This window comes from Acinetobacter sp. 226-1 (assembly GCF_030329325.1).
Lineage (GTDB): Bacteria > Pseudomonadota > Gammaproteobacteria > Pseudomonadales > Moraxellaceae > Acinetobacter > Acinetobacter sichuanensis.
This window is the reverse complement of record NZ_JACANU010000001.1, coordinates 205,710-263,380: the sequence shown is the minus strand read 5'-3', so window position 1 is coordinate 263,380 and position 57,671 is coordinate 205,710. Positions and strand designations below refer to the sequence as shown.

At 36.0% G+C, this 57,671-nt stretch carries 48 protein-coding genes, 2 tRNA genes and 2 pseudogenes; 20 read left to right on the top strand and 32 right to left on the bottom strand.

Annotated elements, in window-relative coordinates:
• Positions 1-187: 187 nt before the first annotated feature.
• The 3 genes from HX124_RS01255 to HX124_RS01245 all read left to right on the top strand — a co-directional run bounded on the left by HX124_RS01255 (position 188) and on the right by HX124_RS01245 (position 3,804).
• Entirely contained in the window at positions 188-1,660 is a 1,473-nt protein-coding gene (locus HX124_RS01255) for an outer membrane protein transport protein (RefSeq protein WP_286381704.1), read from the top strand.
• 170 nt (positions 1,661-1,830) lie between these two features.
• Positions 1,831-1,906, top strand: a tRNA-Arg gene (locus HX124_RS01250).
• A 383-nt stretch (positions 1,907-2,289) separates the two neighbouring features.
• Positions 2,290-3,804, top strand: a complete 1,515-nt coding sequence (locus HX124_RS01245; RefSeq protein ID WP_286381703.1) for a long-chain fatty acid transporter — start codon at positions 2,290-2,292, stop codon at positions 3,802-3,804.
• Positions 3,805-3,887: 83 nt separating this feature from the next.
• Here the strand turns inward: HX124_RS01245 and HX124_RS01240 are convergent, their stop codons facing one another.
• Positions 3,888-4,502, bottom strand: coding sequence for a carbonic anhydrase (locus HX124_RS01240; protein WP_107007476.1), 615 nt, complete (start codon positions 4,500-4,502; stop codon positions 3,888-3,890).
• A gap of 390 nt (positions 4,503-4,892) precedes the next feature.
• Between HX124_RS01240 and HX124_RS01235 the strand changes: the two genes are divergently transcribed.
• Both HX124_RS01235 and HX124_RS01230 read left to right on the top strand, forming a co-directional pair.
• A complete protein-coding gene (locus HX124_RS01235; RefSeq protein ID WP_502872801.1) occupies positions 4,893-5,858 on the top strand; it encodes an alpha/beta fold hydrolase in 966 nt (321 codons plus the stop codon).
• 16 nt (positions 5,859-5,874) lie between these two features.
• Positions 5,875-6,885 carry a hypothetical protein gene (locus HX124_RS01230; RefSeq protein WP_286381701.1) on the top strand — a complete coding sequence of 337 codons (1,011 nt, stop codon included), beginning with the start codon at positions 5,875-5,877 and terminating at the stop codon, positions 6,883-6,885.
• Positions 6,886-6,910: 25 nt separating this feature from the next.
• Here HX124_RS01230 and HX124_RS01225 read toward each other — a convergent pair whose 3' ends face one another.
• Together HX124_RS01225 and nfuA are read right to left on the bottom strand one after the other, a co-directional pair.
• Positions 6,911-8,983 (bottom strand): TonB-dependent receptor domain-containing protein, encoded by a 2,073-nt coding sequence (locus tag HX124_RS01225; protein ID WP_286381700.1) that lies wholly within the window; start codon positions 8,981-8,983, stop codon positions 6,911-6,913.
• 279 nt (positions 8,984-9,262) lie between these two features.
• Entirely contained in the window at positions 9,263-9,901 is a 639-nt protein-coding gene (gene nfuA, locus HX124_RS01220; protein WP_286381699.1) for a Fe-S biogenesis protein NfuA, read from the bottom strand.
• Between the two features lie 161 nt (positions 9,902-10,062).
• Here nfuA and HX124_RS01215 point away from each other — a divergent pair, with 161 nt between their 5' ends.
• The gene (locus tag HX124_RS01215) at positions 10,063-10,683 is read left to right on the top strand and encodes a rhomboid family intramembrane serine protease (protein WP_107007471.1); all 621 of its coding nucleotides are present in this window, start codon (positions 10,063-10,065) and stop codon (positions 10,681-10,683) included.
• 80 nt (positions 10,684-10,763) lie between these two features.
• Here HX124_RS01215 and HX124_RS01210 read toward each other — a convergent pair whose 3' ends face one another.
• Both HX124_RS01210 and HX124_RS01205 read right to left on the bottom strand, forming a co-directional pair.
• The gene (locus tag HX124_RS01210) at positions 10,764-11,756 is read right to left on the bottom strand and encodes a hypothetical protein (RefSeq protein WP_286381698.1); all 993 of its coding nucleotides are present in this window, start codon (positions 11,754-11,756) and stop codon (positions 10,764-10,766) included.
• A gap of 11 nt (positions 11,757-11,767) precedes the next feature.
• Positions 11,768-13,018, bottom strand: coding sequence for a hypothetical protein (locus HX124_RS01205; RefSeq protein ID WP_286381697.1), 1,251 nt, complete (start codon positions 13,016-13,018; stop codon positions 11,768-11,770).
• A gap of 229 nt (positions 13,019-13,247) precedes the next feature.
• On the opposite strand from HX124_RS01205, the gene HX124_RS01200 reads away from it, so the two are divergent.
• Positions 13,248-14,798, top strand: a complete 1,551-nt coding sequence (locus tag HX124_RS01200; RefSeq protein WP_286381696.1) for a hypothetical protein — start codon at positions 13,248-13,250, stop codon at positions 14,796-14,798.
• A 63-nt stretch (positions 14,799-14,861) separates the two neighbouring features.
• Here HX124_RS01200 and HX124_RS01195 read toward each other — a convergent pair whose 3' ends face one another.
• Positions 14,862-16,484 (bottom strand): inorganic phosphate transporter, encoded by a 1,623-nt coding sequence (locus HX124_RS01195; protein WP_286381695.1) that lies wholly within the window; start codon positions 16,482-16,484, stop codon positions 14,862-14,864.
• Between the two features lie 457 nt (positions 16,485-16,941).
• Here HX124_RS01195 and metH point away from each other — a divergent pair, with 457 nt between their 5' ends.
• Positions 16,942-20,631, top strand: a complete 3,690-nt coding sequence (metH, locus tag HX124_RS01190; protein WP_286381694.1) for a methionine synthase — start codon at positions 16,942-16,944, stop codon at positions 20,629-20,631.
• A gap of 171 nt (positions 20,632-20,802) precedes the next feature.
• Positions 20,803-21,633 carry a TIGR02391 family protein gene (locus tag HX124_RS01185; protein ID WP_286381693.1) on the top strand — a complete coding sequence of 277 codons (831 nt, stop codon included), beginning with the start codon at positions 20,803-20,805 and terminating at the stop codon, positions 21,631-21,633.
• A gap of 95 nt (positions 21,634-21,728) precedes the next feature.
• Here the strand turns inward: HX124_RS01185 and HX124_RS01180 are convergent.
• From HX124_RS01180 to def, 3 genes and pseudogenes are all read right to left on the bottom strand, one after another.
• A pseudogene (locus tag HX124_RS01180) lies at positions 21,729-22,107 on the bottom strand (endonuclease domain-containing protein).
• A gap of 92 nt (positions 22,108-22,199) precedes the next feature.
• A complete protein-coding gene (locus tag HX124_RS01175; RefSeq protein ID WP_107007464.1) occupies positions 22,200-22,493 on the bottom strand; it encodes a cold-shock protein in 294 nt (97 codons plus the stop codon).
• A 100-nt stretch (positions 22,494-22,593) separates the two neighbouring features.
• Positions 22,594-23,073, bottom strand: a complete 480-nt coding sequence (gene def, locus HX124_RS01170) for a peptide deformylase (RefSeq protein ID WP_286381692.1) — start codon at positions 23,071-23,073, stop codon at positions 22,594-22,596.
• A 155-nt stretch (positions 23,074-23,228) separates the two neighbouring features.
• Here def and HX124_RS01165 point away from each other — a divergent pair, with 155 nt between their 5' ends.
• On the top strand, positions 23,229-23,432 hold the full coding sequence (locus HX124_RS01165; RefSeq protein WP_107007462.1) for an amino acid transport protein: 204 nt from the start codon (positions 23,229-23,231) through the stop codon (positions 23,430-23,432).
• 51 nt (positions 23,433-23,483) lie between these two features.
• On the opposite strand, the gene HX124_RS01160 is transcribed toward HX124_RS01165, so the two are convergent.
• The 3 genes from HX124_RS01160 to pnuC form a co-directional block, all read right to left on the bottom strand.
• Complete coding sequence (locus HX124_RS01160; protein ID WP_286376263.1) at positions 23,484-24,476, bottom strand: GGDEF domain-containing protein; 993 nt, start codon at positions 24,474-24,476, stop codon at positions 23,484-23,486.
• Positions 24,477-24,769: 293 nt separating this feature from the next.
• Complete coding sequence (locus HX124_RS01155) at positions 24,770-25,051, bottom strand: hypothetical protein (RefSeq protein ID WP_286381691.1); 282 nt, start codon at positions 25,049-25,051, stop codon at positions 24,770-24,772.
• An 18-nt stretch (positions 25,052-25,069) separates the two neighbouring features.
• On the bottom strand, positions 25,070-25,642 hold the full coding sequence (gene pnuC / locus HX124_RS01150) for a nicotinamide riboside transporter PnuC (RefSeq protein WP_286376265.1): 573 nt from the start codon (positions 25,640-25,642) through the stop codon (positions 25,070-25,072).
• A 261-nt stretch (positions 25,643-25,903) separates the two neighbouring features.
• On the opposite strand from pnuC, the gene HX124_RS01145 reads away from it, so the two are divergent.
• Positions 25,904-26,692 carry a crotonase/enoyl-CoA hydratase family protein gene (locus HX124_RS01145; RefSeq protein WP_107007458.1) on the top strand — a complete coding sequence of 263 codons (789 nt, stop codon included), beginning with the start codon at positions 25,904-25,906 and terminating at the stop codon, positions 26,690-26,692.
• 42 nt (positions 26,693-26,734) lie between these two features.
• Positions 26,735-27,649, top strand: coding sequence for an alpha/beta hydrolase family protein (locus HX124_RS01140; protein WP_286381690.1), 915 nt, complete (start codon positions 26,735-26,737; stop codon positions 27,647-27,649).
• A 101-nt stretch (positions 27,650-27,750) separates the two neighbouring features.
• Here the strand turns inward: HX124_RS01140 and HX124_RS01135 are convergent, their stop codons facing one another.
• From HX124_RS01135 to HX124_RS01095, 9 genes are all read right to left on the bottom strand, one after another.
• Positions 27,751-28,203 (bottom strand): hypothetical protein, encoded by a 453-nt coding sequence (locus HX124_RS01135; protein ID WP_286376267.1) that lies wholly within the window; start codon positions 28,201-28,203, stop codon positions 27,751-27,753.
• A gap of 70 nt (positions 28,204-28,273) precedes the next feature.
• Positions 28,274-28,909: a hypothetical protein gene (locus tag HX124_RS01130; RefSeq protein ID WP_286381689.1), complete on the bottom strand. Its 636-nt coding sequence runs from the start codon at positions 28,907-28,909 to the stop codon at positions 28,274-28,276.
• 93 nt (positions 28,910-29,002) lie between these two features.
• Positions 29,003-30,145 carry an acyltransferase family protein gene (locus HX124_RS01125; RefSeq protein ID WP_502872795.1) on the bottom strand — a complete coding sequence of 381 codons (1,143 nt, stop codon included), beginning with the start codon at positions 30,143-30,145 and terminating at the stop codon, positions 29,003-29,005.
• Between the two features lie 100 nt (positions 30,146-30,245).
• Positions 30,246-30,659 carry a poly-beta-1,6-N-acetyl-D-glucosamine biosynthesis protein PgaD gene (gene pgaD / locus HX124_RS01120; protein ID WP_286376270.1) on the bottom strand — a complete coding sequence of 138 codons (414 nt, stop codon included), beginning with the start codon at positions 30,657-30,659 and terminating at the stop codon, positions 30,246-30,248.
• 25 nt (positions 30,660-30,684) lie between these two features.
• The gene (gene pgaC / locus HX124_RS01115) at positions 30,685-31,947 is read right to left on the bottom strand and encodes a poly-beta-1,6-N-acetyl-D-glucosamine synthase (protein WP_107007452.1); all 1,263 of its coding nucleotides are present in this window, start codon (positions 31,945-31,947) and stop codon (positions 30,685-30,687) included.
• An 11-nt stretch (positions 31,948-31,958) separates the two neighbouring features.
• On the bottom strand, positions 31,959-33,947 hold the full coding sequence (gene pgaB / locus HX124_RS01110) for a poly-beta-1,6-N-acetyl-D-glucosamine N-deacetylase PgaB (protein WP_286381687.1): 1,989 nt from the start codon (positions 33,945-33,947) through the stop codon (positions 31,959-31,961).
• 542 nt (positions 33,948-34,489) lie between these two features.
• Positions 34,490-34,828 carry an FKBP-type peptidyl-prolyl cis-trans isomerase gene (locus HX124_RS01105; RefSeq protein ID WP_107007450.1) on the bottom strand — a complete coding sequence of 113 codons (339 nt, stop codon included), beginning with the start codon at positions 34,826-34,828 and terminating at the stop codon, positions 34,490-34,492.
• Between the two features lie 66 nt (positions 34,829-34,894).
• A complete protein-coding gene (locus HX124_RS01100; RefSeq protein ID WP_107007449.1) occupies positions 34,895-35,425 on the bottom strand; it encodes a YaeQ family protein in 531 nt (176 codons plus the stop codon).
• A 60-nt stretch (positions 35,426-35,485) separates the two neighbouring features.
• On the bottom strand, positions 35,486-36,499 hold the full coding sequence (locus HX124_RS01095) for a CobW family GTP-binding protein (RefSeq protein ID WP_286381686.1): 1,014 nt from the start codon (positions 36,497-36,499) through the stop codon (positions 35,486-35,488).
• Between the two features lie 539 nt (positions 36,500-37,038).
• Between HX124_RS01095 and HX124_RS01090 the strand changes: the two genes are divergently transcribed.
• Positions 37,039-37,272, top strand: coding sequence for a hypothetical protein (locus HX124_RS01090; protein ID WP_286381685.1), 234 nt, complete (start codon positions 37,039-37,041; stop codon positions 37,270-37,272).
• A gap of 140 nt (positions 37,273-37,412) precedes the next feature.
• Here HX124_RS01090 and HX124_RS01085 read toward each other — a convergent pair whose 3' ends face one another.
• Positions 37,413-38,144, bottom strand: a complete 732-nt coding sequence (locus HX124_RS01085; protein ID WP_286376389.1) for a GntR family transcriptional regulator — start codon at positions 38,142-38,144, stop codon at positions 37,413-37,415.
• Between the two features lie 131 nt (positions 38,145-38,275).
• Here HX124_RS01085 and HX124_RS01080 point away from each other — a divergent pair, with 131 nt between their 5' ends.
• Positions 38,276-39,565: an SLC13 family permease gene (locus tag HX124_RS01080; protein WP_286381684.1), complete on the top strand. Its 1,290-nt coding sequence runs from the start codon at positions 38,276-38,278 to the stop codon at positions 39,563-39,565.
• Positions 39,566-39,572: 7 nt separating this feature from the next.
• Positions 39,573-40,397 carry an amidohydrolase family protein gene (locus HX124_RS01075; protein WP_286381683.1) on the top strand — a complete coding sequence of 275 codons (825 nt, stop codon included), beginning with the start codon at positions 39,573-39,575 and terminating at the stop codon, positions 40,395-40,397.
• A gap of 17 nt (positions 40,398-40,414) precedes the next feature.
• On the opposite strand, the gene HX124_RS01070 is transcribed toward HX124_RS01075, so the two are convergent.
• The 7 genes and pseudogenes from HX124_RS01070 to HX124_RS01040 all read right to left on the bottom strand — a co-directional run bounded on the left by HX124_RS01070 (position 40,415) and on the right by HX124_RS01040 (position 47,721).
• Entirely contained in the window at positions 40,415-41,623 is a 1,209-nt protein-coding gene (locus tag HX124_RS01070) for an MFS transporter (protein ID WP_286381682.1), read from the bottom strand.
• Positions 41,616-42,197: pseudogene (locus tag HX124_RS01065) on the bottom strand (TetR/AcrR family transcriptional regulator). Before HX124_RS01065 ends, HX124_RS01070 begins: the two are co-directional and overlap by 8 nt.
• A 247-nt stretch (positions 42,198-42,444) precedes the next feature.
• Positions 42,445-42,966, bottom strand: a complete 522-nt coding sequence (locus HX124_RS01060; protein WP_107007442.1) for an acyl-CoA thioesterase — start codon at positions 42,964-42,966, stop codon at positions 42,445-42,447.
• A 155-nt stretch (positions 42,967-43,121) separates the two neighbouring features.
• A complete protein-coding gene (locus tag HX124_RS01055; RefSeq protein ID WP_286381681.1) occupies positions 43,122-43,304 on the bottom strand; it encodes a hypothetical protein in 183 nt (60 codons plus the stop codon).
• A 113-nt stretch (positions 43,305-43,417) separates the two neighbouring features.
• A complete protein-coding gene (locus HX124_RS01050) occupies positions 43,418-44,389 on the bottom strand; it encodes a patatin-like phospholipase family protein (RefSeq protein ID WP_286381680.1) in 972 nt (323 codons plus the stop codon).
• Between the two features lie 247 nt (positions 44,390-44,636).
• Positions 44,637-45,878: a sodium/glutamate symporter gene (gltS, locus tag HX124_RS01045; RefSeq protein WP_286376277.1), complete on the bottom strand. Its 1,242-nt coding sequence runs from the start codon at positions 45,876-45,878 to the stop codon at positions 44,637-44,639.
• A gap of 592 nt (positions 45,879-46,470) precedes the next feature.
• Positions 46,471-47,721 (bottom strand): DcaP family trimeric outer membrane transporter, encoded by a 1,251-nt coding sequence (locus HX124_RS01040; RefSeq protein ID WP_107007438.1) that lies wholly within the window; start codon positions 47,719-47,721, stop codon positions 46,471-46,473.
• A gap of 424 nt (positions 47,722-48,145) precedes the next feature.
• Between HX124_RS01040 and HX124_RS01035 the strand changes: the two genes are divergently transcribed.
• Positions 48,146-48,850 carry a nitroreductase gene (locus HX124_RS01035; RefSeq protein ID WP_286381679.1) on the top strand — a complete coding sequence of 235 codons (705 nt, stop codon included), beginning with the start codon at positions 48,146-48,148 and terminating at the stop codon, positions 48,848-48,850.
• A gap of 85 nt (positions 48,851-48,935) precedes the next feature.
• Here HX124_RS01035 and HX124_RS01030 read toward each other — a convergent pair whose 3' ends face one another.
• Entirely contained in the window at positions 48,936-50,150 is a 1,215-nt protein-coding gene (locus HX124_RS01030) for a multidrug effflux MFS transporter (RefSeq protein ID WP_286381944.1), read from the bottom strand.
• A gap of 142 nt (positions 50,151-50,292) precedes the next feature.
• Between HX124_RS01030 and yccS the strand changes: the two genes are divergently transcribed.
• The 4 genes from yccS (at position 50,293) to HX124_RS01010 (ending at position 56,821) form a co-directional block, all read left to right on the top strand.
• Complete coding sequence (gene yccS, locus HX124_RS01025) at positions 50,293-52,467, top strand: YccS family putative transporter (protein ID WP_286381678.1); 2,175 nt, start codon at positions 50,293-50,295, stop codon at positions 52,465-52,467.
• Between the two features lie 103 nt (positions 52,468-52,570).
• Positions 52,571-53,131 (top strand): SdpI family protein, encoded by a 561-nt coding sequence (locus HX124_RS01020; RefSeq protein WP_286376280.1) that lies wholly within the window; start codon positions 52,571-52,573, stop codon positions 53,129-53,131.
• 147 nt (positions 53,132-53,278) lie between these two features.
• Complete coding sequence (locus HX124_RS01015; RefSeq protein WP_286381677.1) at positions 53,279-55,888, top strand: PepSY domain-containing protein; 2,610 nt, start codon at positions 53,279-53,281, stop codon at positions 55,886-55,888.
• Between the two features lie 147 nt (positions 55,889-56,035).
• Positions 56,036-56,821 (top strand): YdcF family protein, encoded by a 786-nt coding sequence (locus HX124_RS01010; RefSeq protein ID WP_286381943.1) that lies wholly within the window; start codon positions 56,036-56,038, stop codon positions 56,819-56,821.
• Positions 56,822-56,865: 44 nt separating this feature from the next.
• Here the strand turns inward: HX124_RS01010 and HX124_RS01005 are convergent, their stop codons facing one another.
• Positions 56,866-57,330, bottom strand: coding sequence for a DUF2750 domain-containing protein (locus HX124_RS01005; protein ID WP_107007434.1), 465 nt, complete (start codon positions 57,328-57,330; stop codon positions 56,866-56,868).
• Between the two features lie 92 nt (positions 57,331-57,422).
• A tRNA-Val gene (locus tag HX124_RS01000) sits at positions 57,423-57,498 on the bottom strand.
• Between the last annotated feature and the right edge of the window lie 173 nt (positions 57,499-57,671).

Below are 57,671 nucleotides of genomic sequence, written 5' to 3'. Positions count from 1 at the left end.
ATGCACATTCACTTAATTTATTGATTATTTTGACAAATAAGCCTGTCACTTCTGCCAAAAAATATATTGTGCTTATTTAGAAACATGCTATCTTCAAAAAGTGCAGTGATTAATCAAAACAATTCTATTAAGACCTGTACAAAAAGCAAAAGAAAAGAAATTTAAAATAATATCAAGGAATAGGTCGATGAAGATAAATGCTCTTTACTCAGCTGTTTTACTCAGTTTATTACCGACTAGCAGTGTATTTGCTGCCGCAATGGATCGCTCTGGACAATCTATTTCAGCATTTTTACAGCCCAATAATTATTTCGAAGCAGGTCTTTCTGTATTAGACCCAACCGTTGAAGGACGAGATGCTGGCACAAGTGAAACACATCGAAATATTGAGGATATGGGCAATGACTATTACTTTCCCTCAGCAGCCCTAAAACTTCAAGTCACCGATCATATATCATTTGGTCTTTTATACGATCAGCCCTTTGGTGCAGATGTTCAATACACTGGCAGTAATGTTTTTGTAACAGATGCAAGTACGACTATTTTATCTTCAGCAACAATGAGTGCGCTACGTAGCTCCAAAATTGCGAGTAGTACACCTTTAGCCATTGAAGCATTTGCAAAAAAAGCAGGCTTTTCAGTTGCTCAAGCACAAGGCATGTATAACAATAATACACCAACACCTTTGGGTAATACCAAAGATCTTATTGATGCCAATGTTGCTGCGCAGGTTGATGCAGGCATTGCCCAAGTCAATGGTCTAGTAGGACAAGGTGCAACTCGTGCTGAAGTTGACTCTAACAACCTCGCTATGATTTTTGGTTTTCAACCCAATAAAAATTTAAACTTTTATGCAGGTGGTGTTTACCAAACGATTAAAGGACAGGTCAGCCTTCGTGGGCAAGCGACTAGCGTTTATAATGGTTATGATGCAACCCTAAAAGAAACAGATGGTTATGGTTGGCTCGTTGGTGCAGCATATCAGATTCCTGAAATTGCACTAAAAGCATCTGTGACATATCGCTCTAAAGTTGATCATGATATTGAAACACAAGAAAATTTACCAACTATATCCGCACTCGGTTTACTCGGTGAACAAGCTGCTGCTGCCGCTACACAAATCGCTACAGCAACAGGCGATACCAAAATTAGTACGCCACAGTCTGTCAATATCGACCTACAATCAGGTGTGATGAAAGATACTGTCGCATTTGCAAATATTCGTTGGGTAAATTGGAAAGATTTTGAACTGCGCCCTGTTAAATTTGGCATGGTTTCAGAGGTTGTAGGACAACTTCCTTCAATTAATCGTCCAGGCGGCTTTAATTTATTGCAATACTCTAAAGACCAATGGAATGCAACTGTCGGTGTTGGTCGCAAACTCAATGAACAATGGTCAGGTAATGTTTCTGCTGGATGGGACTCTGGTGCAGGTAATCCTGTCACTGCACTTGGTCCAACAGAAGGTTATTGGAATGTGGGCGTGGGCTTACAGTTTAGTCCAGCACCGAACTACTTTATTGCTGGAGGAGTAAAATACTTTTGGCTTGGAGATGCAAAAGGTCAAGTATCCTCTCAAAATGCGGGCAATGATTATGTAGCAGATTTTAGTGATAATAATGCAATCGCTTATGGTTTAAAAATTGGTTATAAATTTTAATTTTTTATAATCTAAAAACCTCTTTAAAGTCAGTATGATTATTTTAATTTATATTATGCTTTAAAGAGGTTAGTTATTTTTAAAATAAATTTTATTTAATACTTAATTTATATATAAAATTCAACTTTATATTTAAATATAATTATATTACATTAATCACTGAACTTTAGACGCCCTTAGCTTAACCGGATAGAGCAGTTGCCTCCTAAGCGACCGACGTGGGTTCGAGTCCCGCAGAGCGTACCATTACAACCCTGTCAAAAAATTAATCATCACAACAAAATCTTTTCTCCATTATGTTTAATCTTTTATTTTTAACGTTTTCTAATGCATTTAAAAGTCTAGTTCTTACGCAATAGACATTAAATCATTCATTTGAATTTTCAATCAATAAAAAACATCTAAACATTTGATTCATTTTAAATTAAATAATTCCAGTACAAATAATAAACTACAGCGTTTACACTTTTTTTATATTTTCAATTCTTAGAGTATTTACTCTTATTTTTTATATGTTATTTTGTAAAAAGAAGTAAATTTCGAACATTATTTGTAAATCATAAATATTCTAATTTTTTATTTACAAATGCTTCAAGTTATTCATTTTACGGTCTAGGGAAAAAGCGAAAATGAAAGTAAAAGCGTTAACAACTGCAATGTTATTTGCAACCTTACCAGCAACCCCTGTTTTTGCTGCTGCATTAGATCGATCTGGTCAATCGATTTCTGCATTTTTACAACCAGATAACTATTTTGAGGCTGGTCTTTCTGTTCTAGATCCAACTGTAGAAGGACGTGAAGCAGGAACAAGTGAAACTCGCCGTACTATTGATGACATGGGTGAAGACTACTACTTCCCTTCTGCAGCTCTTAAATTACAGCTCACTGACAAAATATCATTTGGTCTACTTTACGACCAACCTTTTGGTGCTGATGCAAAATACCATGGCGAAAATGTTTTTGTTTCTGATCCTACTAATACGATTTTACCAACATCAAGCCTAGATGCCATTCGTCAAAGTACTATTGATAAAAACTTTAATGCCTTATCAGCAACTGATCGTGTTGGTGCTGCCCTTCAAGCACAAGGTGTTGATTTGAGCTCTGCTCAAGGACAAGCTCAATATCGGCAAACACTTGCTGCATATAATGCAAACTTTCAAGGTACAAAAGATAAAATTGATGCTGCAATTAAACAAGGTGTAACACAGAAAGTTGATGAAGGATTGAAGCAAGTCAACTCAACTTTAGGTAAAGGTAATACGAGCGTTGAAGTTGACACTCAAAATCTTTCTATGATTTTTGGTTTCCAACCTATTAAAAATATTAATTTGTATGGTGGTGCTGCCTATCAAACTATTAAAGGAAGTGTAAGTCTACGTGGTCAAGCTTATAGTCTTTACAATGGCTATGACGCTAAAATTAAAGAAACGAGTGGTGTAGGTTGGTTAGCAGGTGCTTCATATCAGATTCCTGAAATTGCCTTAAAAGCTTCCATTACATATCGCTCTGAAATCGATCATGATGTCAATGCACAAGAAAGTTTACCAACTTTAGGTGCTTTATCATTATTAGGTGATGAAGGGGCAGCCGCAGCGCAACAGATCGCAGCAGCAACAGGAAAAACTAAAATTACAACACCTCAATCAGTTAACTTAGATTTGCAAACAGGTATTATGGAAAATACTGTTGCATTTGCCAATCTTCGTTGGGTAAATTGGAAAGATTTTTCAATTCGCCCATATAAATTTGGCTTAGTATCGGATGTTGTTGGTAAATTACCTCAAATTGGTCGATCAAATGGCTTTAACCTTGTTGAATACTCTGATGATCAATGGTCTGTTAACGCAGGTGTTGGTCGTAAACTGAATGACCAATGGGCAGGTAACGTTTCTGTTGGTTGGGACTCAGGTGCAGGTAATCCAGTATCAACATTAGGTCCAACAGAAGGTTATTGGAACGTTGGCTTAGGTGTTCAATATAGCCCTGCTGCAAATTACTTCATTGCAGGTGGTGTAAAATACTTCTGGTTAGGTGATGCTAAAGCACAAACTGGCGCACAAGCAGGTGGTAGCGATTATGTTGCAGACTTCAGTGATAACAATGCCATCGCTTATGGTTTAAAAATCGGTTATAAATTCTAAAAAATTTATATCTAAAAAAATCCCACATCATGTGGGATTTTTTATCAAAGCTTACAATTATTTTTTAACGTTAAAACAATGATTTAAAAGTCATAAAATGACACTTCACCTGTTTCAAGTGAGTACTCTGCACCAACCACTTTGAGTTGACCTTTAGCAATTAAGCTTTCTAATACAGCCGAACCATGACGTAACTGATTCACTGAAGCAAATACATTTGATTTTACTGCATGCATAGACAATTTTTCCAAATCATCTTTTAATTCAGTTTGCATTAAAATCTCAACTGAAGGACGCACACGGTTAACAATTGACATTAAGTTTGCTGAAGGCGGTGTATTTGGGTTTTTTAATGCTTCAATTGTAGAATGAATCGCGCCACAATGACTATGCCCTAACACCACAACCAACGGACAGCCAAAACTGTCTGCTGCAAACTCGACACTACCCACTTGTGATGGTGCGACAATGTTCCCTGCTACACGGATCACAAATAAATCACCAAAACCTTGATCAAATACCATCTCCGCAGGTACACGCGAGTCTGAACATCCTAAAATAATTGCAAATGGCTCCTGACTTCCAACCATCTCTGTTCGCTGTTGGTGTGTCAAAAACTTATTATGATTTGTTTCACCATGTGCAAAGCGTTCATTGCCTTGTTTCAATCGTTCTAAAGCTTCTTGAGCGGTTAGCATGTGTGTATTGTTCCATTGTGTGGAGATGATATTGAATTTTAATACTGTCAAATTTGAATGTCACTGACTAAAAATAAACTCTGTTACAAATTAAGTTAAATGCTATTTTTTCATTCAAATACAAGGTAATTGTTTAACAAATCTACATAATAAGCACATAATTTGAATGATTTAACACTTTAGATTATAGAATCGCTTATTAAACAGACAGTACTTTATAAAAAATAACACTTTATGCAAAAGATGCCAATTGATTGCTGAAATTAGGTCATCAATAAATTGCATTTGCTTTATATAATAGTGGATTGTTAAGAAGGAACCCGTTAAATGCCTCAGATGCCCTCAAAAACTTTTCTCCAATTTTGTAGAGCAGCGCTCATCTTTAGTAGTATGGCAATAGGAGTTTCTAGTCTAAGTTTGACAAATACATATGCCACAACTGAATTTATTGACTATCAAAAAGTATTACAAGAAGAAAGAGCTTGGGCAGGTTTATCGAGTAAAACCTTACGTGTAGGTGATGTTGTTTGGTCATATAGTGAAGGTGGTGATCGCAGTAAACCTACACTTTTATTAATTCATGGTTTAGGCAGTAGCCGTGATACATGGAATGATGTAGCTCATCAATTAACACAACATTATCATGTGATTATTCCTGATTTACCTTTTGCAGGCACAACGCAGGTTCCAGCAAATTTTGATATTTCTGTTCCAAATGTTACTGAACAATTGCGACGCTTCATTGAGGCTGCACATATTCAAAATAACTTAAATGTCGTTGGGCATTCTTTAGGTGGCTCAATTGCGATGTTTTATGCTTCGCAATATCCATTTGATACAAAAAGTTTATTTTTACTCAGCTCAGGCGGTGTATTTAAAAGTAACAATACCAATTATTTAAAAAATCCTGTATATCTCAAACAATTACTTGTTGCTCAAGCGGGTGATCTGAACTTTGTACTGAAAAAAGTCATGTATAATCCGCCTTTTACACCTGCCATCATCAATGCTGAACGTGAAAAATTATTAATTATTAAAGCACAAGATACTAAAAAGGTCATTGATCAAATTGATGCATTAAATAAGTTATATACCACAACTTCATTTGCCACCATGGTTAGAAATATTGAAGCACCTACGCTAATTTTATGGGGTAAACAAGATCAGATTGTCAATGTTGAAGTTGCGCAAGAGTTGAAATCAATGATCAAACGCAGTGAAAAACCGATTATATTAGATCATATCGGTCATATGCCGCTCTTAGAAGCACCTGATAAAGTGGTGGATGCTTATCTTTCTTTTCTCACTAAGATTCAATCACAAAAGAATCCGTTACTTGAACAGAAAATTTTATAATTAAGGCTTATTTATCATGACTCATCCCATGATTGAACAATTGATTGATGCTCAATTGGCATTTTTAGATCAAGAGTTTGCTCAATCTGAAACCATTAAAATAGAATTTACCGAATTTTATCACTGGTTTAGAAAGCAAAATCTCAAAGATATTTGGACTTTTCAACAAATCAATGATTTGCTACAAAAGCAAATTCTAGCAACGCCAGCAAGTTCCTTCTTAATTGAACAAATTGCTGAACATATTCGTATTGCACTCATTCATCCAAGTAATGATCAAACCTTAATTGAGGATATTATTCCTGTTACGACGATTGATAAAACGGCTCAATATGTTGCAAGTAAATCTAGTCATCGCCAAGCCTTGATCAAACGTATTGTCAATAATGCTTCATTTTCTCAGATGCTCACTCAACTCATTCATCATTCTATTCAAGACTACATTGATAACTCAGTCATGAATAAAAAAGTGCCTGCTGTTGGTCGTTTTATGAAAATGGGAAAATCTGTTTTGGAATCTGTGACTGATACCAATTTGGATGACACCGTAAAGCATTATTTACAAAAAAATATTATTAAGATTAGTCAGTTAAGCGAACAAGTTTTAAATCAACAGTTTGATGATCATAAGCTTTATCATTTCCAAGCAAATCTTTGGCATAAGATTAAAAAAGTGCCTATAAGCACTTTACGCAACTATATTGAAATTGAGGACTTACCACAAACGGTTGGTTTAGGGCACGAAATTTGGGAACATATTCGCCAAACTGAATATTTACAACAACAAGTTCATGATGGTGTTTTTGCTTGGTATGTCCGTAATGAAGAGCGCCCTTTTGATTTATTGCTGCGTGATTTAAATATTGATGAAGCATTGATTCAAAATGAACTACAAGCATTACTTGAACCTATCATTCAAAAAATGATTTATTCTAAGCATTTAAAAGCTCGTGCGCGTATTCATTTAGAAAAGTTTTATTATGCTGATGAAACTTTAGCGATTTTAAATATCGAAAAAGGCGCTTAAGCGCCTTTTTCTTTTCATCATATTATTAGAATTTTGCTAAAAAGCTAATTCCATAACGACGACCATCAAGGACTTGATCACCATCAGCATCTTCTGCTTTTTCATCTAAAATATTATAAACACCAAATTTACCTTTTAAGTTTGCTGTAAATTGATAGTTAAAACCAACATCTAAAAACTGATATGCAGGTGTCGGTGCTGACATAGAAGCTCGACCTAAATATGATGAAGTTTCACTACGATGATGTAAACGTGTCCAAATGTCTAAAGCATCATTAATAGTATAATCAACTGTTGCATTAAACATATGTTTAGGCACTTGATTTAAAGGCTGCCCTTTTAAATCACCAGACTTTTGCTCTGTTTCAGTATAAGTATAGTTTGTACTTAAATTAACACCATCAGCAAGTTCAGTATCAAAAGTTGCTTCTACACCTTGCATAGTTGCTTCATCAACATTGATACGCGAACTAATGAAGTTCCATAAACGAACATCACCCGTTACAGCATCTAAACGACCAAATGGGTCTTTACATGCCCAAGTCGCAGCATTTGTATTGCTGCCATTTGGCGAAGAACATTCACGAATTTCAGTAATTTTATCTTTAAATTCAGTATAAAATGCGGTCACAGAGGCTTTAGATTGATCACCTTGCCATGCTGTACCAAACTCATAACTGACAGATTTTTCTGGTTTTAAATTATCATTCCCCATAATAAAGGCACTGCCTTTACCTGTAACAGAATGCACATCACTTGAAGACTGTTTTAAATCAGGTTGTTTATAACCTGTTGATACCCCACCTTTAAATGTCCAAGCATCTGTAGGGGTGTAAACACCATATAAACGTGGCGAAAAATTACCATCATAATTTTCATCATGATCATAACGTAATCCAGTCGTCAAATTAAATGTATCAGTAATCGTCCAGGTATCTTCTGCAAATACAGCAAATGCCCAACGCTCTAACTCTGTTACAGGCATGTCAGCATTTTGATTGGTTGCTTTATCGACTAAAGATTCATTTTTAAAATATAGCCCACCAATTAAGTTATGATCACTTAATTTCCAATGCCACTGACTATTTGCCAACCAAGTTTCCAGTTCAATCCCACTTAAACCTGTTGAACTATTACTACGATCTGGATTTTTTGAATTCTCATATTGAATATAAGAATTACTACTTAAATTATCGCCATAATGACCATTATGGGTTAAGCCATAGACTTGACGATAATTACGTCCATAAGAATCTGCACCTGTACTTACAATGGTTTTACCCGCAGTTGACTCAGATTCTTGTTTCATGAAATTTGCTTCAAATTCAAGATCATGATTATCATTGAGTAAATATGTAAATCTTGAATTTAAGCTTTCAACATCAGTACTTCTAAAGCCACCCACATAACGATCTTCATCACGTTTAGACTTACTTACACCCAATTGCATGCCTAATTTATTGGCAATAAGCGGACCTGATAAATATGCAGAACCGTTTTTAATGTCTCCAGATTGGTGATGATCTTGTAGCACAGCACCTAATTCTGCTGTTCCTGACCAATCTGTACTGACCTTTTTGGTAATGATATTTACCACACCACCCATGGCATCTGTACCATATAAAGTAGATGCAGGACCACGAATGACTTCAATACGTTCAATTTCAGCAACTGGCGGTAAGATGTTTTTTTCAAAACCATTATCATCGCCATTTGGGTTCACATCTTTAGAAAATTGACGCTTTCCGTTGACTAAAAATAATGTATAACTTGAGCCCATACCACGAATACTAACCGTTTGCGCTGAACCTGCACCTGAAATTACAACACCTGGGGTATTTCTAAGTACATCTGTAATATCACTATATTGTCGATTTTCTAATTCTTTACGTGTAATCACCGTCATAGAGGCTGGTGCTTTTGTTTTATCTTGTTTATAGCCAGACGCTGTTAAAACCACCGTTTCTAATTGTACAGGTTCTGAATTTTTAGCCTGAACTTCACTGGAATTTTCTTGTGAATCTTTTGCGTATGCACTTCCCATCATCAATGATAATACCGAAAGAGATAATACAGATTGGATAATACGGTTTGGCATAAAAAGTATTCCAGAGCGGCTAAAAATGATAGAAAAAGAATAAAAGATGCAGTTTTCGTTGCGTAGTGTAACAAAAGATAATCTAATTACAATAGATATTGATAACTATTATCATTAGTAATTAAGGAATTTACACTTTTTTGATTATTTATCACACAATAATTTCAATAAATTAAGCTTAATTTAAGTTTTATATTGTTTTTATTTTAAACGTAGAAGTAATGCCCCATAAAAAAACCTCCAAAAAAATGGAGGTTTTTTTGCACAAAATTTCAAAAATTATTTGAAATATGCACCTTCTGATTGGCTATGATCTGTTTGGTCAACAACACGTGCTAACTCAGGCACGTGCTCTTTCAGTGTTGTTTCAACGCCTTGTTTCAAAGTCACATCAATCGCTGAACAACCTTGGCAACCACCACCAAACTTCAATACAGCCGTTAAGCCATGCTCTGCATCTTCAACAACTTCAACCAAAGCACAGTTACCACCATGACCTGAAAGACCTGGGTTGATTTCTGCTTGAAGTACATAAGTAATGCGCTCTTCAATAGAGGCATCTGGTCCAACACGTGGCACTTTAGAGTTTGGAGCACGGAAAGTGAGTTGACCACCAAAACGATCTTTATTGTAGTCAATCACAGCATCTTTCAAATATGGAATGGATGGTGCATCAATAAATGCAGGAAAATCTGCATAATCTTGTTTGTAATCTGTTGGTACAACTTCTTCAGGCGCGCTATATGCCATACAGCATTCTGCACGTGGAGTACCTGCATTTTCTACAAATACACGAATGCCAATTCCTGGAGTATTTTGCTTATCCAACAGATCCTTTAAATACTCTTGCGCATTTGGAGTAATCAATAAATTTGGAATTTCTTCTGCAACTGCAGTATTGGTGTTCTCAGTCGACATAACTCTATCCTCAAGCTGAAGTTGTTATTTTAACTGAAGATGAGGCTGAATGAATAAAAATCAACTAAAATTGTCGGATTTGATGAAAAACAACATGATTTCATACAATTTAATGGCATGATTGCTGTTAAATTGATCTTCTTCTTTTTTTGTGAACGCTTATGCTGCATTTACCTTTTAATCATACGATTACGATCATCCTCATTACGGTGATTATCTCCCTTATCGCTTTTTCAAATCGGCAAGTCCTTGATCGTTTTATTTTTTGGCCACCTGCAATTCAGCAAAAATCGCAATATGACCGTTTTATTACTCATGGTTTTATTCATGCTGATGGTATGCATCTGTTATTTAATATGTTTACTTTATTTTTCTTTGGTAGCATTATCGAAAGTTTTTATCGTCAATATCTATATGACTTAGGCTTTGTCTTGTTTTATTTAGGTGGTTTAATTTTTGCAATTTTACCGAGTTATCTAAAACATAAAAATGACACACGTTGGGCAAGTTTAGGTGCATCTGGTGCTGTTTCTGCGGTGTTATTTGCATATATCTTATTTCAACCATGGAAATTGATTTTTGTTTTCTTTATTCCCGTTCCTGCAATTATTTTTGCTGTGTTATATGTCGCTTATAGTATTTGGTCAGGTAAAAAAGGTAATTCAAACATTAATCACAGTGCACATTTATGGGGAGCAGCATACGGTGTGATTATGACAATTATTATTGAGCCACGTGTTGTTCCGCATTTTTTTAATCAGTTAATGCAACTTCCTTTTTAGTTTTATTTTTAAATTTTAATCAGATGATATTCGCTACAAAAATTGTGGCGAATATCTGAAATCAAGCAAAATTAGAAAGATTAAAAACGTACCCAAAGACCAATTTTAGCAACAGGGATCCATTTTAACCATGTACTAAAATTATCTTCCTCTACTTTTAAAGCGTCACCCAATGTTGTGGTTTTATCTTGATCTTGGATGGTTAAATTTCCATTTTCAGGATAATAACTGACTTGAGGTTTACCTGCATACATTGCGCCAAACTGTGTTGCTAAACCCCAACGTTGACTAATTTTCGGACTCCAACCAATGCCCACATACGGCAATACTTTCTGATCAAAATCAACATCTAGGTGTACACTTCCAACTTGATTTGCATCAAAAGTTGCATGGTTAAAGGTATATTCAGGAAGCTCTCCTTCATCAAGATAAAAGTCACTTGGAGAATATTGTCCTTTAAATTTAATATCTTGATTAAATAAACCTAATGTTAAATGAAATGAACCAGCGAATGGTCGAATATTAGCAGCAACATATTGAACTTTACTGTCAAAATCCACTTTATCGACTTTCATTCCACTCATTAATTCAAAATCTAGCGCATCAGCTTTGTATTTTCCGCCATTATATCCTGCGACCAGATCAAGATATGAATTAATTGAAAAACCTGCACCAAAACCTAAACCAAGAATTCCTGCTTCTGCAAACACAACAAATGGTTTCGCGCCTTCTGCATATTTTAAACCTAAAATACGATTTTCCGTTTCATCTGCAACAACACTAGACACGATAGTCGGTTTAGCAATTTGAGGTGCTACAGCTTGTACAGGTTGAGCTTCGCTAAGCAATACAGGATCGGTTGGTGACTGTGCAGTATTTACAGATGGTTCAATTACAGATGACTGAGTTAGCGCTACTTGAGATTGAGGCTGTGTAGTTTCAGTGATGTTTTCATTTGGTGTTGCAACAGGTTCAGCCACCACACCTTTTATAAATGGCGCTTGGTGAATAATTAATTCAGCTTGGACGCTTGTTGTCATCAACAATGCAATACTAGGTAAAATATATTTCATTGTTCTATTCCTTAGAAAGTATAACCCATATTGAGCATGAATCCTTTTAAGTCATTATCTGTATAGGTGTATGTTGCTCCAATTCGATAATCACTAATCCAAGCGTTTGGCTTTAAGTTTTTAAATCCGATTGATGCTGATAAATCATGTGAAACTTCGGTATATAATTCATCTCCATGATAATCCGTGCGTGCTAAAGACACTTTTGCAATCAGAGGACTATTATTAATACTGCGTTTCAAAACTTGGCTATATTCGACACCATTGCGCAAAATTGTATTTTTTAAATCGTAATGAGTTTCATAGTCCCCGATTTGAATAGAGTCTGTTTTATAGACTGTTGCCATATTAATAATATTGATTGAAGCATCCCAGCTTAATGGAAATTGTAGGTTACTCACCAAACCACCACCATAGATTAAAGCTGCTGAACCTAAGTCTTCTGAACCTGTTGCTCCCACTCGTACTTGTGGCATAACAAACCAAGTTAAATCTTTGTTTTCATAAGCTTTAAAATTTACACCCAAACCAAAGTTTAGACTACCCGAATAAGCTCCCTCAGTATCAACAAGCGTAATAGGTACATCAAAAGATATGCCTACTTTTTCATTTTCAAACCAGTGGCTATAACTGATGGGTAAGTTATAAACATCTACGCCATATTCACCTTGGGTATAACGCCCAAAACGTGGTGTAATTCCAAAACTAGAACGTGAACCTGTGGTTTTATTGCCAAAAGCTTGGTTTGAAGTCATGTCAGACATCGTTTCTGTACTGCTAACCGCCATCGTGCTCATTAAACTATTTGGGTTACCTGCAACAGGGTCTATAGGCGTATTTTTTACCCATTCCTTCGTTAGAGCTTTTAAAATATATTCATCTTCGCCTTTTAGAGCATTTAAAAAAGCGTCTTTAGCCTGCTCCCTCGTTCCTCCAATTTCCCCATAAATTCTGGTAATTCCTAATGATGGAATACTAAATTTTAACTGTGATGAGTCTTGTGCAAATTCAAGTTGAGTATTTACCCCTCTTAAATTTAATGCTGAATGCGCAAAAGATGTTTCTGTATAATTTGGAAATATTTGTTTCATATTTACAAAATCATACTGGTCAATCGCATCATTTAAATTACTATAGCCTTTGCTCTGATACGTATTATTTCCAACTTGAATTTGAGCATTAAAGACATCTTTTGCAAATGCAGGTGTCGCCCCAACGAATAATAAAGCACCTAAAACATACGCGCTAACTTGAATATTCATAACAATCTCACTGATCTTAACTTCTACTTTCCCCAAGCCTAATGTATTGTTTTATTGAATAAATTCTATTCCCCAAATGAGGAGTATTTTTAAAATGATGTCTTCGCTATAGTGTGCGATTTTTTATTTCTGTATGTCATTTTGGTATGAAATGCCACCGAACATTTAAACTTGGCGTGGATAATGTATACATCTGTATATTAATACTGAAATAAACGAGATATTTTGCATGTCCAATTCAATTGATGGTTTACAATTTCCTCTAGATCCGCACTCTAAAAAAAGCAGCTCCTCTCAAACAGGTAAAAATATCATTGCTGAAGCTTTATCTTTGGTTGACCCTCAACGTTCAAAGCAGGTACTACAAGAAAAAAATTGGCGTAAAAACTATCCAGTTTATTTCAAAGCTTTGGTAGAAAATGGCATTCAATCTGTCAATAATCCAATCACAATTGCAAAACAAGGTTTACATAAAGCTCAGCATAGTTTTGATTTTTTCAGAAATGGGCAACGTTATGCATTAAAAGATGTCATGTCTATTCCTTTGACGGAAAAAATTTATACTGTTCATTTTCAAGGTCAATCCGATATTCAACCTGAATGGTATGTGCCATATCGCGGCAAAAAATTGCAAGGTGCTGCTTTACTTGAACAAATCCAAGTTTGGGAAGATAAAGGCATCATCGAAGCGAGCCATGCTAATGCGCTCCGAGAAGCCCATGCTCATCCTGAATGGTTTGACTTGTCAGACCGTACATTGGTTTTATTTGGTGCAGGTTCTGAGGCAGGACCACTGACATGGCTTGCGCGTTGGAAAGCCAATATCGTTGCAGTGGATTTGCCTAATGAACGCGTCTGGGCAAAAATTCTTAATACCATCAAAAATGGTAATGCTACGCTTTATGCACCTTGTTTTGACAAGATAACAGATACTCAAGACATCGATACGCTCAAAAGTAAACTCGGTGCAAACTTACTTACTCAAATCCCAGAAATCACGCAATGGTTATGCGATAACCCTCAGCGTCTTGATTTAGCCTCGATTGCTTATTTAGATGGTGAAAAACATGTTCGTGTCTCTATGGCGATGGATAGCATCATGAACACGGTCAGTGAGCAAAAAGCCGATTCATCGTTGATGTATATGTGTACCCCAACCGATGTTTATGCTGTGCCCAAAGAAGTAATCGAAGGCTCTATAGCAAAAAATCAACAACGCTCTAAACTGGAAATTATTCTGAGTAAAGGTGTTTCTGCCTTGTCCATGAAGCAGTTTTTTAAAGACAATCCATCTAAACTCATCGCATCTGATAATGGTCAGTCCTATGGAGTTGCAGACTGCCTCGTGGTTGAACAGGGTCCAAACTATGCTTTAGCAAAACGTATTCAACAATGGCGTGCAACCTTGGCACGTCATCAAGGGCAAAAAGTCAGTATTAACATTGCGCCTTCAACGACAACGCATTCAGTGACAAAAAATCCACTGCTTAAAGCTGCATTTAACGGTGCCAGTTTATTTGATGTCGAAGCATTTGACCCAGAAACCACCAATGCCATTATGGCTGCACTTTGGATTCATGATTTAAAAAACCCTCAGTCCGTTTCCAATCCAGAAACCGCGATGGAACATCCTTTAGAACTGATGATGGAAGGTGCAAATCATGGAGGCTTATGGCGTGTAGCTTACTTAGCTCGTACAGCATTACCTTTTGCTGCAATCTATGGTTTTGCCGCAGAGAAACTTCCACTTAAGCAAGTACTGAGTAAGTTGAAAAAATAATACTCATAAAAAAACGCTGCTTAAGCAGCGTTTTTCAGATCAAATCATATGAGCATCTAAGAATTAAAACACTTTAAGCAATAACCAATACAATCCACCCGATAAACAAATGGTCGCAGGTAATGTAAAAATCCATGCTGAAAGAATCGTTTTAACAGTATTAAAGTTTAAACCTGATTTATTTGCCACCATGGTTCCAGCAACTGCCGAATTTAATACGTGTGTTGTTGATACAGGCATACCAAAACCATCTGCCGCAGCGATTGTTGTCATTGCAACCAACTCAGCAGACATCCCTTGACCATAAGTCATGTGATGCTTACCAATACGCTCACCCACAGTTACAACAATACGTTTCCAACCCACCATTGTTCCAAGACCTAGAGCAAGTGCTACAGCAACTTTGACCCAAGTTGGAATATATTGTAGGAATGAATCTAAACTTTTACGATATTCTTTTACAGTTTTCGCTTGAGCTTCGTCCATTTTTGGCAATTGTTCAGCTTTGTCTAAACGTTTAAATGCAGTTGTACTTAAGTACATATCATTACGTAAAGATGATACTTCTGCTTCAGGAATATCTTTTAAATCACCAAACTTAGCCACACGGTCACCTAAGTGATCTGTCAAACTTGCTAACGCAGGTACAACTTCGGGTGTCATTTCTTTGGTTTGAATATATTTGGTAATTGTTGAACGTGCTTGCTCATCAGGAATATCGGCATGCTGTGCATACACTGCTGTTGCTGTTTGTGCAGACAATTGAGAGAAAGACTGTAAATGTTGTTGATCTAAGTTTTTGTTGAGAGAATAAGCCAATGGCACTAAACCGATCAAAATCAACATGATCAAGCCCATACCTTTTTGCCCATCGTTTGAACCATGCGCAAAACTTACACCTGTACAAGTGAAAATCAAAATGGCACGAATCAATGGCGGTGGTGGCTTATTGCCTTCAGGTGGTTGGAACAACTCAAGTTGTTTCTTGAAAATCTTTTTCACGATCAAAAACACAATCGCGGCAAAAGCAAAACCAATCAATGGTGAGAATAAAAGTGCTTTACCCACTTTCATGACTTGGTCCATGTCTACACCACTTGCACCACTTGATGAGTGCAAAATGTAGTTCATGATCCCTACACCAAGAATCGAACCGATGAGTGTATGTGAGCTAGATGCAGGAATCCCTAAGAACCAAGTACCTAAGTTCCACATGATCGCAGCAATGAGCATGGCAAAAACCATGGCAAAACCAGCGCCTGATCCGACATTCATGATCAATTCAACAGGCAATAAAGCAATGATCCCGTAAGCCACAGCACCACTTGCAACCATTACCCCAAGAAAGTTACAAAAACCTGCCCACATCACTGCAACGGGTGCAGGCAAAGCATTGGTATAAATAACCGTTGCTACAGCATTGGCTGTATCATGGAAACCATTTACAAACTCAAAACCCAAAGCAATAAATAAAGCTGTCGCAAGTAATACAACAGAATATAAGCTCAAAGGTGGTACATGAGCTAAATCAGCAGAAAGCTGAACACCGATATAAATAAGTGTTGAAATAATAAGCGTTAAAAACACCGGCATAAAAAATTTAGGTGTCGGAACATGAACATTCGTCGATTTACTTTGAGTCGACGACTGTGATGAATCTGAAACGGGAGGTAGATTAGAATTCATGCAGACGTTTTAAGCGGATGATAGAATGCGCTTATTGTTCAATTAAATTGTGACAATTATATGACAAATAGCTGTCATATAAAGCAACATTTTTGCTTATTTGGATTGACCAAAATACAAACAAAGATCACTAAAAATAAATTAAACATTAATAAATCAACATATTAAATAAAATATAATTGGCAATTTACGCCAAAATGTCATTTTCCAACAATTAAAATAATTGTAATATTTGCAATAAAAAATTTCATATTGTTTTTTGGGGGCAAATAAAATACGCTCAAGAGATGACATTTCGATGAAAATTCAGACAATTATTTTCTAATGCCCTGCGCTAATTGATCAAAATAGCAACAAAAATGCTTTTCCTTCGCTTCACCACATGAATAACAGTAAAATTGATTTGAATTCTGCTAACATATATGCAGATTTTATATTCCATCGGATTGGGTTATTTATGTCCACACTTGCCACTTTAAAAGCGCTTCTCGCCCAACGCATCCTCATTATTGATGGTGCAATGGGAACCATGATTCAACGCCATAAACTCGAAGAAGCCGACTATCGTGGTGAGCGCTTTGCGGATTGGGCATCTGACTTAAAAGGCAACAATGACCTTTTGGTGCTGACTCAGCCACAAATTATTCAAGGCATTCATGAAGCCTACTTAGATGCTGGTGCGGACATCATTGAAACCAACTCATTCAATGGCACACGTGTTTCCATGTCAGATTATCACATGGAAGACTTGGTTCCTGAGATCAACCGTGAAGCGGCACGTTTGGCGAAAGAAGCCTGTTTAAAATACTCAACCCCTGACAAACCACGTTTTGTGGCAGGTGTATTGGGTCCAACATCACGTACCTGTTCGATTTCACCGAATGTAAATGACCCTGCATTTCGTAATATTACTTTTGATGAGTTAAAAGAAAATTATATAGAAGCTGCTCATGCCCTGATTGAAGGCGGTGCGGATATTCTGCTCATTGAAACTGTATTTGATACTTTAAACTGTAAAGCTGCGATTTTTGCAGTAAAAGAAGTGTTCCGTCAGATTGGTCGTGAATTACCCTTAATGATTTCAGGGACGATTACCGATGCTTCAGGTCGTACGCTGACAGGTCAAACTGCCGAAGCCTTCTGGAACTCTGTGCGTCATGGCGACTTATTGTCGATTGGTTTTAACTGTGCCCTTGGTGCAGATGCCATGCGTCCACACGTCAAAACCATTGCCGATGTAGCCGATACTTTTGTTTCAGCGCATCCAAACGCAGGTTTGCCAAATGCCTTCGGTGGTTATGATGAAACCCCTGAAGAAACTGCCGCATTCCTCAAAGAATTTGCAGAAAGTGGTCTGATCAATATCACAGGTGGTTGCTGTGGTACCACGCCTGATCATATCCGTGCTATTTACAATGCGGTAAAAGACATCAAGCCACGCCAAGTGCCTGAAACTAAACCTGCTTGCCGTTTAAGTGGTTTAGAGCCGTTCAACATCACCGCTGATTCATTATTTGTCAATGTCGGTGAACGTACCAACGTCACAGGTTCGAAAAAATTCCTGCGTTTAATCCGTGAAGAAAATTTTGCCGAAGCTTTGGATGTGGCATTGCAACAAGTGGTTGCGGGTGCTCAGGTCATCGACATTAACATGGATGAAGGGATGCTCGACTCGCAAGGCGCGATGGTGCATTTCCTCAACTTAGTTGCGTCTGAACCTGAAATTTCTAAAGTGCCGATCATGATTGACTCATCGAAATGGGAAATCATTGAAGCAGGTTTGAAATGCGTTCAGGGTAAGCCTGTGGTGAACTCGATCTCACTGAAAGAAGGCTATGACGAGTTTGTCGAAAAAGCCCGTTTATGCCGTCAGTACGGTGCGGCAATTATTGTCATGGCATTTGACGAAACAGGTCAGGCAGATACTGCGGCACGTAAGCGTGAAATCTGTAAGCGTTCTTATGATGTCCTGGTCAATGATGTGGGCTTCCCTGCTGAAGACATTATTTTTGACCCGAACGTGTTTGCGGTTGCAACTGGTATTGAAGAACACAATAACTATGCGGTTGATTTCATTGAAGCAACAGGCTGGATTAAACAAAATCTGCCCCATGCCATGATTTCAGGCGGTGTGTCGAACGTATCGTTCTCTTTCCGTGGTAATGAGCCTGTCCGTGAAGCGATTCACTCCGTGTTCCTTTACCATGCCATCAAACAAGGCATGACCATGGGGATTGTAAATGCAGGTCAGATGGCAATTTACGATGACATTGATGCTGAACTGAAAGCTGCGGTTGAAGATGTCATTCTGAATCAAAATCAGGGTGAAAGTCATCAGGAAGCGACTGAAAAACTGCTTGAAGTGGCTGAAAAATACCGTGGTCAAGGCGCTGCTCAAAAGAAAGTTGAAGATCTCGAATGGCGTAATCAACCTGTTGAAAAACGTCTTGAACATGCCTTGGTTAAAGGCATCACCACCTTTATTGATGAAGATACCGAAGAAGCACGCTTAAAATCCAAGCGTCCTTTAGATGTGATTGAAGGTCCACTGATGGACGGCATGAACGTGGTTGGTGACCTGTTCGGCTCAGGTAAAATGTTCTTGCCACAAGTGGTGAAGTCAGCACGTGTGATGAAACAAGCTGTGGCTTGGTTGAATCCGTTTATTGAAGCGGAAAAATCGGGCGGTCAGTCCAAAGGTAAAGTCCTGATGGCAACCGTCAAAGGCGACGTACACGATATTGGTAAAAATATTGTCGGCGTGGTTTTAGGCTGTAACGGTTATGACATTATTGACCTTGGTGTGATGGTACCTGCGGAAAAAATCTTACAGACTGCGATTGATGAAAAAGTCGATATTATTGGTTTGTCAGGTCTGATCACACCGTCTTTGGATGAAATGGTTTTTGTAGCCAAAGAAATGCAACGCAAAAACTTCCATGTTCCGTTATTGATTGGTGGGGCAACCACATCTAAAGCGCATACGGCAGTAAAAATTGACCCACAATATTCTAATGATGCTGTGATTTATGTTGCGGATGCTTCTCGTGCGGTGGGTGTGGCAACGACTTTATTATCAAAAGAAATGAAGCCGAAGTTTGTTGAAGAAACCCGTGCCGAATATGAAAAAGTCCGTGTGCGTATTGCCAATAAACAGCCAAAAGCAGCCAAACTGTCTTATGCTGAATCGATTGAAAATGGTTTAAAAATTGACTTTGCAGCGAATGCGCCTGTGAAGCCAAACTTTATTGGTACGCAAACGTTGACCAACTATCCGCTTGAAACTTTGGTGGAATACTTTGATTGGACACCATTCTTTATTTCATGGAGTCTGGCAGGTAAATTCCCGAAAATTTTGGAAGATGAAATTGTCGGTGAAGCAGCAACTGATTTATATAATCAGGCGCAGGACATGCTCAAAGACATTATTGAAAATAAACGCTTTGATGCCCGTGCAGTATTTAGCATTTACCCAGCCAACCGCTCAGCGGCAGATTCTGTTGAAGTTTATACGGAAGATGGTCAAGCAGTGACGCATACCTTCCATCATATTCGTCAGCAGTCTGATAAAGTGACAGGTAAACCAAACTTGTCTTTGGCTGATTTTGTGGCGACGAAAGATCAGGCAGAAGATTGGTTAGGTGGCTTTACGGTGTCGATCTTCGGTGCGGAAGAGATGGCGCATGAGTTTAAAGCCAAGGGCGATGACTACTCAGCGATTCTTGCTCAATCTTTGGGTGACCGTTTTGCTGAAGCATTTGCGGAGCATTTGCATGAGCGTATTCGTAAAGAATTCTGGGGCAATCAGGCAAATGAGCAACTTTCAAATGAAGAGTTGATTAAAGAAAAGTATATCGGGATTCGTCCTGCACCGGGTTACCCTGCTTGTCCTGAACATTCTGAAAAAGCGTCTTTGTTTGACTGGTTGGGCTCTACCGATAAGATTGGCACGCAACTCACTACGAGTTTTGCGATGTGGCCACCTTCTTCTGTCAGCGGTTTCTATTATGCAAACCCGCAGTCGGAGTATTTTAACGTGGGTAAAATTGCTCAGGATCAGCTTGAGGATTATGCGAAGCGTAAGAATTGGACGCTGGATGAAGCGAAGCGTTGGTTAGCGCCGAATTTGGATGATTCGGTTCAGTAATTTGTTTAATTTAATCCCCCTAAATCCCCCTTTGAAAAGGGGGACTTTCGCGTATCAATTGAATTACGTGACAGCCCCTCCCTTTTTTAAAGGGAGGTTGGGAGGGATTGAATTGATATAAATAAAACAATTACTTAAAATATAAACCAACAGGAATTTGAATATTTAACAATGGCTATTATAAAAAGTTTTGATCTTGCTAGCTTAGAGTCCATAAGTAAAATTTTAGGTGAAACTGCTGAAGGCTTATCAGGAACAGAAATAACTAAATATTTATTTGAGTGTAGTATTAAAGATCCACAATTAAACTCAACTAAGTGGAAACGTTTATACGATGCTTTATATTTAAAACAAAATGAAGATCGCTGTGCTAATAATATTTTAGCCTTTATTCAACATATTATGCGCCCTTCTAGACATGTACATAGAAAAGAATGGTTTGAAAATAAAAGAACCGAGCTGAACTATGTATTATCCTTTGAAGGTGTACAAATCGTAGAAAGTGGAGAAATAAAACAAGCAGGCAAAGTAAAAACATTTTCAGAAGCTGAAGAACGTGCACAAAATTTAAGAAAAGTATTACTAGATCGAAAAATACATGCTGATGTTCTTACTTTTTGCAAAGCTGAATTACTTGTTGATAATTACTTTCATGCTGTATTTGAAGCAACTAAAAGTATTGCGGAGAAAATTAGAATAAAAACCAACCTAACTTCTGATGGAGGTAATTTAGTTGATGAAGCATTTTCTTATAAGGGTAAGATTCCCTATTTAGCATTGAATAACCTAACAACTGAAAGCCATGAAAGTGAACAAAAAGGATTTATGAATTTACTAAAAGGTGTATTTGGAACATTTAGAAACACTACCGCACATGCTCCTAAAATAACTTGGGAAATAAATGAATTAGATGCCCTTGATATTTTATCAATGATTTCTCTAATACATCGAAAACTTGACAAAGCAGTTGAAGCTAAAAAAATGTATGAGGGTCAAATATAACTCCTTCTAACCTCCCTTTAAAAAAGAGAGGAACACCGTGAATCTAAAACCATCATAAAATTCACGGAAAGTCCCCCTTTTCAAAAGGTGAAAAACTACGTTTCGCAAGAGGGGGATTCCAATTGCAAAGAAATCACCTCAAAAACCCTTTCCACCACCGCATCAATCTCATTCAAAACTTGCCCATTATCAAATCGTAAAACAATTAACCAACTCACCTAAAGCCTCATCCCTCACTCGATCAGCATCCAACCCCTCACCTATATAGTGCTGTCCACCATCACACTCAATCACCAAATTGGCAGAGGGACAGTAAAAATCTACAATATAATTTAAAAGCGGTTTCTGCCGATAAAACTGAAGCTCTAAAATTTGCTTATGACGAAGCCTTGACCACAACAGCTTTTCAGCCTCAGTCATATTATTTCGTAAATCACGAGATGCCTGTTTTAAGTTTTTATTGTAGGGTTTCATTATTATTAATCTAATTGAAAGGCTTATCCTCCCTTACGCTAAAAAATCCTTTCAGCTTCAAAGGGAGGAATTTAGTCACTTTATTGGACTGATCATTTTCTAAAATTCGACAACAAAGTATTGGTAATCGCATTATTATGCTTCACCACTTTCGTCTTTTTTGCTTTGGCTGAATTATCTGCAACACGTTCAATCTTAATTGCACGTGGTTTTCCATTGTTATCGGCAATTAAAAACTTAACACGTTCATTGCGCTTAGGCTCACCATCTTCAAGCGGAAAATCAGAGATATGAAAGAAAATGTCTTCCTCTGCTCCACCGATAAAACCAAAACCACGATCTGCGTGATACTGCTTAATTTTCCCTTGCTGGAATTCAGATGCCATATACATTTTCCAAAATTTTACACAATTGAGCTATTATACCTATCTTCAAAATGGAAACATAAAAAATAAATTTTACCAAGGCATGACCGCAATAAATCTCTTATAACCGATCAACAAATAATACACCGTTCAAATGATCGACCTCATGCTGCACAATTCGAGCAGGAAAACCTGAAAATGTAGTTTCAACTTTTTCGCCATTCAATGTGTAATAACGCACTGAAATCTGTTCCGCACGAGTCACCTGTCCTCGCTCATCAGGAACACTTAAACAGCCCTCTTCACCCGCCACTGTTTCAGATGAAAATTCAAATATCTCAGGATTGACCATCACCACAGCTTCCATTGTTGGTGCATCGGGATAACGTGGATTTGCTCGGGACGCCACGATAATAACACGCTTGGAAATATACACCTGCAGCGCAGCAATCCCCACGCCCTGACGTGCCATCATGGTTTCATGCAATGCCGAAGCCAACTGAATCAACCATTCGCTGCCAAACTCATGCTCAGCAACAGACGCTGCAATCAGGCTTAGAATCGGTTCACCACGTTGGGCAACAGGTAAAATCACAGACATTGCTTTCTCCTTTTCATCATATTGATTTTGATAGTTTATTTTTGACTTATTTAAACTCATTAAAAAAATTATCAAATTTAAATATATCCATATTTTAAGTATATCTTCAGTTCAATTTGTCATACTGATTTTTTAAGCAATCAATATGATAAAAAATGAATACTACAGTTTTACTTTTAGGTGTAGTTTTTAGCTCAATAGGCTTAGGCTATTTTATTTTTGGTAAAAAACAAAAAAATATGGTGGTCTTGGTCTCTGGTATTATTTTAATGCTTTACCCTTATTTTATTGAAAATATATTCTTCATGCTTATTATTGGTGTTGCACTTATATTTTTACCCAAATTTATTAAAATTTAAGTGCAACAGATCATTTTAAATAAGATATTGAATAATTTTTTATATTAACAATTAGATTTCTTGTACCTCAGTATAAGACCGTACTTGATTACGCCCTTTATTTTTAGCAAGATATAATGCCTGATCAGCATGTTTTAAAACCATTTCTTTATTCACATTTTCTTCAGATACAGCCACCCCAAAACTCGCAGTTATATAAATTTCACGATGTGAATCTAAAGAAATAGGCTCTTGTTCAATATACTGTCGAAACTGTTCTGCAATTAATACAGCTTGCTGCTGTGTTTTATTTTGCAAAATCAATAAAAACTCTTCTCCACCATATCGACCTGCCATATCATTTGTACTTAAATGTAAATTAAATAATTTGGCGACTTTAATCAGTACAATATCGCCGATATCATGCCCATAATGATCATTAATATGTTTAAAATGGTCAAGATCTAGCAAAATTAAAGCATAATCTTGATTTTCAACCTGCATAAAACTCAAACGTTGTGCCAGACTACGACGGTTAAAAATATTGGTCAATGGGTCAAGTGAGCTCATATGTTGAATCTGTGCTTCACGATTACGCCATTGAGTCAGTAAAATTTCAAAAAGAATAATTGAAAATATAAAAATCGGAGCATATAAAAATAGCATGCTATAAATCCAAAATGAATTTTCCGATAAAATTGTTTGATTAAGCTCTCGACTAAATAATGGTGCATAAGGAATTTTTTCTAAACTACTTAAAACCATACACACAAGCATAAAAATAGTGACAGGAATTGCTGTGCTATAAATAATTTTTCTTTCAAATAGGACAATACCCACAGAAATTAGACTGATATATCCACCAATTGTTGCAGGGCTTAAAATACCAACATTAAAACCGCCATATATTAAGGTTGCACCAAAATATAAAATTGCAAAATATGGAAAATCATTTTGTATCCATTTATTTTTTTTAAACTTCCAACTTAAAAATGCAAATAGTAAAAATATAATCAGAATAGTCAACGAAATAATCAAATGTGAATGATATAAACTTTCATTCATCCAATATTTCATCGTTGGTATACTAAAAACAAAAAGATACCATACGATCCATAAAATGTAGACTAATGCACCTAGTACCATCACTAAACAACATTTGGTAAGAGGATGCCAATTTAAAATGATATTTCCATTTATAAATTCACTGAATCTGCCCCACACGTTCATTACAGCCTGCCATCCTGACTTATATTTTGAAATATTACATATCTATCTTAAATGAACAACATATCTACGATGATTCACACAAAAGTCATATTCAACAAAAAGAGATTCGACATTTTATAGTCAAGTTTCTAAACTCTCAGCTGTTTAATTCCTGTATATACTTTTAACTGTTGGCAATATTCAATCACTAAAAAATAATGATGATATTCAATTAAAATATCAAATTCATCTGCCCCATTGTCTAAACCTGTGACTGTCCATGTTGTGCCCTGCGGAAAATCCTGTAGCCATTTCGCTTTATAAAAGTCCGAAACTGAATCAAAATCTAAATAACATTCAGGTTCGGACTGAATTTTTTCAGCCAGTTTTTGAAATTTTTCTGTTTGCATGGTAACAAAATCAATGATCATCTCTTGGCTCTCTGTCGGTTATAACTGAAGCATTTGTTTCTTTTTTACTTGCTCCCATTGCCACCAACCAAATGCAGCCATCACCACAAATGCTGCATATAAACCTGCCGTAAGTTGCAGATCTTTATGAATAAACATTGCAACATAAACAATGTCAACAAAAACCCATAAAACCCATGTCGCAATATGTTTACGACTCGTCCAATAAGTAGCAAGTAAACTAAATGCAGCCAATTGAGAATCTAGCATTGGCAAAGCAGCATCAGTAAAATAATGCAAACTTAACCCAAATACTAAGCCACCCAGAGCAGCTAAAATCATCTGAATAATCACATTTTTTATAGCAATTGGTTCAATACGAATTTCATGATCCTGTTGTTTACCTTTCAACCAATGATAAAAACCATAAAAGTTAATAATCATAAAGAAAAATTGTAAAATAGTTTCGCCATAAAGTTTGACTTGAAAAAATAGATAAGCATATAAAACAAAGGCAAAAAAGTTAAAAAACCAACATAACATATTACGTTTGATCGTCAGTGCAACCCCGATAATACTAATGATCACTGAGAATATTTCTAAAGAAGACATCGCTAAGCTGCACTAAAAAATAATAGCTTATTATGAAAAAAAATAACGTGAATGCAAGCCAACTGCTCTAAATAATCTGTCTATTTTTCAATATGAATGAAATGATTTGAATCAGAGTAATACGGCATAAATAGACTTATTTTTAAGGATCTATGGTACAACTATAAACCCATCAGTCATGTTGATTGAATTGATCGTTTTAACATGATCAGTTAAAAGTATTGATGTATTAATGATATAAAGATCTAAGTGAGAACAATAATGTCAAATACGCAAGGAAAAGTCAGTCGTGAAATTCGTGGTCATTTGTACCTGATCGGCTTAGACAGAGCAAGTAAACGTAATGCTTTTGATAGTCATCTGATTCAAGATTTATCTTTAGCTTTAACAGAATACGAAAATAACCCCGAACTTAGATGTGCCGTCGTTTTTGCTCATGGTGATCATTTTACTGCAGGGCTTGATTTAGTCGAACTACAACCTAAATTGGCTGAGGGTGTTTTTAATTTTTCTGACGATATCGTCAACCCTTGGGGGACAGTGGGTCGTCAGAGAACAAAACCCTTAGTTACTGCGGTTCAAGGTTATTGCTATACCGCAGGAATTGAGCTGATGTTGAATTCAGATATCGTCATTGCCAATGAAAATACTCAATTTACACAAATTGAAGTACAACGCGGTATTTTACCTTTTGGTGGTGCAACAGTACGTTTCGTTCAAGCTGCAGGTTGGGTAAAAGCCATGAAATACGTACTCACGGGCGATCTTTTCTATGCACAAACTGCGTATGAAATGAACCTTGTGACAGAAGTCGTGGAAGGCAATAATCAACTTATTCGAGCACTTGAAATCGCTGAAAGTATTGCTCAAGCCGCGCCCCTTGCCGTACAGGCAGCCTTAAAATCTGCTCATCAAGCATTTTTACATAGCCCTGAAATTGCTTTTGGAAATTTACAAGAATTACTGACACCATTACTTGCATCTGAAGATGCACAAGAAGGTGTAAAAGCGATGATCGAGCGTCGAGCACCACGTTTTCAAGGTAAATAAACACATATCACATGATATAGACAGTTAAAAATGAGGAAAAAGATGATAGAAAACTTAAAATTCGCTCATACTGAAAATAGAGTTTATCAATCCTTTCGAGTTGATACTTGCTCATTTCAAGCTTTAGACGGTTATGATTTAGTCGGAGTCAGCTATACACCAGAGCAAGAGATTCGGGCTAAAATTTTACTGTCTTGTGCAACGGGCGTACCGCAAGCTTTTTATCGTCGTTTCTCTGAATATGCTGCTCAGCAAGGCTTTCAAGTGCTCACCTTTGACTATCGTGGTGTTGCTCAATCTGCACCTCAACAACTAAAAGGCTTTGAAATGTCCTATTTAGATTGGGGCAAGCTCGATTTAGCAGGTGCAATTGATCATTTTTCAGATGAACAACTTCCTCTTTTTCTGGTTGGTCATTCCTACGGTGGACAAGCTTTAGGTCTAACATCCAACCATCATAAAGTCACAGCGATGTATTGTTTTGGCACAGGTGCAGGCTGGCATGGCTATATGCCATTGAAAGAGAAAATAAAAGTTCAAGTGATTTGGAATATTGTTTTCCCACCTTTGGTCGCACTCACAGGTTACTTGCCTTGGAGTAAATTCAAAATGGGCGCAGACTTACCTAAAGGCGTCTATCAAGAGTGGCGAAAGTGGTGTAAAAATCCAACTTATTTTTTTGATGATCCTGAACAAAAAGAACTCCATCATCTTTATGCAGCAGTCAAAACACCGATCTATGCTGTCGCTGCTTTAGATGATGACTGGGCTTTACCAAATTCACGATATGCTTTTATGCAGCACTATAAACATGCACCGATGCATTTTATTAACATTTGTGCAGATGATTTTGGTTTAAAACAAATTGGGCATATGGGATATTTTCGTAAAGGGTCTGAACCAATCTGGGATCAAATGCTAGAAACCTTTAATGACCTCATCACCCCATCTTCATAAATGTCTTTCTTTTAAAATGGCGTTTGAAAGCAAAATCCTAAGCAAGAGCTCATAAAATTAAATCGACTGATGTATTTAATTTAGAGCAAATAATAAAAAACTTATGATGATGCTTTCATCAATTCAGCTTTATGTTCAACACCATGACGGTCAACATGCGTATAAAAAATGCCGTATTTTCCAACATAGTACTCTAAAGACTGCTGACGATAATTCCAATAAATACACCATTCTCCAAGATCAAACTCACCAATTTGACTGTCTGTTTTACTTGGCATTTTATTCAAAAATTGCTGTTGTATGTGTTCTGCTTGTTCAATGTCTTGCTGTTGTATGTGTTGTTCGAAAAAAAGTTTGGCGACATCATCAAATAATTGTTGTTCTTCATCACTCAGTGCTAACGGCTCAACTTTTGTCACACTACTTTTGGGTTGAACAGCATCTTTAAAGGGTTTAAATGTCGTTGATTTTAACTGTGAAAGTTGTTGTTTAGAAATAACTCTAAAAATAAAAAAAATCACCCCAATAGCAATGATGATCAGCAACCATTTCATGATTTGAAACTCCTTTACCTAATCTCAATAAACCATACTTTGACCTGAGTTAAAGATGATCTTTTTCACTTTATTGTAAATGTTCTTGTTGAAATTTTTTAAGATCTCCAGACAGATAAACCATACCTTTTCCTGCTTGTTTTTTTAATACAATGCCTTGCCCAATTTTTTTATACTGTGCTTGTTGTTGTTTATTTTCACCTAAATACAGTTGTTTTTGTAAATAAATCTTTTGATCTTGTGCTGAAATTTTAATACCACCTTCATCTGATGCCATATAAGGGACTTTGCTTGCATAAATATGTTGCTCATCCTGCATCCATACAAAAACCAAATCACCACCACGCTCATACATATTATCAAAAACCACGGTAGATTGATCGACACGCTGCGAGTTGATTCCTACATAACCAATCGCATCAGATAACTGATCATAAAAATAAATCTTTTGACCCGAAGCAAGCTGAAGACCAAAACCCGAATAATATTGTATTTTGCCCTGCTTTTCCGTTGTACACGAATACGTTTTTAATTGTACTTTTCCAGATTTTAATTGATAAGTTTTGGCTTCAAATACATCTGCATCATCTTGTGTACATGCTTTGTCTAAAGTTTTACTTTGTTTTAAATTGTCAAAATTGATCATGGAGTTTGCAAATGTCGCACTACACATCATACAAAGTACAAGAGAACTTAAATATTTCATTATTTTTAAAACTCAAATTATTTTCATTGCCGATCAATATATTAAATGATTTTATGATGTCGCAAAATAAACTGAATCAAAAAAACTGTATCTTTATGATACTTGATCTTTAGGTTTTAAAATGAGCTTTGCGATTTTTTGACTGACATCTATCGAAAGTTTGTCAACATAATGACTATAAACTTGGGCAACACCAAGAGTAACAATAATGAAAATACTTGATGCCCACATCACAGCACTCAAATAGCTCCATCCCCAACTTAAAAATAAATTTAAAAATGGCAGACAAATCAGATACATCAACATTAAATGTAGCAAATATACTGAAAAAGATAATTTACCTAACCAAACCAATAAAGGCTGATCTAATATATTTGATAGTTTTTGATTCATTAAAATACTATAAACAATCAAAATACCCGCAAAAAAATTGCCATACTCATAGGTTCGATTACCAAGCCATTCATATAACCAAACATATGACTGACTTGTATTATGTGCACCTGCTAAATATAAACCTAAAATTAGTAATGTACTTGCACATAAAAGCGAAATTTGGCGACCATAAAAATAAATATACATGCCAATAATAAAGCTAGAGATTCCCATACAAAAGCCTTCACCACGCCAATAATAAGCAAAGTAGGCAAAGACAATTGAGCCTATAAAAAATACGACATGATGCAGTTGGCGTAACCCAATTAAGATAAATAAAGTAAATGAACCGAGTAATTCAATGGTCATCGTCCAAAGTACCCAATTAATATTACTTTCTGCAAAAAGAAAAGAACCAATTGTGCCTTCATAAAAAACAGTTTTTAATGAAAAAACTTGAGTGACATAACTTTGTAGCCATCCGCCAGCATGCTGACTATCAATCTTAATGGTATTAAATACAACCCAAATCAATAAACAAGAAAACAAAGCAGGAATCATTAAACGCGGATAACGCTTAATCCACATATTTTTAAGCTTAAAGGAAATCTGTGCAGGATTTTTACAAATGGCATAACTCAAAACATAACCACTCAGCACAAAAAAGATAAAAACAGCAGCCGTTCCCGAATACCAAAATGCAAAAGGTGAATGATGAATCGCATAAATCAATTGATTATTAGCAACATCATTGACATCAAAATAATGCAAATACGGAATAAAGCTTAGGCTTAAATGTGAAAAAACCACAGCTAAACACGCTAAGCCTCGAATGCTTTCAGCCGAATTTATTTTTTGCACAAGCCTTGATCCATATGAAAAATCTGCCTTCCCTGTCATAGCACGGTAAATAAGTGTCGTAAAAAATCCCACTTAGATGTGGGATTTTTTATCGTTAGATTTATTGAATTGAAATGATTTTGCCATGTTCATCATGATGAACAATACTGATCTTCTGGTGTCGACCTTCATCAATCTCTTGTTCATTTAAAGCAAAATGTTCAGCATAATCAGATAAAGATTTAGTCTTAGCTTGCTCAGGTGTTTTTGCAGGAATAAAACGGTTCCATAACAACAAACTCAATGCACAGACCATCAGTGCAATTAAACCATGCTGTAATATTACCGTAAAAGCTTGCATAATGTTGTGAACAATATGTGGCTTTTGTATACCAATCACCCCGATAAGCAAGAGTAATGGGCGCCACAATAAAATCCAAACACCCCATAACATGGCTGTTGATGTTGTTGATATATATCGCTTATGCCAAGGCAATTGTTGACGTAAATCAATAATCAGATTACTGGCTTTCATTTTTACCTATACTCAAACAATGCCATTAAGATCGCATACCTCTATCAGGGCTGATCCAACGCGCACGCTTTCCATGACCACGTAGCAATACTTTTGGAAATGCTACAATACTTGCTGTTAACGTAATTAACCAAAAAACAAAAGGATACCAAATCATCCAATAATAGTTTTTTAATAGATTAGGTTCGTATCTACTATCCATCCATTTGCTTAAAGCAAACTGAAGTAAACAACTTAAACCCAAAAGAATTCCGCTTCCGTACGGTAAAAAAGGAGAACTCACGTTTTGACTGATCGCAATGCTTGGGATTATAAAATGCAATACCCAAATAATTGCAACCGCGAGCATTAAATATGACCAAACTAATGTCAAAACCAGTTCTAAAATCAGGGGCCAAAGATAATTTAATTTAGGTTTAAATACAACATCGATATTTTTAATAAGGACTTGTGCGCCACCCATTGCCCAACGTAAACGCTGTTTCCATAAACCATTTAAGGTTTCAGGCATTAAAATCCACACCAAAGCATTGGGTTCAAAATGAATATTCCAACCTGCACGTTGTAACTTCCATGTGATATCAATATCTTCAGTTAAGGCATTGGGTGACCAGTAACCAACATCATGCACAGCACTTTTACGAAATGCAGTAATCACACCAGAAACCGTAAAAAGTCGTCCAAAACTCCGTTGAGCACGTTTAATCAACCCCACGATAGAAGAGAACTCACCAACTTGTATTCGCCCTAATAAGGTAGAACGTGTACGAATACGTGGATTACCTGTAACTGCTGCAACACTTGGGTCTGCTAAAAAATGTCGTACCATCCACATCGCAGCATGAGGGTCTAATAGAGCATCACCATCAATCCCAATCAAATATTCAGCATCTGTCAATAGACTTCCTGCCTGTAAAGCCATGGCTTTACCCTGATTTTTCGCAAGATGCACTACACGTAATTTTGGGTATTTCTGAGCTAAAGCATCCAAAATTTGTGCGGTATGATCAGAACTACCATCATTGATCGCAATCACTTCAAAATGAGGATAATTTAACTGTAATGCATGACTTAAAGTCTCTTCTGCATTTTCTCCCTCATTAAAACAAGGAACTAATACAGCAACTTTAGGATATGCCATTAACGGATTAGGTTGATCATAAGGCGGTTCTTTTTTTTCCTTACGGAAGAAAATCACCGCGCCAATCATCCAAAGATATGACATAAATAATGGATAAAAAAACACAAAATCCAAAGCCATATGCCAGAAATGCTGTAAAAAATTCATATCGAGTACTATTAAGGAACGAGACGATTGGTTTTTAAGCCAAAGACATCACGCATAATTTTTGGATCTGGATGATTTTTGAAAGGATCATCAGGATAATAGGCAATGTGCATCGCACCCTGCTGATAGAGTGATTTTATCGTATCAGCCATCTCTTGTGTGGGAACAGGCTGATTATTTCGCCAGTTGAGCGCTTGTAATTCAAATACTGTTTTTTTCAGCCCATTTGGATAAGACTTGACACGATTTACAATATCTTTAAAGAATTTTTTTTGATCGTCAACTTGCTCCATATAAGGCATTGCCATAATTGCTGTAAAATCATAACGATTGAGTGATTGTTCCAAAGATTGTGCGTACCAATTTTCCGAATACGCATTTAAAGCTACTTGGGCATACATATTACGTGCTGTCACCAAATAAGGATGGTAATAACGAATCTGATCTGCCATTTGCATTGCAAAATCATCAATGGTTTTGGTCTTAAATGCTGTCCATTTTTGTAATTGTGCTTCATCTTTACGCACAGCATCTAGATCAGTTGAAATACCTGCTGCTTTATAAGCACTTAAAGCATAAGAACTACTGTCTTCATAGTCAGATAGCGTTGTATCATCATGAAAAAGAATACCATTGAACTCAGATGACTTTGCAAGATCTTCATAAATCCCTCGAATCACCTCTCTTGCTTGAGCAGAATAAGGAGATAAACGATGATAACCCATATTTAAATGGTCAGATTTTTCAGCTTGTTGAGTGACCACCAACTGCTGTGAAACAGGGTTTTCTTTGGGTAAATCCCATGCCAAAAGTGGCATCCATGCATATAAACGTGTCACTTGAGTACGAGACTGGATTTGCCAAGCAACTCGATTAAACAAATCTGCACGCATAGGTAAATAACGATTTGGGAAATACACCATATCTGCTGAACCATCTGCATCTGGGTCAGAAAAAGCTTGTAAATACACTGTATTGACTTTCATTGCCTGAATACGATCAAGTAATAGACCAATATTTCGTTCTTCTTGAGCAGGATCAGGATCATACAAATAGTCTAAATCGACATGCATAATCTTTTGTGGACGATTATTGTCATTTAAGCCCATTTCACGTGTATGTATATCTTTTAATAAGTCCTCACGTGTCGTGTCACTTTCGATTAAAATTCGATTTAAATGACTCAACGACTGTTTAACATCATTACTTCCGTCATCTAAAGTAATGGTGATAGGCATACCTAATCGATTCGCAATTTCAATCGTTTTCATATTGTACTGACCATAAGGCCACACCATGACACGTGGGCTACGAATCCCATGTTGCTTTAATAAGTCATTATTTTTCTTTAAATCTGTATAAATACGCTCTGCATAAGCAGCATCTGTTTCGTAGCTTTTATTTTCAGGTGAATATAAACGTGTTGTTGCTGCTGGTTCTGAATTCCCTTGTGGATTGCCTAAAATCCCACGATGTAAGTCGTAACTATGACTCCCAATTTCGACATAACCACTGTCTTGCATTTCTTTTAGCTCATCCCAAGTCAAAATATCATGACGAGGAATGGTCTGATCACCAAAACTGACTTCTTTACCTTGCGTATCTATCCATGACCCAACAACAGATAAAACAACTGGAACTTTTAATGCCTTAACAAGTGGATATGCATATTGATAAAAACTTTGATAACCATCATCCACAGTGAGCAACAACGGTTTTTTGGGTAGTTTATATTTTCCCTGATTTGCCTGAATCAATTGATCTACACTAATAAAGTGAAAACCATCTTGCTGCAAAGATTTAATTTGCTCAGCAAATTGTTTAGATTTAATGGCATATTGTGGAATTAAAGCATGTTCATGATCTGTAATCTCATGATAACCAATGATGGTTAAAGAACGAGGATCTGGTTTGAGCGTTTCAGCATTTGACATCATACTCATAGAAGCAGCCAGCATCGTTAGACAAGCAACAATTGGTTTAAAAAAACAATTCAACATAAATTTTTAGCTCATGAACTTTTTATGAATGCTGATTTTATGGTTTATCTTAAATCCAACGGGACAAATCCAGTAACGAAAAAACTGCACCCTCAAAATTTTGCACAGTTTCTTTTGCAGCCAAATAAGCGCTGATCGCCACTCAATCCAAGATAAAAAACACAAAAAATCAGACATCCTTACTATAGATATTTTATAAGGTATAATCCTGAAATGAATATTAAAATGAAAGTTTTGTTTTGTTTGCAAATAATGCCATACACTGACTTATAGAAAGTTAGCACTCAATTGATTATTTTTGTTTTTAATTCTGATAGATATTACACATTTTATTGATTTGACTGATCTTACATCTTCTCACCAAACTGCTTATTTTATTTATCATGAACATACTAAAAGAATAAAGTCTTTGTTCAGACTTGTTTGTTTATATAGATTTTAAAACATCTCCCCTTGTTACGCATTTTTGCTGCTCAGCTTTAAAAAGAGAAGCATTCTACAAGGGGAAGATTCAAAAACAATTTACATGTTTGATCACATGCTTAGTCACGTGTTTTTACATCATATAATTCAATTTCAAAAATCAAATTTGAGTTTGCAGGAATAATATTACCCATTTTACGCTCACCATAAGCCAAGTGTGCAGGCACGATCAATTTACGTTTTCCACCCACTTTCATTCCAATAATACCTTGATCCCAACCTTTAATCACACGACCTGTACCGATCACAGTTTCAAAATAGTTACCACGATCTAGTGACGAATCAAATTTAGTTCCGTCTTCTAACCAGCCTGTATAATGTGTTGTAATTAAAGCACCTTTTACTGCTTCTTTACCTTCACCAACCACTAAATCAATGATTTCTAACGCTGCTGTCATGTCTTTTACTCCACTTTCACTTTCGATTAGGTCTACATTTAAATTGGACTGTATTTAAATGCAGTTTTACTGTAACTGTGTCCACTCAATCAATGCTTGAGCATTGTCACCGATGAGTGTCCATTCACCATCCATCACATTGAGCTGTAACTGCATCGTGCGCTCACATAATTGTTGAATCGCTGTCGTTGTTGCTTCTGACAGTTGCCATACTTGCACATTGGATAAGGTTTTGAGCTTTGAACTACGTTTATACCATTCTGCAACTGCTGAACCATAAGCAATTACAGCAACATCTTTACAACGTGCTGCTGCTTTTTTAACTTTATCTTCGTCAGGTAAACCGACCTCAACCCATTTTACCAACTGCCCTGTCAAATCTTTTTCCCACAATGCAGGCTCATCAGTTTCAAATAAATCTTTAGTAAATACCAATTGTTCATCAGCAAAACGTGCAAATGCCAAAACCCGTACCATCAAACGTTCAATCGTTTCAGATGGATGTAGCGCCATCGTCAATTGATAATCGCCATATTGATGTACATCCATATTGGCAATATTTAAATCTACTTTATAAATAGTTGCTTTAAGCGCCATAATCCGTCCAAAAATCAAGTTCTAAAATATGGCGCTCAGTCTATAAGATTTTGCATTGGATTACTGCGCTTTTTCCAAGGAATCAATACGACATTTTAAAAGTGCAGTTTCAAAGCTTTCCCAATCTTGATCTTGTTGAGTAATCATTTCAACACGGTTATCTAGTCCTTCTTCGGTTGACTTATAATTTAAATCTTCGGGATTAAAATTGAACACCATCCAACCTTGATTAGTATTAAAAATACCTTTGATTCTTAACCAATTTTTCTGATCACATAACACATCTAGCACATCATAAAAATCAAACTGCCAACGTTTAGAAAACTTCCAACCTGCAACCGTATAACCATTGGCACTTTCAACATAATGGTAAGGGAGCTGTTTAATTACAGGTAACGCTTCTGTGCGATTTAACTGTTTTTGGATATGAATCAAAGGCACGATTTTTCGTTGTATCCCTTGATGAGGTAGGTCAATTTGCACCAGTTGAATATTCCCTTGTTCCGACATGAGCCACTGTTGTACATCAGCCAAATACTCATTTTTGAATTGTGCTAAAACTTGTTGATCATTTTCTGACATGCTGTCTTGATGTGAAACCACAACAATCTGTGCAGCTTTCAGTTGATCTTGATATAAATCTTGCTTAACCCATGCTGCATCATGCAAACGTGAACCGTCGATCACCGTAACCAACGCTCGCATATCAATTTGAGTTTGCCAATGTGGTTCTGTTAATTGTTCTAGAAGTTGGGCAGGATGCCCCAAACCCGTAGGTTCAATAAATAAACGATCTGGTTGTTTTTCTTGAATCAAACGTGACAATGCAATTTGCATAGGCAATTGGCTGCTGCAACACAAACAGCCTCCCAATAATTCTTTTACTTCAAAACCTTGAGCATTCGGTAAAAGTTGCTGATCTACACCAATTTCACCAAACTCATTCATTAAAATTGCCCACGTTTCATTTTCAGGTTTTTGCTGTAAAAGTTGCTGCAATAAAGTGGTTTTTCCTGCACCTAAAAAACCAGAAATAATATGTGTTTTTACCGTTGCAGCAGGAATAATTTTCATGGAGCATGCCCAATCTATCAATAATATTAAAAGTTAAATCTTAGTTTAGGGTTTATTGTGCAAGTATTCATATAAAGAATTTATGAAAATAGACATATACATGCTAAGCCAATCATTTTTTTGATAAAAAATCTATTTTTAGCATTTCTCATTTTAAACAAGTAATTGATTATTATAAATATTAATTTAAATCAAATATTTTTTATTTTTTAAATAAATTTCCCTAAATCACTCAATTTTTCTTTTTTTGTTTCTCATTCGTAATTTTATAGATTATTTTTTAATCATTTTTTAATATTTTCACACATTTTAAGCATACAAAATGAAGAATTTTTCACAAGAATTACACAAAAATTGGCGCTTTATGTCCATTACGTAACTCAAACTGTTTTCCTTTGTTCATAAGGTTGCCTAAAAGTAGTTCACCGCTTAGCATGATTTTCGTCCACTAGTGATTGTTGTCACCTAGCAATTTATCAATCAATACAGACAACGCAATAAATCACGGACTATTTTTTAATGAATAAAGGATGCCAAATATGAAACTCGTTAAAACACTTTTAGCTACAACTTTTGCTTTAACTGCTGCAACTGCTTCTTTTGCTGCGACGGCTGAACAAGCGGCTGATGAAGCTGAAAAAGTAGTGGTTTCAACTCAAGAATCTGCAACAACTGAGGATGCTTCTGCGGCAGCTCAACCTTCTTCTGAACAACCAGCAACAGAAAGTGCTGCTGAAGGCACTGCACCAGCAGCACCTCAAGCAAATCAATAATTAACTTCACTCCCTCTGAAGAGCAATACGGTTAAGTCAGTTGTAGAGACTGAACCAATGAAAAAGACCAGATCAAGCTGCGATCTGGTCTTTTTCTTTTTTGATTTATATAAATTTAATGATCTCAATGAGAATGCTGATTAATGAATGGTGATTTCATAATTAAAGTTTTCTGCAAAACCCAAAGATTCACGATATTCAATCGGATCACCTTCAATGTTTTTAGCGATACGACACACTTGTACCAAAGCATCAGATTGTTGATTATTTAAATACGGATCTTGTAGATTTTTCTTAAAAGATAATTGCTCCGTTGCCGATGAAACAAATTGTCCGCATTTTTCATAATAAAATGGATAAAGTAAATTTGCGAAATCTTTTAATTCTAGCGTAGTTAATACTGTAAATAGGGTTTCTGGTAACCAAATCTTCTCGCTCAAGACCACTGTATTTTCATTCAAACGCACACGTTCAATATAAATCAAAGATGCTTGTTCATTCAGATTAAGCTTTTGATTAATTTCTGGAATCGCATCAACAACCTGTAATTTTTTAATTTCACCAATCGGTTGTACATCCTTGCCAAATTGATTACGCATGCGGAAAAAACGCATCAATGACGTAGCAAAGTTTGGCTGTCTTAGAAAAGTTCCTCTGCCTTGTAATTTAATCAACAAACCATCTTCTACCAAGCATTCAACCGCTTTGCGCACAGTCCCCACAGAGACACTGTACATACTTGCTAACTCTTGTTCAGATGGAATCGGTTCTTCAATCGTCCATTTTGACTGAACTAAAAGCTTTTGAATTTGCCAGCGAACCTGTTCATAACGAGGCAGCTTAAAATTTTTAAATGCATTTTCATCAAGCATTTGCATAACTATTACAAAATTTAGATTTGACAATCATAGCACATCAGCTTTTAATATAAACATTCAAACATATATATGTTTATATCTTTAAATGTATTTATGAGTCATAGACTGTCAAGGAGAGATGACAAATGACTATGCTTATTCTTGCTGCTTTAGCCATATCGATTGGCTTGGGCTATGTCACGAAAATCAATATCGGATTTTTTACGATTATTTTTACCTATTTAATCGGTTGTTTTGGTATGGGCTTAAAACCATCCGAAATTATTGAGCTGTGGCCTGTAAAAATTTTCTTTATTATTTTTTCTGTGACTTTGTTTTATAACTTTGCTCTTGCCAATGGAGCACTTGAAAAGCTTGCTAGTCATCTTCTCTATAAATGCCGTAAATTTCCGCAATTATTACCTTTAGCCGTTTTTTTTGCTTCAACCATTATTGCGGCTTTAGGTGCTGGTTTTTATACCGTTTTGGCATTTATGGCACCGATCACGTTGTTACTTTGCCGAAAAACCAATATGAGCATGATCATTGGTGGTATGGCAGTGAACTACGGTGCGCTTGCAGGTGCGAACTTTATGACCTCACAAAGCGGCATTATTTTTCGTAGTTTGATGGAAAGTGTCGGCGTTGACGCTGCAACTGGTTTTAGCTATGCCACAGGTATTTTTGTGGTGACATTGATCATTCCTATTGTGGTACTGGGTTTATATACCTTGTGGAACCGTAATAGTAATTCGATTCATATTGAAGACACTCAACCTGAAGCTTTTGATGACAAGCAAAAGAAATCTATTGCGCTCATCCTTAGCATGATGGCACTCGTATTGATCTTCCCAATTTTAAATTTATTGATGCCAGATCAACACACTATTGCCTTCTTAAATTCAAAAATTGATATCGGCTTTATTGCGATTATCTTTGCCTTGATCAGCTTATTTATGAAATTGGCTGACGAGAAAAAAGTCATGGCGCTCGTTCCATGGAACACGCTCATCATGATCTGTGGTGTAGGGATGTTAATCGCACTCGGTGTCAAACTTGGTGTCATCACTCAACTCTCTGACTGGTTAGCAAATAACGTTCCTGTTTGGCTTATCCCAATTCTAATTTGTTTAATCAGTGCTGTTATGTCTGTTTTTTCAAGCACTTTAGGTGTGGTTGCACCGACGCTTTTCCCAATTGTACCTGCTATTGCGCTTGCTTCTGGCTTAAACCCACTTGTCCTTTTCCTTTGCATCGTTGTTGGTGCTCAAGCTTCCGCCATCTCCCCGTTTTCGTCTGGCGGAAGCTTAATTTTAGGATCAGCTCCTGCTGATGTCGATAAAAATCAACTCTTTAATCAGTTGCTATTTAGAGCTGTTCCCGTTGGTTTAGTCGCTGCCTTAATTGCTGTACTTATTCTTAAATTTGTAATGTGAGATAAAAATGTTTGCTGTTGATACACATGCCCATGTATTTTCAAAAAATGATCCTTGTATCGCAACTGCACGCTATACACCAGATTATGATGCTTCTGTAAGCGAATATATTGCGCATTTGGATCAACACCAACTCACCCATGGTGTTTTGGTACAACCCAGTTTTTTTGGCACAGATAATCGTGTAATGCTACAAGCTATTGCACAATATCCTGATCGCTTAAAAGGTATTGCTGTTGTTGATCATGTGATTCATATCAACGAATTAATTTTGCTCAATCAACAAGGTATTGTTGGTATTCGTTTAAATCTGTTTGGCAAAAACTTACCGAATTTTTCAGACAAAGCTTGGAATACATTATTTAATCATTTGTCATTCATGAATTGGCAAGTTGAATTACATGCTCCACCTGCATATTTAGTTCAAATTTTACCGATTTTACGCTCTTACCAACTCAATGTTGTGATTGATCATTTTGGTCGTATTGACCCAATAAAAGGCATACAAGATCCTGATTATCAAGATTTTTTAAATATGTTGGATGTCAATCAACATTGGATTAAAGTATCTGCTTTTTATCGACTTGGTCAATTTCCTGAAAATATTGATGTTGCAAGCCAAGCTTTTGCTTTATTGAAAGCAAAAGGGCTTCTACATAAATTAGTCTGGGGAAGTGATTGGCCCAATACACAACATGAGTCAAAAGTATCTTATGCATCAGTGGTTGAAGCTTTTCATAAAATTGTTCCTGATGAACAAGAACGTCAACAAATTTTAGGTCAAAATGCACAAAATTTATATGCATTTGAAACTAAAAACGATTCAATTTAAGCATGAATGCACAATCTTCATATTGAATTGAGTGGTTGGGCTGCTTTGATCTTATAGAAAAATAAGGTCAAAACAGTCAAAATTGCGCAAATTAAATATGTCGCTGAATAACCGAGTTTTGCAATTAAAATCCCTATACAGACTGACCCTAAAGCCATTCCCAAATCAAATAAAGTAAATAGTGTCGCAATCGCATGTCCCATTCGAGCCTTAGGCACGGACTGAATCGCAATCGTTTGAAAACATGGAAATAATGAACCATAGCCTATACCAATAAATACCGCAGCAAGCCATAAAACCCATTGATTAGACATAAAGCTCATGATTACTAGACCGATCGCAAAGCAGACCAATGAAGGATAAACGATAAAATTTGCGCCTCTTTGATCAAAAAGTTTACCAACCCAAGGTCTGACCACCATCATTGATGCCGCAAAAATGACAAAAAATAAACTTACATAAGAGAATAAATGTTTTGATTCAGCATACGCTGCAATAAAACTCATCACACTTGAATAAGCAAAGGCTGTCAGCAGTGCGACAAAAGCGATAGGAATGACTTTAAACTCAATTAAATCATGAATAGACAACACAAATTTTTTAGTTTTTTCGACTTGTATTAACTCAGGCTGCTTTGGTATAGGAATAAGCAAACAAAATATAAACCCGATACAAATAATGAATGTAAGCAACTGAAATAGAAAATTAAAATCGGAGTATTGTAAGACTGTTAAGGCAATAAAAGGACCCAAAACAACCGCTAAATTAATCGACATGACATAATATCCCATGCCCTCACCCTTGCATCGCTCAGGAATAAACTCATTGGCAATAGGCACCGCAACGGTCGTTAAAATGCTAAACCAAATCCCATGTAAAAAGCGCAGTCCTAATAAAATCCATAAACTATCAACCCATAAATAAGTAAAAGCAAATAGCATAAAGAAAAAAGCAGACATTCGAAAAACTTGCTTTTGCCCGATTTTTTGAATAATTAAACCTGAAAAAGGTCTTACAGCAATTGAAGAAAGTAAAAATAAAGTTAAACCTAAACCCGCCTCTTGGATTGAGCCTCCTAAAGACTGCATAATATACACAGGCAATATTGTTAAAAAAGCAAAATAATAAATAAATAAAAATAAATTATTTAAAATACATAAAATAAAATTACGATTCCATAAGGGCAAATCTCCCCCTATGATCAAATCATTTTGAAGTTTATTCATTAATTTTTGACTCCTGTAACCACTGAGCAGGAGCTAAAACCAACTTCACTAAATGCTGAATATACTCAATATTTGGTCTTTGATTGAAGAAAATAATTTGATAATGAATAGGTGCATATAAAGTATCAAGCATTAACTCAAAAGGATAATTTTCCTGTAATTCTTGACGTCGAATTGCCACTTGAATGAGCTTATGCGTTTCTTCACGACGAGGTCTTAGATATTGTTTAAAAAACTCACCTGCCGCTTCACGATGCTCTGCCAATACGACCAATAATGCTCGTCCCAAGGCATGATCTAAAGCATGACTCAGCTTTAACAATTGTTGCTCTAAATTCATTGCTAAACTTAAAGAAAAATCCATTTCAAAAATCGATGCAGTATGTGCTTTAAAAGCATCGAAAACTAAATCAGACTTATCTGCTCACCAACGATAAATTGTTGACTTTCCTACACCAGCACGACGAGCAATATCTTCGATTGTTAAGCTGCGATAGTCCTGTATTTCTAAGATCTCAGTCACTGCATTAAAAATACATTGTTGACGACGCGAGACTTTTTCTGTTTCCTTCATCCTTACACCAAACGAGACGATACGTTTCGTTTCATTGTAAAAATTATTACTCTTTTCAATAAATACTTATTTTAATTAAGGTCAGTCTTAAAAACAATGAATGACCTAGAAAACTGACAATCAATCCTGAAAATGATTCACTTCCTGATGTACTTAAATTTTTCTAAAACTTCAATCAACCACTTTTTTATGATCACATAAAACAAAAAAAGCTTCCTTAAAGGAAGCTTTTATTCACAAAAACCTTTTAGTTATGTGATGATTTTTTATAAATGCTGCAAGATGGATGATGATTTTCTTGCAAACGCGCAACTTTACGATGTTCAGCAGCTTCAAAACGACAACGTTTCCAATCATTATCCAAATTTAATGATGGAATTTGTTTTGGTTTACCGTTTTCATCAACAGCAACCATCGTAAAATAGCAACTATTTGTATGACGAACTGAACGTTTTTGAATATTTTGCGCTTCTACACGTATTCCAATTTCCATCGAAGTACGTCCCACATGGTTTACACTTGCTAGAAATGTAACTAATTCACCCACATGGATCGGCTCTTTGAAGTTCACTTTATCCACTGAAAGCGTAACCACATAACTACCAGAATAGCGACTTGCACAAGCATAAGCGACTTGGTCAAGTAACTTTAAAATGGTACCTCCATGTACATTACCAGAAAAATTTGCCATGTCAGGCGTCATCAAAATTGACATCGTTAATTCAGATTGGTCTTCTGTTGCAGGGATCATTTGATCGAGTGGTGACATTGTTTTCTTGACTCAGTGTTAAGGCAGGAGATATAGATCTATTATTATATATCTTTTCGATCAAAAAAAATGTTTAATTCGGCAATTGACCATTATCCTATATGATACTTTTTAAGTGAATCATTTATAAAATCTATAGTGAAATGATTTTTAAGTCATTTCTTTGCATCTACGACACATAACATTTCAGCAACCACATGATCATAACTTAATTGAGCTGCCATATTTGACTGTGCTTGTATGGCATAAGAATGATCTGCGTTGATTTTAGTCACGACAAAAATCATATCTAGATGTGTTGCTAATTTTACCTGTTGCCCAACGAACATTGCTTTCATTTTCTATAACCTAATCTCTGGCATCATAAACAATGCTTATAACTTTTAAGTATAACACTCAAGATTATAACTATATTTATCCGATGATTAAATTTAAATAAATGAGTTCAATATTAATTTTGGACACTATATTCATCAAACTCTTCGCTTTGCAGCGCTTTATTTTTAATTTTCAATACTGCTTTGATATCATTTAAACGCTCATTTGCAGCATCTTGCCCAACTTTCATTGTATATTCACGAGTTTTCACATCAAAAATATGAGCTTTTTCACGTAAATCAGGCTGAATAACAATATCTGCATTTTTCAGTTCATCTGCTGCTAAATGATTTTGCATAATATTAATGTTTTGGTTAAATAACCCCCACACATTACTTGTTTCAGTATATACAGGCTGAGCTAAGATATTGACTGCAATCACAATATCCGCACCTAATTCTTTGGCAACATCTACAGGCACTGGGCTGACTAAGCCACCATCCACATATTCTTCGCCACCAATTACAGTCGGAATAAACATACTTGGTATTGATACTGAGGCACGTACTGCTTGTCCCGTATTTCCATAATTAAAAACAACTTTATGACCATTTTTTAATTCTGTTGCTACAACATACATAGGTATTTTCATCTGTTCTAAAGGCTGATTTTGGACTTGCGTATTAATAAAATCTTCAACCTTTTGACCATCAAAAAAACCTTTTAAGCCAATTTTAAACTCACGTACATCTTTAACTTTTAAATTTAATGCAATATCACGTAATTCTTGTGCAGATTTACCACTTGCATAGAGTGAACCTACAATACTGCCTGCACTTGTTCCCACAATAAAATCAGGTTTAATACCTTGTTTTTCTAAAACTTCAATGACACCAATATGAGCATAGCCTCGTGCTCCACCACTGCCTAAAACAAGCGCAACAACAGGTTTATGATGAATATTTTTAAACTTATAAAAACTATATTGTAGCTGTGAGCTTGCCACTGATGGAGACGAAATTTTAGCTACAGGATGTTCTGATGGTGTCGTTTGACAAGCCATCAACATAAAGCCACACAAAAGCCATAAAGTTATTTTTTGCATAGAAATAGACATCTCACTTTTGTATATATCAGAGCACAGACTCACAAAAAAATCTGTTATTTTTTCTGTCACATTTTATCAGTATAATCTGAAAAGAATCTTGTTTTAAATTGAATAGAATATTAACAAAACAAATAAAACTAAAAACACAATAAAAATAATAACTTATAATATTGAATTAAAACCTTTGATTTTAAAATAAAAAAGCTGATTTTTAATCATCAGCTTTTTTACATCTCATTTATTTTTAAGCAAAAAACTTAAGAATAACTTGAATCACTGTTGCATTAATTAAATCGACAAAGAAAGCACCACATAAAGGTACAATCAAAAATGCTTTATGTGAAGGACCATACATATTGGTAATTGCCTGCATGTTTGCAACAGCCGTTGGTGTTGCCCCCATACCAAAACCACAATGACCCGCAGCAAGCACCGCAGCATCATAGTTTTTACCCATAACACGGAATGTCACAAACGCAGCATAAAGTGCCATCGTCAAGGTTTGTGCTGTTAAAATCACCACCAATGGACCAGCTAAATCTGCTAATTGCCATAATTTTAGTGATAATAATGCCATAGCCAAATATAATGAAAGTGCAGCATTACCAAATACATCAATCGCACGATCAAACATATTAATGCGTAGTACACTTTCTAGAACATTACGTAAAATAACACCACCACCAAGCGCCCAAACAAATGTTGGCAACTCAAACCAATGACCTTTACTAAAGCCAGTCATAAATTCAGCAAAAGCCAAACATGCAGCAAACAAACCTAACGTCGTAATCGCATTATCTGCTGTGATTAAACGAACTTGTTGTGGATACTCAAAAGGAACATATTCACCTAATTCAGATTCGCTTTTAACTTGCTGATCTGTATTATTAATTTCTTGGTTTGTTTTGGGGCTAGATAATTGATATTTATTAATCAACAGTTTAGCTAATGGTCCACCAATAATCCCACCGATGATTAAACCAAATGTCGCACTTGCCATACCCAATGCTAATGCGCCTTGAATACCATGCTGTGTTTCTAAAATCTCACCCCAAGCCCCTGCTGTACCATGACCACCTGTTAATGTAATTGAACCTGCGATCAAGCCAATAAGAGGGTCTAAACCCAGCACAGAGGCTAAACTCATCCCGACAAGGTCTTGCACAATAATAAATGATGCGACACAGACAAGGAAAATAACGAGCCCTATTCCGCCTTCTTTGAGTTTTGCAAAATTAGCACTTAGACCAATTGAAGCAAAGAACACCAACATAAAACTGGTTTGTAACTCGCTACTTGTCGTAATGCTATAACCAAATAGATTATGCACAATTAATGAAATTACGGCTGCAACCAAGCCCCCTGCTACAGGTTCTGGAATATTATATTTGCGTAAAAAATCAATCTTGTTCACTAAGAAACGCCCAAGTAGCAGTACAATGACTGCTGCTATCAGCGTATAGAAAGCATTAAAAGTAAATTCCATCATTATTTCCATTTAATCTAGGTGATACTTTTTGTTCTATAGTCTTATGTACTCTAAAAAGAGAACGCATTTCAAAAGTAATGAAAAACTATACAACGAAAAGAAATACAGAATAAAACTTATTCTGAATTACGCTTGGATCATGAATTGTGGCTGTATTTCTAAATAGATAAAAATACAGTATGGAAATCTGAAGTATGGTTTATAGATCATATGTATTCCTTCTATCATTGATAAATTGATAATTTCATCAAACCTTAGAATTACAGCCTATCCAAAGGGATAACCTCATGAATAAACTGAATCTACAGCACTAATTATTAATTAATACTGTATAAAAATCGCTTTAAATAACGTGTTTAATAAGCAATTCTAAAAAGATGCAACATTATGCAGAATTTCAAAAAAATATCTGCTTTTTTTTACAATTTTATGAGCAATTCAACCTTATTATTAGACTAAAGTTATACTTAAAAAGTATTTTGATTGTTTTTGATACAAAAATAAAGTGTATATTTTTTAGTGATATGTAAACAAAAACTGAGGCTACAAGCGCCTCAGTTTTTACTATTTATTGATTTATGCTAAAAGCTTAGAAATCGTATTTAGCCATTACGCCTAAACGACTGTCACGACCTTTTGCACCGCCTACAGTTTCACGTTCACCATAGACATATTCAGTACCAAAAGTGATTGGTTTTACTGGGCTATACATCACGTTTAACCAACCTTGCTGTAACTTTTCATTCGCATCAGCACCTAAAGTACTATCATCATAGAATGCTGCACCATAACCAATGGTACTACGAAGTTTAGGTGTGATTTTATAAGTTGCACCTACCGTCACAGCATCAATATCAGTTAACTCAATATCCGTTTTATTTGTTTCAACTTGATATGGGTTTTCTGTATACAGTAAGAAGAAATTATCACCTTTTACATGCGAATAATCACCAAATACTGTTAATTGTTCAGCAAGATTCAGTTTAGCACCCAAACCAACACCCCAACCAAACTCGGTTGCGTCATCAGCAGCACGTGCACGTACTTCTTGAATCAAAGCACGACCTGTTAACAAAGCAGTATCACCCAATTTATGGCTAATTTTTGCAGTTGCCGCAGGTAAACGGTTTTCGTCACGACCTTTTTCTAAACCAACAAAGTATTGAGTATTTGCGTCTAGTTTATCGCTATAACGAACCATTGGAGTACGTTTTGTTCCAATCCCTAATGGTGAGTTGAAATCTAACATTTCTGGCTGAGTTTCAGTTGATAAGAACGATGATGTCGTTTGACCAAATAACCAATTGTTATAGTTTAAGTAAGCATGACGAATACGAACGGTGTCACCTGAACCACGGAAATCAATCTCGATTTTACCGCCAACATCTGCACCTTGAACGGGTGCTTTAAAGTCTAAACCAATACGTGATGTTGCGGCTGTGCTGTAAAGGCGATCATCATTTTTTTCATCGCCTGCTTTATTAAGATCAACCTCATTGATACGGTTAAAAATACCGTCTCCACCTTTTGCTTGATAAGAAGCATCTGCACGGACAAAACCGTAAAGGTTAACGTCTGCGCCCGCTTTTGATTTTAACGATGCTAATGGTGACTGTGGTGCAGCAGGTTGAGATGCGACTTCTTGTAATTTAACTTGTTGCTGTTGTTGTACTTGTTGCTGTTGTTGTACTAAAGCTTTTAAAGCTTCTACTTCTTCACGAAGTTGTTTAATTTCCTCTTGATCAGATGTTGCTGCGTTTGCTGTAGTAACCATTAATGCAGTTACTGTTAGGGCTAAGCTTTTCAAAACAAATGTTTTACGGTTGAGGAATAGACCCATGAAATACTCCTAGTCTTTAATCATGTTGTGCATCCGTGCAAAAATTGATTGAATCACCCCTATATAATGTTGAAGCAATCAATATTTTTGTTTGTTGGCAGCAATCATTTCTCAACTTGCTCAACCAACATATGCACCTTTGCTTTATTTGTTAAATTATGAAAGCGTTGAAACTTAGTTAAAACATAAAAGTAACATTATATGTAAAAGAATTACACATCTGTAATCTATCTTAACTCAACAACTTTATTAAAATCAGTTTTACCGAATAAGATATTCTTTTCAATTCTTTTTTTAGATTAACTTTTCAATTTTTGTTATATATTCTTACATTTATCATTTTGAATTATTTTTATTTTCCAAGCATATACGACTAATGTCTATATTTTGAAAAGTCTATTTAGCAAAACAATATGGATATTTTATGAACCCTGAACAAATTAAATATGTTGATGAAGCCATTACACAACGTCATTCTGTACGCGCTTTTTTAAATCGACCAGTCGAACAAGAGACTATTTTAGATATTTTAAATGTTGCTGCACGTTCACCATCAGGAAGTAACACCCAACCTTGGAAGGTCTATATTGTCACAGGTGAAAAACGAGAACAGTTAATTCAACACGTCTGCCAAGCACAAATTGAACAGTTTCTTCATCCTGAACAAGACAGCAAATACCAAGAAACTTTTGCTTATTATCCTGAAAAATGGGTTTCCCCTTTTATTGAGCGTCGTCGTGAAAATGGTTGGGGACTTTATGGTCTACTCAACATCCAAAAAGGTGATAAAGAAAAAATGGCAGCACAGCTTTTACGTAATTTTCAACTTTTTGATGCACCTGTAGGATTATTTTTTACTGTTTCTAATGCAATGGGCATTGGCGCAAAAATGGATATCGCCATGTTCATGCAAAATGTCATGGTTGCTGCCAAAGCACGAGGACTAGATACTTGCCCACAAGCGGCATGGAACCATTTTCACAGCATTGTGTTAAATGTTTTAGATGCTCCTGAACATGAAGAACTGGTTTGTACTATTGCTTTAGGCTATGCAGACCCAGATGCTATTGTAAATAATTTTATTACACCGCGTGAACCCGCAGAAAATTTTTGTGTGTTTGTAAATTAAGTTTATTTTGAGCCAAGAGCTTTGTTGCAGTTGAACATTGCTCTTGTATTGATGCCCTTGTATTGATGCGATAGTACAGTGACTTTTAAACTTGTGACTGTAGTTTTAATTCTCGGCTGACCAAATAAATAGCAACACCACCTGCCAATGTAAAACCCAACATCAAAATACCCATATTTAAGACATGATTACCATATAAAAAGTTTAAAAGTATTCCGCCAATCAGACCACAGGTAAACTGCATACTTCCCATGATTGCACTGGCTGTACCTGCTCGTGCGCCTTGTTGAGACATTGCTAAAGCCATCGAATTAGGTCCTGTAAAACCAATCCCAGACACTGTCATAAACAAACCAATCATCACAACCCAGAGTGGCACATCTACCAATAACCCTGCGATCACAATAATAATAGAACCTGTAATTTGGCTTATTCCACCTAATTTTAAACGCTGTACAACTGAAAACTTAGCAGCTAATTTTTTATTTAAAAATGAAACAAATATGATACCTAGAGCATTTAGACCAAAGGCATAAGCAAAAAGTTGTTCATTTAAATGATATTGATCCATTAATACCGCAGCAGCCGAACCAATATAAGCAAATAACGCTGCACCTGTTAAACAACCTGCTAACATTGGTAAATGAAAACTTCGATCTTTAAAAATTGCCCCATACAATAAAAACACTTGGGTAAATGTTAAATTTAAACGGCGCTCAACAGGCAAGGTTTCTTTAAAGAAAAAATGCACACAAATAAAACACAGCATACCCACGAGCATTAAACATATAAAAACGTAATGCCAATCAAAAAAGTATAAAATCCATGCGCCTAAAGTTGGTGCTAGGACAGGAGCAACCCCCATCACCATCATCATACTTGCAAATGCTTGTGCTGAACCTTGTACATCCAGACGATCTCGAATAGCAGCTCGTGCCATGACCACACCTACACAACCGCCCAGTGCTTGCAAAACACGTACAGCAATGAGTGACCAATGATCATCAACTAAAACGCATAATAAACTGGCACAGGTAAAAAGTGCCATGCCAAAATATAAAGGTTTTTTGCGCCCAATTCGGTCACTAATTGGTCCATAAATGAGTTGCCCTAATGCCAGCCCAAAGAAATACGCAGGTAAAGAATTTGCTACTTGTTGCGTAGTCGCATTAAAGTCCTGCGCCATTTGTGGCAAAGCAGGTAAATACATATCAATAGATAAAGGTCCAAGTGATGTAAATAATGCGAGTAAAATTATCCAACCCGTAGAATATTGCTGCCCTGCGTTTTTTTGAGACATAGATATAAATAATTTAATGGCAAGAAATGCAGACAAGTGTAACGCTTGCATTGTATTATTTCTATTGCTGGATTAATTGAAATTTCACACGAAGTTTTTTATTTTTCAGACTTTATCAAAAAATGATGGACAAGGAAATCGCTTGAATACTTGGCTGAGTCGGCTTAGAAAAGCAACATATAATACCGCAATCATGTACAACTTACGCATGATTATTGCCTTTTCGGGAACTGCTTTTCTTCCTTATTTTCTAGGTCAGCAACATATGACCATTCCACTTACATTGGGCGTGGTTGCTGCAGGACTCAGTGATATTGATGATCGCTTTTCTGTGCGTATCATGAATTTACTCTACACTTATGTAGGTTTTTTCATCACTGCTGCCTCTATTCAATTATTATTTCCTTATCCAATGATTTTTGCGCTTGGCTTAATCGTCTCGTGTATTGGTTGGATTTTATTAGGTTCATTAGGGCGTCGTTATGCAACGATTTCCTATGGCTGCTTGGTGATCTCAGTTTATTCTATGTTAGGTGTAAATCTGTTTGAGCCTTGGTATACACAACCTGCGTTATTGGTGGTAGGCGCAGCATGGTATGGACTGATTTCTACCATTAGCTTTTTACTCTTCCCTATTCGTCCTGTACAAGACAAATTAGCTCAATGTTATAAATCTTTAGGTGATTTTCTATTTTCTAAATCTAATCTTTTTGATGTCGATATGACTGCTGACAGCTATCAACAAAGTATGATCAGTTTATCTATGGAAAATGGTAAATTGATTGGTATTTTTAACGACACCAAAACAGCACTATTAACACGCTTAAAAGGTGACCGTGGTCAAAGAGATACTCGTCGTAGTTTGCAATATTATTTTGTTGCACAAGATATTCATGAACGTGCTGACTCTGCTCATATTGACTATCAAAAACTCACCAAGATGTTTGAACATAGTGATATTTTATTTCGTTTTCAACGTATTTTATCGCTTCAAGGTAAAGCCTGTAAGGATTTAAGCGACAGCATTTTAAATCGTAGTACTTACCAACATAATTCACGGTTTCAACATGCATTTAAGAACTTAAGACAGTCTTTAGATAAACTGCGCCAAGACCCAAACTATGATCAAGTTTGGGTAAATGCTTTATTTTCGTTATATCAAAACTTAAAGTCGATTGATGCTCAGCTACAGAATGTTGAAACTGAAAGATATATTAGTCGTGATCAAAGTAAACATATTGAAAACCAACTTAAAGATGATGATCTAAAAGGTTGGGATGATATCGTCAGTCGCGTTAAACAGCATCTAACACCAGAATCAGTATTATTCCGCCATGCGATTCGTGTTTCTATTGTTCTATTTATTGGTTACGTTTTTGTCCAAGTCACACAAATTGAATATGGTTACTGGATTTTACTCACTGCACTTTTTGTCAGCCAACCGAATTTTAATGCCACCAAACGTCGTTTACGCTTACGTATTATTGGTACATTAGGAGGCATTATTGTTGGTTATGCGATTTTATCTTTTGTTCCTTCTGTCGAAGGTCAATTACTCCTGTTAATTATTAGTGGCGTACTATTTTTTGACTTGCGTAGTAAACAATATGCGCAAGCAACTGCATTTATTACGATTTTAGCACTGATCAATTTTAACTTAGATGGCTTAGGTTTTCAGGCTGCTCTGCCTCGTTTAATTGATACAGTATTAGGTTGTGCTTTGGCATGGTTTGGTGTCAGCTTTATTTTCCCAGATTGGAAGTTCCGTCGTTTACCACGCACCATTAATCGTTCTCTAGAAGCACAATGTCAATATCTAGCAGAGGTTGTCAGTCAGTATCACCATGGACGTAATAATGCATTAAATTATCGTGTTGTACGTCGTGCTGCACACAATACCGATGCTGAAGTCGCTTCACTCATTTCAACTTTAGCCACCGAACCTGATTTTGATCCGAGCCAAAAAACCTTGGCTTTTGAATTTTTGTGTCTAAATCATACTTTTATTAGTTATATTGCAGCCTTAGGTGCTCACCGCGAACAGATCCATGATCAAGAAATTCTCAGCTTATTAGACCAAGCCTTAGATAATATTCAAGGGGCATTATTACATGACGAAATGCCTGATTTAACCGCACATAATATGTTGCAAACCATTCGTTTACGTTTAAATCAGTCTGATGAAGATACATCACAATCATTGATTATTTTACAACAGCTTTCGCTCATGTTTAGTATTTTGAAACAATTAAGCACCTTAAAGCAAAGTTTAAGTCATGAACGTGATGATCAATCTACAGAATTAGCGTCACTCTAATAATGCAGCAGAATTGCTGCTATTTTGGTAGAATATACTCACGAATTGAACCCAATTAATGCTAAACTCTGTTTAGCTCTATCTCTTTCTTACTATTGACACTATGACTGCCAAGAATCTTTACGCTTATACCTTACAACCTGTTACTTATGAAGTCACAGAAGCTGAACAACGTCATGCTCAACTGATGATTTGGCGTAGTACCAATAAAATTGGCACAAAGGCATGGGCAATTATGGGTGCTATTGCAGCTTTATCTATACTTGGTCTTATTTTCATTAAAAACTATTCTACAGTTATTTTCTGGGTACTTTTAGCCTGTGTTGCGGTTTATCTTTTAGTCCGCAAATTTGGCTTAGAATGGTATGTTAAACGTAAAATGAATGAGTTCCCTGTTCAAGAAATTAAAGGGATTAAACTCGGAGTACAACCAAGCGGTATTGTTATGCGCCAAAAAATGGGGCTACAAGAAGGTGTCGGTACAATTGGCTGGAAAGATATTTACGAATGGTACAATACACCTGACTTTATGTTAGTTAACTTTAAAGTTAAAGGTCAACAAGGTGCTTATATCTTACCTAAGCGCATGGATAGTAAGAATTTTTCATTTGAAACTGTACGTAAACATTTAAATGAAACTGTAGGTGCAGCAAAAAATCTTTAAGTTATTTTCAGTATATGCCTCCTTTTTAGGAGGCTTTTTTATACTCATAATCTGAATGATAATGAGAATAAATATTATCATTAAATCCATTTTCTCTGCGTGTTCTTCAGTTATAATTCTCCCACTTAAACTCTCTCTTCAACACGCATGTTTAAAAAAATACTTTTCCAACTGCATTGGTTTTTTGGCATTACCGCAGGTCTGATCCTTGCAATTATGGGTGTAACAGGTGCTATCTACTCTTATGAGCAACCTATACAAAAACTCATTAATCCTGACAGCTATACAGTTAAAATAGAAAACCGAGCAAAATTAACTCCGACAGAGATTTTTCAACATTTTCAGTACACACAACCTGAAATGAAGATTAATAGCATCACGATTGATCAGGCACCTGAAGCTAGCTCAAGCATTAATATTGAAAAAGAAGGTGCGCGTAAGGGCTTTAATATTATGATTAATCCCTATACAGCAGCAGTTTTACCTGATATTCAAGGACGTGAATTTTTCCAATTTATTCAAAAGCTGCATCGTACTTTAACGATGGGGGATTTAACAATTGGCGATTTCACTATTAAAAATTTTGGTAAACAATTAACAGGTGCTTCTACCCTTATTTTAATTTACTTTATTTTAAGTGGTTTATATCTACGTTGGCCTAAAAAGCATTCTGTTAAACAATGGTTAAGTATTAAGCCTAAACTTAAAGGGCGAAATTTTCTTTGGGATTTACATGCTGTTGTTGGAACATGGGTGGTCATTTTCTATTTACTGCTTGCTTTAACAGGTTTGTATTGGTCTTATGACTGGTGGCGTAGTGGTATGTTCAAAGTATTAGGTGTTGAACAACCCAAACCTGAAATGCAAGCGGATAATAAAACTAAAGGTCTTAATCAATCTAAACAAAAAGATCAGCATGAGCAAAAATCTCATCAAGATCGGTTAAATCCAGCACAAATTAACTTAGCACTGACACAAACATGGCAAGGACTGCATACACAACTCAAACATGATTATTCTTCTATCACCTTGTCTGTGCCTAAAAAAGCAGATGGTTTACTTGAAGTATCGTTTGTTGACCCTATTCCACAACATGAACGTGCGCGCAACAAAGCGGTTTATGATTATCAACAACATCAAATCAAAAAAATTGAATTATATGCCAATAAAAAACTCAATGAAAAAATTATGAGTAGCATGCTGCCTGTGCATCGTGGCAGTTTTTTTGGACCAATTTATCAATTCTTAGTCATGCTTGCTGCACTCTGTATGCCATTATTTTTTATTACAGGATGGATGCTTTATCTCAAACGTCGTAAACAAAAACAACTTACTTTAGCAGCTCGTCAACATACAACCACAACAACTATAGATCCAAATGCAACACCTTGGTTAATTAGTTATGCATCGCAAACGGGTGTTTCTGAACAACTGGCTTGGCGTACTGCAACAAGTTTAAAAGCTGCACATCAACCCGTTACGGTTAAGGCTTTGCAGCATTTAAGTCTTGAAGATTTACAAAACTCAGCGCAAATTTTATTTGTTGTCAGTACATATGGCACAGGCGATGCTCCAGATTTAGCCGCAACTTTTGTAAAAAAATTCATGCAACAAAGTGTAGATTTAAAACAACTCAAATATGCTGTTTTAGCACTAGGCTCGAAAGAATATCCTGAAACTTATTGTAGCTTTGGGCATCAATTGGATGCTTGGTTACAGAAAAATCAAGCTCAAGCATTCTTTAAAACCATTGAAGTTGATAATGCCAATGCAGCAGACATTGAACGCTGGACAACTGCATTAGCAAAAATGAGCAAACTTGAGTTAAATGAGATGAGTATCCAAAAAGTTTTTGACCAATGGACACTCAAAAAGCGTGAATTACTTAATCCAAACAGTTTGGGCGCACCTGCTTATCATCTCGAATTACAAGCAGAGCATCCAGTGTTATGGCAAGCAGGTGATATTGCAGAAATTCAAACTGGAAATAGCCTCACAAGAATACAAGCATTTTTAGATAAATATCATATTTCTGCTCATACCTCTGTTGATGGCTCACAACAAAGTATTCAACAAACCCTTTACCATCGAGATTTAACAGGAGAAATTGAACCTTTTGCCAATATGCAACATTTATTGGAACAACTTCCCCTACTTCCTACCCGTGAATATTCCATCGCAAGTATTCCATCACAACACGTTGTACGATTAGTGATACGCCAACAAACCAATGCTCAAGGTGAATTAGGCTTAGGTTCGGGCTGGTTGACTCAACACTGTCAATTAGGCGATCAAATTGCGATGCGTATTCGTACCAATGAAGCCTTTCATTTAATCGCAGATAATCGACCTATTATTTGTATTGGTAATGGCACAGGTATTGCGGGTTTAATGAGTCTAATTCATAGTCGTGTACGCCTAAATTACTTAGAAAATTGGCTTATTTTTGGTGAACGTCAACAAGCTCATGACTTTTTCTTTAAAGCGACCTTACAAGCTTGGCAAACGACAGGTATGCTGAAAAAATTAGATTTAGCTTTTTCTCGTGATCAAGAAGAAAAAATTTATGTCCATCATAAATTACGTGAACAACAAGAAACCGTTCGCACTTGGGTTCAACAAGGTGCAATTATCTATGTTTGCGGTAGTATCCAAGGTATGGCAAGCGATGTAGATCAAGCACTCATTGATATTTTAGGTGAAGATCAAGTGAATGAACTACGTGAAACAGGTCGCTATAAGCGTGATGTATATTAATTCAAACGTATAATTTTCCATTGAAAAAAACCGAGTTAAATTGCTCGGTTTTTTATTAACTCAACTTTTTACAATTTCAAAACGGATAGAAAAATTAATTTGCTAAAATATCGTCTATATTTATCTAATATACTGAAAATCATGGCAATTAAATTCTCTATTTTCCTACGTTGTATTTTATTTATTGTAGGTCTTATTTTATTCTTAGATGGCTTTATTTTAATTCTACAAAATAAAATTCACTTAGGTACAGTTTTACCTTTGATCATTGGATTATTTGTTATTTTCTATACAGTTTTTTATCAAAAAATCCAAAAAATATTGCAGCAACACAAAAAAATTAAAAAAATCTGGCAATTCGGTTGGATATGTTTCAATCTTTGGCTTATTAGTTTGTTTATATTTTTTAGTTACTTACAACTTAATACCCAATCAAAACAAAAAATTCCACAAGTTGATGCAATTATTGTACTAGGTAGTGGCATTATTCAAGGTCAACCTTCGCCAACACTGGCTTTACGCTTAGATGCCGCAGCAGAAGTAGCACAACAACACCCTAAAGCATGGATTATTATGAGTGGTGGCTTAGATTATGGTGAAACCAAGACTGAAGCTGAAGCCATGGCGACTTATTTACAAGAAAAATACCACATTTCAGCACACAGAATTTTAAAAGAAGACCAAAGCACCAGTACGGAACTCAACCTAAAAAATAGCCAAAATGTACTAAAAGCACATCAACTTGGTTTAAACTCAAAAATTGCAATTATTACCAGTGATTTTCATACATTACGTGCAAGTGCAATTGCACAAAAACAAGGTTACCAAGACATTGTCACTGTAAGTTCCAATACCCCTATTGAAACTCGCTACAATGCTTGGCTTAGAGAATACTTCGCTTATATTAGTGGTTGGTTACTACAAGAATATTAAATTTTTATTTTAAATACAGTTTAAGCCTTTAAATTAGGATTTGTCTAATGGTGAATCCTAATTTTACGTGGCAGAGGTAAACGGTTATTTTGGAATAAAGCAGGCTGTTCTATATATAAGCTATATAAATAATTCTTAATATCTATTAAAAACTTATTTCCAGATACTAAAATATTCTGCCCTTCAGGTGTCAAATCTATAGACAGTAAGGTATTATTTTCCATAATGAATGGGATCACTTGCTCAATAAAAGCAATTAAATCAATTTCTTTGATCGCATAACGTGCCCAATTATCTTTTATTAAGAGTTGCGACAAACTACGACTTTGCCAAACTGCAAATGCTTGTTGACCTGTTGGTGTTGCACAAAGCGCCCAACCTTCATCATATAAAGCGAATAACTTAGCTTGGTTTACAATTGTAGAAATAAATTGTTTGTATTGATCTTCAGCAGAAACAACGACTTTCTGAGAGTTCGACGCAGACTTGCGTTGATAAGGATTTCGCATATTTGTTTAATATAATTAAATTTGTTATGACCTAAGTATACAGGAAATCTATAAAATTTAAAAATAGAATACGAAAGATTAAATTGAGAATATGGTGGGCGCTGACGGGATCGAACCGCCGACATTCTGCTTGTAAGGCAGACGCTCTACCAACTGAGCTAAGCGCCCTGAGAAAGAAAATAGCAATGCTATTTTTATGAGATAAAGATGAATAAAGTAGAGTCTTTATAAATCTTGTATTTAACCTAATCTCAGGAATCAGGATAAATGGCGCAGCGGACGGGACTCGAACCCGCGACCCTCGGCGTGACAGGCCGATATTCTAACCAACTGAACTACCG

Coding starts and splice junctions, on each gene's coding strand:
- HX124_RS01015 (WP_286381677.1), top strand. CDS start 53,279: ATGTTTAAAAAAATACTTTTCCAACTGCATTGGTTTTTTGGCATTACC.
- HX124_RS01160 (WP_286376263.1), bottom strand. CDS start 24,476: ATGAATGAAAGTTTATATCATTCACATTTGATTATTTCGTTGACTATT.
- HX124_RS01235 (WP_502872801.1), top strand. CDS start 4,893: ATGGCAATAGGAGTTTCTAGTCTAAGTTTGACAAATACATATGCCACA.
- pgaB (WP_286381687.1), bottom strand. CDS start 33,947: ATGTTGAATTGTTTTTTTAAACCAATTGTTGCTTGTCTAACGATGCTG.
- HX124_RS01215 (WP_107007471.1), top strand. CDS start 10,063: ATGCTGCATTTACCTTTTAATCATACGATTACGATCATCCTCATTACG.
- HX124_RS01230 (WP_286381701.1), top strand. CDS start 5,875: ATGACTCATCCCATGATTGAACAATTGATTGATGCTCAATTGGCATTT.
- HX124_RS01040 (WP_107007438.1), bottom strand. CDS start 47,721: ATGGGTCTATTCCTCAACCGTAAAACATTTGTTTTGAAAAGCTTAGCC.
- HX124_RS01200 (WP_286381696.1), top strand. CDS start 13,248: ATGTCCAATTCAATTGATGGTTTACAATTTCCTCTAGATCCGCACTCT.
- gltS (WP_286376277.1), bottom strand. CDS start 45,878: ATGGAATTTACTTTTAATGCTTTCTATACGCTGATAGCAGCAGTCATT.
- HX124_RS01225 (WP_286381700.1), bottom strand. CDS start 8,983: ATGCCAAACCGTATTATCCAATCTGTATTATCTCTTTCGGTATTATCA.
- HX124_RS01050 (WP_286381680.1), bottom strand. CDS start 44,389: ATGCAAAAAATAACTTTATGGCTTTTGTGTGGCTTTATGTTGATGGCT.
- HX124_RS01060 (WP_107007442.1), bottom strand. CDS start 42,966: ATGTCACCACTCGATCAAATGATCCCTGCAACAGAAGACCAATCTGAA.
- pnuC (WP_286376265.1), bottom strand. CDS start 25,642: ATGTCTTCTTTAGAAATATTCTCAGTGATCATTAGTATTATCGGGGTT.
- HX124_RS01205 (WP_286381697.1), bottom strand. CDS start 13,018: ATGAATATTCAAGTTAGCGCGTATGTTTTAGGTGCTTTATTATTCGTT.
- HX124_RS01145 (WP_107007458.1), top strand. CDS start 25,904: ATGTCAAATACGCAAGGAAAAGTCAGTCGTGAAATTCGTGGTCATTTG.
- HX124_RS01135 (WP_286376267.1), bottom strand. CDS start 28,203: ATGAAATGGTTGCTGATCATCATTGCTATTGGGGTGATTTTTTTTATT.
- pgaD (WP_286376270.1), bottom strand. CDS start 30,659: ATGAAAGCCAGTAATCTGATTATTGATTTACGTCAACAATTGCCTTGG.
- def (WP_286381692.1), bottom strand. CDS start 23,073: ATGTCTGTGATTTTACCTGTTGCCCAACGTGGTGAACCGATTCTAAGC.
- nfuA (WP_286381699.1), bottom strand. CDS start 9,901: ATGTCGACTGAGAACACCAATACTGCAGTTGCAGAAGAAATTCCAAAT.
- pgaC (WP_107007452.1), bottom strand. CDS start 31,947: ATGAATTTTTTACAGCATTTCTGGCATATGGCTTTGGATTTTGTGTTT.
- HX124_RS01105 (WP_107007450.1), bottom strand. CDS start 34,828: ATGACAGCAGCGTTAGAAATCATTGATTTAGTGGTTGGTGAAGGTAAA.
- HX124_RS01195 (WP_286381695.1), bottom strand. CDS start 16,484: ATGAATTCTAATCTACCTCCCGTTTCAGATTCATCACAGTCGTCGACT.
- HX124_RS01080 (WP_286381684.1), top strand. CDS start 38,276: ATGACTATGCTTATTCTTGCTGCTTTAGCCATATCGATTGGCTTGGGC.
- HX124_RS01085 (WP_286376389.1), bottom strand. CDS start 38,144: ATGCTTGATGAAAATGCATTTAAAAATTTTAAGCTGCCTCGTTATGAA.
- HX124_RS01140 (WP_286381690.1), top strand. CDS start 26,735: ATGATAGAAAACTTAAAATTCGCTCATACTGAAAATAGAGTTTATCAA.
- HX124_RS01035 (WP_286381679.1), top strand. CDS start 48,146: ATGAACCCTGAACAAATTAAATATGTTGATGAAGCCATTACACAACGT.
- metH (WP_286381694.1), top strand. CDS start 16,942: ATGTCCACACTTGCCACTTTAAAAGCGCTTCTCGCCCAACGCATCCTC.
- HX124_RS01255 (WP_286381704.1), top strand. CDS start 188: ATGAAGATAAATGCTCTTTACTCAGCTGTTTTACTCAGTTTATTACCG.
- HX124_RS01095 (WP_286381686.1), bottom strand. CDS start 36,499: ATGAAAATTATTCCTGCTGCAACGGTAAAAACACATATTATTTCTGGT.
- HX124_RS01240 (WP_107007476.1), bottom strand. CDS start 4,502: ATGCTAACCGCTCAAGAAGCTTTAGAACGATTGAAACAAGGCAATGAA.
- HX124_RS01070 (WP_286381682.1), bottom strand. CDS start 41,623: ATGAATAAACTTCAAAATGATTTGATCATAGGGGGAGATTTGCCCTTA.
- HX124_RS01210 (WP_286381698.1), bottom strand. CDS start 11,756: ATGAAATATATTTTACCTAGTATTGCATTGTTGATGACAACAAGCGTC.
- HX124_RS01130 (WP_286381689.1), bottom strand. CDS start 28,909: ATGAAATATTTAAGTTCTCTTGTACTTTGTATGATGTGTAGTGCGACA.
- HX124_RS01155 (WP_286381691.1), bottom strand. CDS start 25,051: ATGATCATTGATTTTGTTACCATGCAAACAGAAAAATTTCAAAAACTG.
- HX124_RS01165 (WP_107007462.1), top strand. CDS start 23,229: ATGAATACTACAGTTTTACTTTTAGGTGTAGTTTTTAGCTCAATAGGC.
- HX124_RS01055 (WP_286381681.1), bottom strand. CDS start 43,304: ATGAAAGCAATGTTCGTTGGGCAACAGGTAAAATTAGCAACACATCTA.
- HX124_RS01100 (WP_107007449.1), bottom strand. CDS start 35,425: ATGGCGCTTAAAGCAACTATTTATAAAGTAGATTTAAATATTGCCAAT.
- HX124_RS01030 (WP_286381944.1), bottom strand. CDS start 50,150: ATGTCTCAAAAAAACGCAGGGCAGCAATATTCTACGGGTTGGATAATT.
- HX124_RS01185 (WP_286381693.1), top strand. CDS start 20,803: ATGGCTATTATAAAAAGTTTTGATCTTGCTAGCTTAGAGTCCATAAGT.
- HX124_RS01020 (WP_286376280.1), top strand. CDS start 52,571: ATGACTGCCAAGAATCTTTACGCTTATACCTTACAACCTGTTACTTAT.
- HX124_RS01245 (WP_286381703.1), top strand. CDS start 2,290: ATGAAAGTAAAAGCGTTAACAACTGCAATGTTATTTGCAACCTTACCA.
- HX124_RS01175 (WP_107007464.1), bottom strand. CDS start 22,493: ATGGCATCTGAATTCCAGCAAGGGAAAATTAAGCAGTATCACGCAGAT.
- HX124_RS01075 (WP_286381683.1), top strand. CDS start 39,573: ATGTTTGCTGTTGATACACATGCCCATGTATTTTCAAAAAATGATCCT.
- HX124_RS01005 (WP_107007434.1), bottom strand. CDS start 57,330: ATGCGAAATCCTTATCAACGCAAGTCTGCGTCGAACTCTCAGAAAGTC.
- HX124_RS01090 (WP_286381685.1), top strand. CDS start 37,039: ATGAAACTCGTTAAAACACTTTTAGCTACAACTTTTGCTTTAACTGCT.